At 70.9% G+C, this 50,215-nt stretch carries 52 protein-coding genes and 1 tRNA gene (1 of these 53 cut by a window edge); 20 read left to right on the top strand and 33 right to left on the bottom strand.

The window, feature by feature from the left end; all coding sequences use genetic code 11:
• Positions 1–46 precede the first annotated feature (46 nt).
• The 5 genes from fabF to ACFWZ2_RS06605 form a co-directional block, all read right to left on the bottom strand.
• On the bottom strand, positions 47–1,309 hold the full coding sequence (gene fabF, locus ACFWZ2_RS06625; protein WP_384542759.1) for a beta-ketoacyl-ACP synthase II: 1,263 nt from the start codon (positions 1,307–1,309) through the stop codon (positions 47–49).
• 69 nt (positions 1,310–1,378) lie between these two features.
• Positions 1,379–1,627 carry an acyl carrier protein gene (locus ACFWZ2_RS06620; RefSeq protein ID WP_030358543.1) on the bottom strand — a complete coding sequence of 83 codons (249 nt, stop codon included), beginning with the start codon at positions 1,625–1,627 and terminating at the stop codon, positions 1,379–1,381.
• A 73-nt stretch (positions 1,628–1,700) separates the two neighbouring features.
• A complete protein-coding gene (locus ACFWZ2_RS06615; RefSeq protein WP_384542756.1) occupies positions 1,701–2,702 on the bottom strand; it encodes a ketoacyl-ACP synthase III in 1,002 nt (333 codons plus the stop codon).
• Between the two features lie 22 nt (positions 2,703–2,724).
• On the bottom strand, positions 2,725–3,636 hold the full coding sequence (locus tag ACFWZ2_RS06610) for an ACP S-malonyltransferase (protein WP_384542753.1): 912 nt from the start codon (positions 3,634–3,636) through the stop codon (positions 2,725–2,727).
• Positions 3,637–3,725: 89 nt separating this feature from the next.
• The gene (locus ACFWZ2_RS06605) at positions 3,726–4,958 is read right to left on the bottom strand and encodes a PucR family transcriptional regulator (RefSeq protein ID WP_384542751.1); all 1,233 of its coding nucleotides are present in this window, start codon (positions 4,956–4,958) and stop codon (positions 3,726–3,728) included.
• A 59-nt stretch (positions 4,959–5,017) separates the two neighbouring features.
• Between ACFWZ2_RS06605 and ACFWZ2_RS06600 the strand changes: the two genes are divergently transcribed.
• Entirely contained in the window at positions 5,018–5,680 is a 663-nt protein-coding gene (locus ACFWZ2_RS06600; protein ID WP_384542748.1) for a pirin family protein, read from the top strand.
• A gap of 148 nt (positions 5,681–5,828) precedes the next feature.
• On the opposite strand, the gene ACFWZ2_RS06595 is transcribed toward ACFWZ2_RS06600, so the two are convergent.
• Entirely contained in the window at positions 5,829–6,650 is an 822-nt protein-coding gene (locus tag ACFWZ2_RS06595) for a serine hydrolase domain-containing protein (RefSeq protein ID WP_384542745.1), read from the bottom strand.
• A 182-nt stretch (positions 6,651–6,832) separates the two neighbouring features.
• A complete protein-coding gene (locus ACFWZ2_RS06590; protein WP_384542742.1) occupies positions 6,833–7,315 on the bottom strand; it encodes a GNAT family N-acetyltransferase in 483 nt (160 codons plus the stop codon).
• A 94-nt stretch (positions 7,316–7,409) separates the two neighbouring features.
• Between ACFWZ2_RS06590 and ACFWZ2_RS06585 the strand changes: the two genes are divergently transcribed.
• Together ACFWZ2_RS06585 and ACFWZ2_RS06580 are read left to right on the top strand one after the other, a co-directional pair.
• Positions 7,410–7,910 (top strand): MerR family transcriptional regulator, encoded by a 501-nt coding sequence (locus ACFWZ2_RS06585; RefSeq protein ID WP_384542739.1) that lies wholly within the window; start codon positions 7,410–7,412, stop codon positions 7,908–7,910.
• A gap of 222 nt (positions 7,911–8,132) precedes the next feature.
• A complete protein-coding gene (locus ACFWZ2_RS06580) occupies positions 8,133–9,074 on the top strand; it encodes an aldo/keto reductase (RefSeq protein ID WP_384542794.1) in 942 nt (313 codons plus the stop codon).
• Between the two features lie 22 nt (positions 9,075–9,096).
• Here the strand turns inward: ACFWZ2_RS06580 and ACFWZ2_RS06575 are convergent, their stop codons facing one another.
• The 7 genes from ACFWZ2_RS06575 to ACFWZ2_RS06545 all read right to left on the bottom strand — a co-directional run bounded on the left by ACFWZ2_RS06575 (position 9,097) and on the right by ACFWZ2_RS06545 (position 16,800).
• Positions 9,097–10,323, bottom strand: a complete 1,227-nt coding sequence (locus ACFWZ2_RS06575; protein ID WP_384542736.1) for an acyltransferase — start codon at positions 10,321–10,323, stop codon at positions 9,097–9,099.
• Complete coding sequence (locus ACFWZ2_RS06570) at positions 10,320–11,483, bottom strand: alpha/beta hydrolase (RefSeq protein WP_384542733.1); 1,164 nt, start codon at positions 11,481–11,483, stop codon at positions 10,320–10,322. Before ACFWZ2_RS06570 ends, ACFWZ2_RS06575 begins: the two co-directional genes overlap by 4 nt.
• Positions 11,484–11,629: 146 nt before the next feature.
• Positions 11,630–12,307: a response regulator gene (locus tag ACFWZ2_RS06565; RefSeq protein WP_384542730.1), complete on the bottom strand. Its 678-nt coding sequence runs from the start codon at positions 12,305–12,307 to the stop codon at positions 11,630–11,632.
• Entirely contained in the window at positions 12,304–13,659 is a 1,356-nt protein-coding gene (locus ACFWZ2_RS06560) for a sensor histidine kinase (protein ID WP_384542727.1), read from the bottom strand. Before ACFWZ2_RS06560 ends, ACFWZ2_RS06565 begins: the two co-directional genes overlap by 4 nt.
• Before the next feature lie 115 nt (positions 13,660–13,774).
• Entirely contained in the window at positions 13,775–14,650 is an 876-nt protein-coding gene (locus ACFWZ2_RS06555) for a DUF4429 domain-containing protein (protein WP_384542724.1), read from the bottom strand.
• Positions 14,651–14,725: 75 nt separating this feature from the next.
• Positions 14,726–15,937, bottom strand: coding sequence for an alpha/beta hydrolase (locus ACFWZ2_RS06550; RefSeq protein ID WP_384542722.1), 1,212 nt, complete (start codon positions 15,935–15,937; stop codon positions 14,726–14,728).
• A gap of 245 nt (positions 15,938–16,182) precedes the next feature.
• Positions 16,183–16,800, bottom strand: a complete 618-nt coding sequence (locus ACFWZ2_RS06545) for a TetR/AcrR family transcriptional regulator (protein ID WP_384542791.1) — start codon at positions 16,798–16,800, stop codon at positions 16,183–16,185.
• Between the two features lie 202 nt (positions 16,801–17,002).
• Here ACFWZ2_RS06545 and ACFWZ2_RS06540 point away from each other — a divergent pair, with 202 nt between their 5' ends.
• The 3 genes from ACFWZ2_RS06540 (at position 17,003) to ACFWZ2_RS06530 (ending at position 19,672) form a co-directional block, all read left to right on the top strand.
• On the top strand, positions 17,003–18,619 hold the full coding sequence (locus ACFWZ2_RS06540) for an MFS transporter (protein WP_384542719.1): 1,617 nt from the start codon (positions 17,003–17,005) through the stop codon (positions 18,617–18,619).
• Positions 18,620–18,878: 259 nt separating this feature from the next.
• Entirely contained in the window at positions 18,879–19,259 is a 381-nt protein-coding gene (locus ACFWZ2_RS06535) for a peptidase inhibitor family I36 protein (protein WP_384542717.1), read from the top strand.
• A 68-nt stretch (positions 19,260–19,327) separates the two neighbouring features.
• Complete coding sequence (locus ACFWZ2_RS06530; RefSeq protein ID WP_384542714.1) at positions 19,328–19,672, top strand: small hydrophobic protein; 345 nt, start codon at positions 19,328–19,330, stop codon at positions 19,670–19,672.
• Between the two features lie 79 nt (positions 19,673–19,751).
• Here ACFWZ2_RS06530 and ACFWZ2_RS06525 read toward each other — a convergent pair whose 3' ends face one another.
• Complete coding sequence (locus ACFWZ2_RS06525; RefSeq protein WP_384542712.1) at positions 19,752–20,561, bottom strand: potassium channel family protein; 810 nt, start codon at positions 20,559–20,561, stop codon at positions 19,752–19,754.
• A gap of 66 nt (positions 20,562–20,627) precedes the next feature.
• Positions 20,628–23,360 carry a pyruvate dehydrogenase (acetyl-transferring), homodimeric type gene (aceE, locus tag ACFWZ2_RS06520; protein ID WP_384542710.1) on the bottom strand — a complete coding sequence of 911 codons (2,733 nt, stop codon included), beginning with the start codon at positions 23,358–23,360 and terminating at the stop codon, positions 20,628–20,630.
• A 369-nt stretch (positions 23,361–23,729) separates the two neighbouring features.
• Here aceE and ACFWZ2_RS06515 point away from each other — a divergent pair, with 369 nt between their 5' ends.
• From ACFWZ2_RS06515 to ACFWZ2_RS06490, 6 genes are all read left to right on the top strand, one after another.
• A complete protein-coding gene (locus ACFWZ2_RS06515; RefSeq protein WP_384542708.1) occupies positions 23,730–24,161 on the top strand; it encodes a DUF3052 domain-containing protein in 432 nt (143 codons plus the stop codon).
• Positions 24,162–24,382: 221 nt separating this feature from the next.
• Complete coding sequence (locus ACFWZ2_RS06510; RefSeq protein WP_384542705.1) at positions 24,383–24,841, top strand: peroxiredoxin; 459 nt, start codon at positions 24,383–24,385, stop codon at positions 24,839–24,841.
• Positions 24,842–24,957: 116 nt separating this feature from the next.
• Positions 24,958–25,533: a TerD family protein gene (locus ACFWZ2_RS06505; protein ID WP_384259652.1), complete on the top strand. Its 576-nt coding sequence runs from the start codon at positions 24,958–24,960 to the stop codon at positions 25,531–25,533.
• 169 nt (positions 25,534–25,702) lie between these two features.
• Entirely contained in the window at positions 25,703–26,278 is a 576-nt protein-coding gene (locus ACFWZ2_RS06500) for a TerD family protein (protein ID WP_384542702.1), read from the top strand.
• Between the two features lie 64 nt (positions 26,279–26,342).
• A complete protein-coding gene (locus ACFWZ2_RS06495; protein WP_384542699.1) occupies positions 26,343–27,488 on the top strand; it encodes a DUF475 domain-containing protein in 1,146 nt (381 codons plus the stop codon).
• Between the two features lie 181 nt (positions 27,489–27,669).
• Positions 27,670–28,407, top strand: a complete 738-nt coding sequence (locus tag ACFWZ2_RS06490) for a Tellurium resistance (protein WP_384542696.1) — start codon at positions 27,670–27,672, stop codon at positions 28,405–28,407.
• A 6-nt stretch (positions 28,408–28,413) separates the two neighbouring features.
• Here the strand turns inward: ACFWZ2_RS06490 and ACFWZ2_RS06485 are convergent, their stop codons facing one another.
• On the bottom strand, positions 28,414–29,274 hold the full coding sequence (locus tag ACFWZ2_RS06485; RefSeq protein WP_384542693.1) for a TerD family protein: 861 nt from the start codon (positions 29,272–29,274) through the stop codon (positions 28,414–28,416).
• 247 nt (positions 29,275–29,521) lie between these two features.
• Between ACFWZ2_RS06485 and ACFWZ2_RS06480 the strand changes: the two genes are divergently transcribed.
• Genes ACFWZ2_RS06480 through ACFWZ2_RS06465 form a run of 4 tightly spaced genes read left to right on the top strand, consistent with a single transcriptional unit; the run spans position 29,522 to position 34,224 of the window.
• On the top strand, positions 29,522–30,691 hold the full coding sequence (locus ACFWZ2_RS06480; RefSeq protein ID WP_384542690.1) for an HpcH/HpaI aldolase/citrate lyase family protein: 1,170 nt from the start codon (positions 29,522–29,524) through the stop codon (positions 30,689–30,691).
• 57 nt (positions 30,692–30,748) lie between these two features.
• Positions 30,749–33,184, top strand: coding sequence for a phosphoribosyltransferase (locus tag ACFWZ2_RS06475; RefSeq protein ID WP_384542687.1), 2,436 nt, complete (start codon positions 30,749–30,751; stop codon positions 33,182–33,184).
• Positions 33,185–33,189: 5 nt separating this feature from the next.
• On the top strand, positions 33,190–33,993 hold the full coding sequence (locus ACFWZ2_RS06470; RefSeq protein ID WP_384542789.1) for an HAD family hydrolase: 804 nt from the start codon (positions 33,190–33,192) through the stop codon (positions 33,991–33,993).
• Between the two features lie 9 nt (positions 33,994–34,002).
• Positions 34,003–34,224: a zinc ribbon domain-containing protein gene (locus ACFWZ2_RS06465; RefSeq protein WP_384542685.1), complete on the top strand. Its 222-nt coding sequence runs from the start codon at positions 34,003–34,005 to the stop codon at positions 34,222–34,224.
• A gap of 83 nt (positions 34,225–34,307) precedes the next feature.
• On the opposite strand, the gene ACFWZ2_RS06460 is transcribed toward ACFWZ2_RS06465, so the two are convergent.
• The 5 genes from ACFWZ2_RS06460 to ACFWZ2_RS06440 all read right to left on the bottom strand — a co-directional run bounded on the left by ACFWZ2_RS06460 (position 34,308) and on the right by ACFWZ2_RS06440 (position 38,940).
• Positions 34,308–35,288, bottom strand: a complete 981-nt coding sequence (locus ACFWZ2_RS06460; RefSeq protein ID WP_384542682.1) for a sugar kinase — start codon at positions 35,286–35,288, stop codon at positions 34,308–34,310.
• Complete coding sequence (locus ACFWZ2_RS06455) at positions 35,285–35,920, bottom strand: bifunctional 4-hydroxy-2-oxoglutarate aldolase/2-dehydro-3-deoxy-phosphogluconate aldolase (RefSeq protein ID WP_384542679.1); 636 nt, start codon at positions 35,918–35,920, stop codon at positions 35,285–35,287. The genes ACFWZ2_RS06460 and ACFWZ2_RS06455 overlap by 4 nt, the downstream gene beginning before the upstream one ends.
• A gap of 23 nt (positions 35,921–35,943) precedes the next feature.
• A complete protein-coding gene (locus ACFWZ2_RS06450; protein ID WP_384542677.1) occupies positions 35,944–36,462 on the bottom strand; it encodes a DUF4383 domain-containing protein in 519 nt (172 codons plus the stop codon).
• A gap of 85 nt (positions 36,463–36,547) precedes the next feature.
• Entirely contained in the window at positions 36,548–38,008 is a 1,461-nt protein-coding gene (locus tag ACFWZ2_RS06445) for a hypothetical protein (protein WP_384542675.1), read from the bottom strand.
• Between the two features lie 77 nt (positions 38,009–38,085).
• A complete protein-coding gene (locus ACFWZ2_RS06440; RefSeq protein WP_384542672.1) occupies positions 38,086–38,940 on the bottom strand; it encodes a DUF4097 family beta strand repeat-containing protein in 855 nt (284 codons plus the stop codon).
• Between the two features lie 181 nt (positions 38,941–39,121).
• Between ACFWZ2_RS06440 and ACFWZ2_RS06435 the strand changes: the two genes are divergently transcribed.
• Positions 39,122–39,193: transfer RNA gene (locus tag ACFWZ2_RS06435), tRNA-Val, on the top strand.
• Between the two features lie 124 nt (positions 39,194–39,317).
• On the opposite strand, the gene ACFWZ2_RS06430 is transcribed toward ACFWZ2_RS06435, so the two are convergent.
• The 6 genes from ACFWZ2_RS06430 to ACFWZ2_RS06405 form a co-directional block, all read right to left on the bottom strand.
• Entirely contained in the window at positions 39,318–39,686 is a 369-nt protein-coding gene (locus ACFWZ2_RS06430) for a hypothetical protein (RefSeq protein ID WP_384542670.1), read from the bottom strand.
• A 227-nt stretch (positions 39,687–39,913) separates the two neighbouring features.
• The gene (locus ACFWZ2_RS06425) at positions 39,914–40,285 is read right to left on the bottom strand and encodes a peptidase inhibitor family I36 protein (protein WP_384542787.1); all 372 of its coding nucleotides are present in this window, start codon (positions 40,283–40,285) and stop codon (positions 39,914–39,916) included.
• A 14-nt stretch (positions 40,286–40,299) separates the two neighbouring features.
• On the bottom strand, positions 40,300–40,902 hold the full coding sequence (locus tag ACFWZ2_RS06420; protein WP_384542668.1) for a hypothetical protein: 603 nt from the start codon (positions 40,900–40,902) through the stop codon (positions 40,300–40,302).
• 8 nt (positions 40,903–40,910) lie between these two features.
• Entirely contained in the window at positions 40,911–41,291 is a 381-nt protein-coding gene (locus ACFWZ2_RS06415) for a hypothetical protein (RefSeq protein WP_384542665.1), read from the bottom strand.
• Positions 41,292–41,598: 307 nt separating this feature from the next.
• Positions 41,599–41,910 (bottom strand): hypothetical protein, encoded by a 312-nt coding sequence (locus tag ACFWZ2_RS06410; RefSeq protein WP_384542663.1) that lies wholly within the window; start codon positions 41,908–41,910, stop codon positions 41,599–41,601.
• A gap of 176 nt (positions 41,911–42,086) precedes the next feature.
• Positions 42,087–42,446: a hypothetical protein gene (locus ACFWZ2_RS06405; RefSeq protein ID WP_384542660.1), complete on the bottom strand. Its 360-nt coding sequence runs from the start codon at positions 42,444–42,446 to the stop codon at positions 42,087–42,089.
• Between the two features lie 75 nt (positions 42,447–42,521).
• On the opposite strand from ACFWZ2_RS06405, the gene ACFWZ2_RS06400 reads away from it, so the two are divergent.
• Together ACFWZ2_RS06400 and ACFWZ2_RS06395 are read left to right on the top strand one after the other, a co-directional pair.
• Positions 42,522–43,436, top strand: a complete 915-nt coding sequence (locus tag ACFWZ2_RS06400; RefSeq protein ID WP_384542657.1) for a hypothetical protein — start codon at positions 42,522–42,524, stop codon at positions 43,434–43,436.
• A gap of 16 nt (positions 43,437–43,452) precedes the next feature.
• Positions 43,453–43,674, top strand: a complete 222-nt coding sequence (locus tag ACFWZ2_RS06395; RefSeq protein ID WP_384542654.1) for a DUF2277 domain-containing protein — start codon at positions 43,453–43,455, stop codon at positions 43,672–43,674.
• Positions 43,675–43,687: 13 nt separating this feature from the next.
• Here ACFWZ2_RS06395 and ACFWZ2_RS06390 read toward each other — a convergent pair whose 3' ends face one another.
• Positions 43,688–44,293: a DedA family protein gene (locus ACFWZ2_RS06390; protein ID WP_384542651.1), complete on the bottom strand. Its 606-nt coding sequence runs from the start codon at positions 44,291–44,293 to the stop codon at positions 43,688–43,690.
• Positions 44,294–44,530: 237 nt separating this feature from the next.
• On the opposite strand from ACFWZ2_RS06390, the gene ACFWZ2_RS06385 reads away from it, so the two are divergent.
• Positions 44,531–45,115, top strand: coding sequence for a superoxide dismutase family protein (locus ACFWZ2_RS06385; protein WP_384542649.1), 585 nt, complete (start codon positions 44,531–44,533; stop codon positions 45,113–45,115).
• 74 nt (positions 45,116–45,189) lie between these two features.
• Here ACFWZ2_RS06385 and ACFWZ2_RS06380 read toward each other — a convergent pair whose 3' ends face one another.
• From ACFWZ2_RS06380 to ACFWZ2_RS06365, 4 genes are all read right to left on the bottom strand, one after another.
• Positions 45,190–45,642 (bottom strand): DoxX family protein, encoded by a 453-nt coding sequence (locus ACFWZ2_RS06380; protein WP_384542646.1) that lies wholly within the window; start codon positions 45,640–45,642, stop codon positions 45,190–45,192.
• Between the two features lie 49 nt (positions 45,643–45,691).
• Entirely contained in the window at positions 45,692–47,695 is a 2,004-nt protein-coding gene (locus ACFWZ2_RS06375; protein ID WP_384542644.1) for an FAD/NAD(P)-binding protein, read from the bottom strand.
• A gap of 339 nt (positions 47,696–48,034) precedes the next feature.
• Positions 48,035–49,681: an alkaline phosphatase D family protein gene (locus tag ACFWZ2_RS06370; RefSeq protein ID WP_384542785.1), complete on the bottom strand. Its 1,647-nt coding sequence runs from the start codon at positions 49,679–49,681 to the stop codon at positions 48,035–48,037.
• Between the two features lie 97 nt (positions 49,682–49,778).
• Positions 49,779–50,215 carry the 3' portion of an HNH endonuclease family protein gene (locus ACFWZ2_RS06365; protein WP_384542641.1) on the bottom strand. Its footprint extends 211 nt past the window's final position, so the window shows 437 of its 648 coding nt (coding positions 212–648); its start codon lies beyond the right edge, outside the window; its stop codon occupies positions 49,779–49,781.

The raw sequence follows: 50,215 nt of genomic DNA, 5'->3' as shown, positions 1-50,215 counted from the left end.
CCACCGAATCGGTGGGGCCCCTTCGCGTCACGTACGTACGGCCGGGTCAGACGCTCCGGAACGCCAGGACGACGTTGTGGCCGCCGAAGCCGAACGAGTCGTTCAGCGCCGCGATCCTGCCCTCGGGCAGCGGGCGGGCCTCGTCGCGGATCACATCGGCGTCGACCTCGGGGTCGAGGTTCTCGATGTTGATCGTCGGCGGGGCGATGCGGTTCTTGAGCGCGAGGACCGTGGCCACGGTCTCCACGCCGCCCGCGCCACCGAGCAGGTGACCCGTCATCGACTTGGTGCTGGCGATCGCCATGTGGTCGACGTCGTCGCCGAACGCCTTGCGCAGCGCCTTGATCTCGGCGACGTCGCCCTGCGGGGTCGAGGTCGCGTGCGCGTTCACGTGCACGATCTCGGCCGGCTTGAGGTCCGTCGTGTCGAGCAGGTTCTGCAGCGCGGCGGCGATGCCGTTGCCGGACGGCTCGGGCTGCGTGATGTGGTGCGCGTCGGCCGAGATGCCCTGGCCGACGGCCTCCGCGTAGATCTTCGCGCCGCGGGCCTTGGCGTGCTCCTCGGACTCGAGGACGATCACACCGGCGCCCTCGCCGAGCACGAAGCCGTTGCGGTCGGCGTCGTAGGGACGCGAGGCGCCCTGCGGGTCGTCGTTGTTCTTGGACATCGCCATCATGTTGCCGAACGCGACGATCGGCAGCGGGTGGATCGCCGCCTCCGTGCCGCCCGCGACGACGACGTCGGCGCGGCCGGTGCGGATCATCTCGATCGCGTAGCCGATGGCCTCGGCGCCCGAGGCGCAGGCCGACACCGGGGTGTGGACGCCCGCGTGGGCGCCCAGCTCGATGCCGACGTTGGCCGCCGGGGAGTTGGGCATCAGCATCGGCACGGTGTGCGGGGAGACGCGGCGTACGCCCTTCTCCTTGAGCACGTCGTACTGGTCGAGCAGCGTGGTCACGCCGCCGATGCCGGAGGCGATGACCGCGCCCAGGCGGTTCGGGTCCACCGAAGTGTCCTCGCCCGCCTTGGCGGTGTAACCCGCGTCGGCCCACGCCTCCTTCGCCGCGATCAGCGCGAACTGCGCCGAGCGGTCCAGCTTGCGGGCCTGCGGGCGCGGGATGATCTCGCCGGGTTCCACGGCGATCTGACCGGCGATGCGGACGGGCAGCTCGGCCGCCCAGTCCTGCTCCAGCAGGCTGACGCCGGAGCGGCCGGCGAGCAGCCCCTCCCACGTCGAGGCTGCGTCACCACCCAGCGGTGTGGTTGCGCCGATACCGGTGACGACCACGGTGCGATTGGTCGAGTTCACAGGAAATTTCTCCACGGTGTTGAGGGGATCAGCGGCGCCACCGCCGGGTGGCGACTGAGCACGGCTCGGTCAGGCCTGGTGCTCGAGGATGTACTTGGTCGCGTCGCCGACCGTCTTCAGGTTCTTGACGTCGTCGTCCGGGATCTTGACGTCGAAGCGCTCTTCGGCGGCGACGACGACCTCGACCATGGACAGCGAGTCGACGTCCAGGTCATCGGTGAAGGACTTGTCCAGCTGGACGTCCTCGACGGGGATGCCGGCGATCTCGTTGACGATCTCGGCGAGACCGTCGACGATCTCCTTCTCAGTGGCGGCCATGTTGGCGCTCCTTCTTATGTATCCAGAGGGTGTGGCGTGAGCCGTGCGGATCGGATGATTCCGAACGTGCTGCCTAGGGGAGGGTAACGACCGTGGCGGCGTACACGAGACCCGCCCCGAAGCCGATGACGAGCGCGGTGTCGCCGCTCTTCGCCTCGCCGGTCGCCAGGAGCCGCTCCATTGCGAGCGGAATCGAGGCGGCCGAGGTGTTGCCGGTGGTGCGCACATCACGGGCCACCGTGACGTGCTCCGGCAGTTTCAGAGTCTTCACCATCGAGTCGATGATCCGCTCGTTGGCCTGATGCGGGATGAAGACATCCAGGTCGTCCGCGGTGATTCCGGCCGCGTCCAGCGCCTGCTGGGCGACCTTCGCCATCTCGAACACGGCCCAGCGGAAGACCGCCTGGCCTTCCTGCGTAATGGCAGGGAACTTGTCGGGGGAGCCCTCGCGGTACTCCTCCCAGGAAATCGTCTGCTTGATCGTGTCGGACTTGTCGCCCTCCGAGCCCCAGACCGTCGGGCCGATCTTCGGCTCCTTGGACGGGCCCACGATCACGGCGCCCGCACCGTCACCGAACAGGAACGCCGTGGCACGGTCGTGCAGGTCGGTGAGGTCGCTCAGCCGCTCCACGCCGATGACCAGGACGTACTCGGCGGAGCCCTCGACGACCATGCCCTTGGCGAGGGTCAGCGCGTAGCCGAAGCCCGCACAGCCCGCGGAGATGTCGAACGCGGCGGGCTTGCCCGCGCCGACCTTGTCCGCGATCTCGGTGGCGATCGCCGGGGTCTGCTTGAAGTGCGAGACGGTCGAGACGATCACGGCGCCGATCTGCTCGGGCGTGATGCCCGCGTCCGCGATGGCCTTGCCGGACGCCTCGACGGACATCGCCGCGACGGTCTCCTCGTCGGAGGCCCAGTGGCGGGTCTCGATGCCCGAGCGGGACCGGATCCACTCGTCGGACGAGTCGATCGTCTCGAGGATGACCTCGTTCGGCACGACACGGGTGGGCCGGTAGCCGCCGACGCCCATGATCCGCGCGTACGGGGCGCCCTGGCTGGGCTTGATCTTCGACATGCGCTACGGCTCCTTGTCTCGCTCAGGAATGCTCGGCGACGAGCGTGCGGGCCGCGTCGAGGTCGTCGGGGGTCTTCACCGCGAGCGTCTTGACGCCCGGCAGCGCGCGCTTGGCGAGACCGGTCAGGGTGCCGCCGGGGCACACCTCGATCAGCGCGGTCACACCGAGCTCCTTGAAGGTCTCCATGCACAGGTCCCAGCGGACCGGGTTGGCGACCTGGCCGACCAGGCGGGAGATCACGTCGGCGGCGGTGTCGACCGTCCTGCCGTCGCGGTTCGAGACGTAGGTGAGCCGCGGGTCGGCGACGGTGAGGCCGGCTGCGGCCTCCTCCAGCTTCGCCACGGCGGGTGCCATGTGCTCCGTGTGGAACGCGCCCGCGACCTTCAGGGCGACCACCTTGCGCACGCCCTCGGGCTTGTCCTCCGCCAGGGCGGCGAGCTGCTCCAGGGTGCCCGCGGCCACGATCTGGCCCGCGCCGTTCACATTCGCCGGGGTCAGGCCCAGCTTCTCCAGGTGCGGGACGGTGACGGCGGGGTCGCCGCCGAGCAGCGCCGCCATGCCGGTCTCCGTGACGGCGGCGGCATCGGCCATGGCGAGGCCGCGCTTGCGCACGAAGCGGAGCGCGTCGTCCTCGGTGAGCACACCGGCGTACGCGGCGGCCGTGATCTCGCCGACGCTGTGTCCCGCGACGGCGCCGGGCGTGATGTCACCCAGTGCCGCGGCCGAGAGCAGACCGGCCGCAACGAGCAGCGGCTGGGCCACGGAGGTGTCGCGGATCGCGTCCGCGTCGGCCTGCGTGCCGTAGTGGGCAAGGTCGAGCCCGATGGCGTCCGACCAGGCGGCGAGCCGGTCGGCGGCACCGGGGAGGTCGAGCCAGGGGGTCAGGAAGCCGGGCGTCTGAGCGCCTTGGCCGGGAGCGACGAGTACGAGCACTCTCACACTCTCTCTTGTGGACGGCACGAGCCGCCCGTGGGGACAGGGACGAAGAACGGCTGGGGGAATTGTAGGGGGCCGACAAAATCCTACGATTGAGGATCGCCGTCGGCCAGCCGTCCCAGAATCAACGCGATGCGCAGCGTGAACGCGGAGCGCACATCGGAAGGTGACCAACCGGTGACGTCAGTCACACGTCGGAGCCGGTAGCGCACGGTATTGGGATGCACGAAGAGCATGCGGGCGGCGCCTTCGAGGCTGCTCGCCTGTTCCAGATAAACGCTGAGCGTTTCCAGGAGCGCGGAGCCCGCTTCCTCCAGTGGTCTGTAGATCTCCTCCACCAGTTGCTCGCGGGCCGCCGGATCCCCCGCCATGGCCCGCTCCGGCAGCAGATCGTCCGCGAGGACCGGCCGCGGGGCATCCTGCCAGGCGGCGCTCGCCTTGAGTCCGGCGGCCGCCGCCTGCGCGGAACGGGTGGCGGCCAGCAGGTCGGGCACGATCGGTCCGGCCACCACGGGCCCCGCGGCGTACGGCCCGATCAGCGCCTTGGCGACCGCCAGCGGATTGTCGTTGCCGCCCGCGATGACGACCAGGCGGTCACCGAGCACACCCGTCAGGACCTGCAGCTTCGCGTGCCGGGCGGCCCGGCGGATGGCCTCGACGGTGAGCTCGCTGTCGCCGTCGGGAGCGGTGCCGAGGACCACGCAGACATGCTCGGGGGAGTTCCAGCCGAGCGCGGCCGCACGGGAGACGGCGCCCTCGTCGGCCTCCCCGGACAGGACGGCGTTGACGACGAGGGATTCGAGCCGGGCGTCCCAGGCACCGCGTGCCTCGGCGGCCTGCGCGTACACCTGCGCGGTCGCGAAGGCGATCTCGCGGGCGTACACGAGCAGCGCCTCGCGGAGGATGGACTCGTCGCCGGGGGCCGCGACCTCGTCGATCGCGGACTCCATCACCTCGATCGTCGTACGCACCATCTCCACCGTCTGACGCAGGGTGATCGCCCTGGTCAGCTCGCGGGGCGCGGTGCCGAAGACGTCGGTCGAGATGGCCTGCGGGGCGTCCGGGTGCCGGAACCACTCGGTGAACGCGGCGATACCGGCCTGTGCGACCAGGCCGATCCAGGACCGGTTCTCCGGCGGCATCGCCCGGTACCAGGACAGCGTCTCGTCCATGCGCGCGATGGCCTGCGCCGCGAGGCTGCCGGACGACTTCTCCAGGCGCTTCAGGGTCGCGGCGTGCGCGTGGGGGGTACGGCGGGCGTCCTGGCGGGACCCCGGCTCGGGCTCCTGATGGGCTTCGTTCGCTGAGGGTTCGGGCACGGGGACAAGACTGCCTTATCGGGGCGGGCACATGCGGTGCCGGGGCTAACGTGGGGGGCGTGATTGATGTACGGCGCTCCGGCGACCGGTACCGCGGCGGGGAGGCGGCGGCCGGCATCGAGTCCTTCCACGCCTTCTCCTTCGGTCCCCATTACGACCCCGGCAACCTCCGCTTCGGCGCGATCCTGGCCTGCAACGAAGAACGACTCGAACCAGGCGCGGGCTTCGACGAACACCCGCACAGCCACACCGAGATCGTGACCTGGGTGGTGGCGGGCGAGCTCACCCACCGCGACTCGGCGGGCCATGAGTCGCGGGTCGGACCCGGCGACGTGCAGCGCCTCTCCGCGGGCGGCGGCGTCCGCCACGTGGAACGCAACGACGGCGCGGAGCCGCTGGTCTTCGTCCAGATGTGGCTCGCCCCGCTCTCACCGGGCGGCGAACCGTCCTACGAGGTGGTGCACGGAATCGCCGACTCCACCCCCTACGCGGTCCCGGCCGCGGGCGCGCTCCTGCACGTACGGCGCCTGGCGACGGGGGAGCGCTTCGCACTCCCGGACGCTCCGTTCATGTACGTCCATGTGGTGCACGGCGAACTGGCCCTGGCCCACGACCGATTGAGGCCGGGGGACTCGGCGCGGATCAGCGGGGAAGCGGGCCTGGAAGGCGTGGCTTCAGGCGCCACGGAGCTGCTGATCTGGGAGATGACAAGCGCCCCATAGGGGCGCGGGGCTCTGACATGTGCGGCTCCGCCGCGAGGGGGGTGCCCCCTGCTCGAATGGGGTTGAGAGCTTGGGGGAGCGATCAGCCCCCGAGGACGGTCAGTCGGCGGCGAATCATCGCCCGCCACGGCGAGTGGCCGCCAACCGCTCAGCCGCGCACCTCGGCGAGCACCGCGTCGGTGAACGCGGGCCACACCTCGACGGCCCACGGCCCGAAGGGCCGGTCGGTCAGCGCCACACACGCGACCCCCGCGTCGGGGTCGATCCACAGGAACGTACCGGCCTGCCCGAAGTGCCCGAACGTACGGGGCGAGGACGAACCACCCGTCCAGTGCGGCGACTTGGAGTCCCGGATCTCGAACCCGAGGCCCCAGTCGTTGGGATTCTGGTGCCCGTACCCCGGCAGCACGCCCTTCAGGCCCGGGTACGTCACCGTCATCGCGGCCGCCACCGTCCGCGCGTCCAGCAGCCGCGGCGCCTGCACCTCGGCGGCGAACCTGACCAGGTCGTCGACGGTGGACACACCGTCCTTGGCGGGCGAGGCCCCGCCCTCCAGCGCGGTCGCGGTCATGCCGAGCGGTTCGAGGACCGCCTGACGCAGATACTCCCCGAACGGGATCTCCGTCGCCTTGGCGATGTGATCCCCGAGCACCTCGAAGCCCGCGTTCGAGTACAGCCGCCGCGTCCCCGGCGCCGACGTCACCCGGTGCTCGTCGAAGGCGAGCCCGCTGGTGTGCGCGAGCAGATGCCGCACCGTCGACCCCTCGGGCCCGGCGGGCTCATCGAGCTCGATCGCCCCTTCCTCGTACGCGACCAGCGCCGCGTACGCCGCGAGCGGCTTGGTGACCGAGGCCAGGGCGAAACGCTGCCCCGTGGGTCCATGGGATCCGACGACCGTGCCGTCCGCACGGACCACGGCGGCCGCCGCGGTCGGGACCGGCCAGTTCTCGATCAACGCCAGGCTCTGCATGCCCCCGAGCCTAGGGCCTGGCCGGTGGGCCGGAGCGCATGGGGGTGGCGCAGGCCCACTGGCCCCGCTAAGCGCTCCGCGGGAAGTACGGTCCACATCTGCGGGTGCGTCGTGGCTGGTCGCGCAGTTCCCCGCGCCCCTTCGGGGCGCACCCGAACCGCACCGGACTTCCACAAGGCCGCTTAGAGGTTCAGCCGCATCGCGGGGTCGCGCTTGCGCACGAACCCGAGGGAGACGTACAGCGCCTCCGCCTCGACCGACGCGTTGAGATCCACGTTGCCCGCACCGCGTTCCCTGAACCAGTCCAGCAGCGCCTCCATGCACGCCCGCGCATACCCGCGACGCCGCTGCTCCGGATCGGTGGCGACGCTGAAGACATGACCGACCCTGCCGTGCGGATTGCCCGGGCGCCCGATGCGGTACTCCATCGTGCCCACCGCAAGCGCCGCGAGCCGCCCAGGCCGCTCGGGGTGATCGACGACGAACGCCACGAAATCCCCCTCAGGCTCCCCGAGCCGCCGCCGCACCGTGGCCTCCGACTCGGCCTGCCAACTGGTGTCCGACCCACCGGGCGGACCGCTGCCGAACACGGAGTCGATCATCACCTGCCGCAGTCTGAGCAGTTCCCCGGCATCCTCCGGCGTGGCACGACGCGCTTCACTCATGCCCCGCACGCTAGTGACCAAGGAGCGGGACGTCTTCCGGATTACCTCGAATCCGCTTGCTTGGAGCGCACTCCAAGGTTCTAGCGTGTGGATCATGACGGTGATGGACACCACGCTCGCACCAGCCCCCGTACCTGCCCCAGTCCCAGCCCCCTCCGCTGCCGACGCGACGGCCCTCTGCCACTCGGACCCGGCCGAGCCGCCGCGCCCCGACGGCCAGGACCACTACACGATCAGCGAAGTCGTCGCCTTCACCGGCCTGACGGCGTACACCCTGCGCTGGTACGAGCGGATCGGCCTGATGCCCCACATCGACCGCTCCCACACCGGCCAGCGCCGGTACCGCAACCGCGACCTGCGCTGGCTCGCCCTCGTCGGCAAACTGCGCCTGACCGGGATGCCCGTGGCGGACATGGTCCGCTACGCCGAACTGGTCCGCGAGGGCGAGCACACCTTCGCCGAGCGCCAGGAACTCCTGGAGCAGACCCGGCGCGACGTCCGCACACGGATAGCCGAGCTGCAGGACACCCTCGCCGTCCTCGACCACAAGATCGACACATACGCGGGCGCCCGACGGGCGTCGGAAAGGCCCTGACACCGCATGACGACCGATATATCGAAGGCGATCCCCAGCATGACGTTCGAGAGCACGACGACCGAGAGCACGACGGCCAGGAGCACGGAGACCGGCAGCAGGGAGGCAGGGAGCACGGCGGTGGCCGGGAGCGCGGTCGGCGGCGCCGTGGCTCAGCGCATCGCGACGAGGGTCCGGCTCGGTACCGAAGGGCCCGAGGTCGGCGTCCAGGGCCTGGGCTGCATGGGCATGAGCTTCGCCTACGGCCCCACCGACACCGGCGAGGCCAGGGCCACCCTGGAACGCGCCCTGGAACTGGGCGTCACCCTCTACGACACCGCCGACGTGTACGGCATGGGCGAGAACGAGAAGTTCCTGGCTCCCTTCATCAAGGCCCACCGCGACCAGATCGTCCTCGCGACCAAGTTCGCCCTGTCCATCGACCCCGCCCACCCGACCAAGCGGATCATCGACAACACCCCCTCCTACATCCGTTCCAGCGTCGACGCCAGCCTGCGCCGCCTGGGCACCGACGTCATCGACCTCTACTACATGCACCGCCGCAACCCCGACGTGCCCATCGAGGAGACGGTCGGCGTGCTGTCCGAACTCGTCGCCGCGGGCAAGGTCAAGCACCTCGGCCTGAGCGAGGTCACCGGCGCCGAACTGCGCGCCGCCCACGCCGTCCACCCCATCGCCGCCGTCCAGTCGGAGTGGTCGCTCTTCAGCCGCGACATCGAACGGAGCGTGGTCCCCGCCGCAGCCGACCTCGGCGTGGCCCTCGTCCCCTACTCGCCGCTCGGCCGTGGCTTCCTCACCGGCTCGTTCGTCAACGCCGACAAGGAACTCAGCGAGGACGACTTCCGCCGCCAGCTGCCCCGCTTCACCGGCACCAACGCCGCCGCCAACGCCGCGCTCCTCGACCCCGTCCGCACCGTCGCCGCCGCCCACGGAGCCACCCTCGGCCAGATCGCCCTGGCCTGGGTGCAGCAGCAGGCCACGGTCCACGGCCTCCCCGTCGTCCCGATCCCCGGCACCCGCAAGCGCACCCGCGTCGAGGAGAACACCGCGGCCACCCGCATCACCCTCACCGACAGCGAACTCGCCCTGCTCGCCCCGATCTCCGCATCCGTCGCGGGCGACCGCTACGCCGACATGACGTTCACCTCGGTGGGCCGGGAGTAGCGACGCCCGCCCGCCCCGGCGCTCACGCGAGCCCCAGGGCGAAGACCGCGAAGCTGGCCGCCAGGAGCCCGGCGAGGGCACGGCGCGCATGTGTCGCACGCTTCCACGGGGCCTCGAAGCCGCGGGCGTAGCGGCCTATCAGCACCAGCAGTGCCGCAAGGACCGGGAGCCAGGCGATCCGGGCGGCTATCCAGGCGAGCGTGTCGGGGCTCGAGGTCAGCCCCGGCACCGTGCCGAGGAACGAGCCGGGGACAGCCGCGGCGAGCAGTGCCGTCTGGTGCCAGCACAGGATCGTCATCGCCGACAGGTTGATCACGACGACCGGCGCCCACAGTGCGGGCCTGCGCAGCAGCCTGCCTATGCGGTCCCGCAGCAGGATCGCCGCGCCGCTCTGCGCGGCGGCGAGGGCCAGGACGAGCAGCGACGGCGGGTGCGAGTTCGTCCGGGCCTCGCCGGGGACACCGACCATCGACCCCGGGTAGTGGAAGGCGAGAAGCAGCGTGGCGAACAGCGCCGTACCCCCGAGGAGCAGCAGCCACACGCCGCGCCTGCCCAGCTTCTTCTCGCTCCAGCAGACGCCCAGTTGATAGGCGAACATCCAGCCCGGCAGCAGGTTCAGCAGACTCAGCCAGGAGGGCATGGCGTCCGCGAACGGCCCGTAGCGCAGGAAGTCCACGACGGCCACCGACCCGATCAGGGGCACCGCGGCCCAGCCCTTGAGCCGCTCCGCGGCGCGTATGCACCATGGGGTGAGTGCCGTGATCACGGTGTAGACGCCGACGAACCACAAGGGCTGGATGACCAGCGTCGAGCCGGTGCGCAGCGTCGTGCCCGGCACTCCCATCGCGTACAGCACCGGGATCATCGCCGCCCACACGGCCGTCACGCCGAGGACCGGCCGCCCGAGCCGCGCGACGCGTCCGCGCAGCCAGCCACCCGTGGACTCGCCGCGCGCCACCGCCCGTCGGTACGACAGCGCGGAGGCATAGCCGCCCACGAGGAAGAAGATGCCCAGCATCTGCAGCACCCAGCTGACGGGCGCGAAGAAGCCGAACGAGGCCAGCGGGCTCGCATTGTGCAGCGCGCCCCCGGAGTCGAGGGTGAAACCGCCCAGGAGCCAGTGCCCGGTCGGCACGGCGAGCAGCGCCAGGGCGCGCAGCCCGTCGATGGCCCGGTCGCGATGGGCCGGGGTCTTGGCGTCGATGGCGGACGCGGCCGTGCGCAGTCCGCTCAGAGTGGGAAGGCTCATGTCCGGTCTCCGATGGGTCGGGCGTCGACGGTGGACGGGTCTCCGTCGGCGATGCGGGCGAAGGCCCGCAGGGAGTCCGTGCCGGGGGCGAAGTAGCCGGTGTGGCCCGTGGCCTTGTTCGCCGGGACGCGCCGCGCGCCGAAGTCGGCGTCGGTCGGGTCCTCGCCGTGGCCGAGGCCGAACAGCTCGACGTTCGGGACCTTGCCTATCCAGTCGCTGTCGTTCTTGGCGGCCCACACCCGGGCGTCGGTGTGTAGATCGGTGACGCTGTCCGCGCGCATGCCGGGGGAGCCGAGCACCACCAGGTCGGCCGCGGGCAGGTCGGGGGCGGCGAGTCCGCACACCACCGAGCCGTAGCTGTGGCAGAACACGGCGGGCCGCGGGGTCCCGGACGCCGTCAGGCCCTGCACGAAGCGCGCCAGACGGGGCGCGCCCGCCTTCGCGAGCCGTCCCGATGCGGCATCGGGGCCGAGGCCGACCGGGGTGGTGTACCCCACCCAGGCCACCACGGCGGTGCGGTCGTCGGCCGCCGTGCGCAGGGCGTGGCCCATGCCTGCCGGTGTGCCGTACTTGTCGTGCGCGCGGTCGAAGGAGCTCAGGTCGATGTCGGATCCCGGCACGACGACCGAGACGTGCCGCGCGGCCGTCAGGTCCCCGTACACCTCGGCCACTTGGCCGCGCCCTCGCGGGTCGAACGCGAGTATTTGACGGCCGGGGGTGAGCAGTTCGTCATAGCGGGTGACCAGGGAGCGGGCCCGCTCGTGGTCCTGCAGGGTGAGGTCGGGGTCGGTCGACCGGGCCTGCTCGCGGGCGCGCTCGGCCTTCAGGGAGCGGGAGTTGGCCTCGTACCGAAGGGCCGTGGGCGCGCCGTCCAGGTTGCCGACCACCGAGGGGTGCCGGTCCACCAGCTTCTGTCGCTGCGTATCGCTCAACGAGTCGAAGAACGTGGCGACCTGGGCGGGGGACGCGGTCGCCGGGTCCGGCAGGCTCAGTCCCAGCGTGTGGTCGGCGCGCCAGGAAGCGGTGCCGGGCGGCGGTCCCGTGAGCGGCTGCTGTTCATTGCCGAGGGCCCAGCCCGCGGTGCCGCTCACGACCGTCGTGGTGAGGGCGGCGGCGACCAGTGCCCTCTTGCTCCGTGCTTTCCAGGACCGAAGCCGCATGGCTCGTCTCCCTCCCCGCTTCGTGGTGCGCTGTGGCTTGACGAAGCGAAAAGTAGGAAGACGGTGTCCGGCGGCACGTCACACCGAGGAGCCAACTCTCAGGTGATACCGGGGTATGCGGTGGTGATACCGAGGTAGGGGGTGGGCTACTGCTCGCCGGGCGTGACCAGGCCCGACTCATAGGCGAAGATCACGGCCTGGGCGCGGTCGCGCAGGTCGAGCTTGTTCAGCACACGGCCGATGTGGGTCTTCACCGTCTGCTCGGCGAGGACAAGCCGCTCGGCGATCTCCTGGTTGGACAGGCCGCGCGCGATCAGGACCAATACCTCGGTCTCACGCGGCGTCAGGCCGTTCAGCCGGAGCGACTGGTCGGAGCGGGGCGCCTGCCGCTGCTTGGCGAAGTCCGCGATCAGACGGCGGGTCACCGAAGGGGCGAGCAGCGCCTCGCCGGAAGCCACCACGCGTACGGCGGAGATCAGATCGGCGGGCGGCGCGTCCTTGAGCAGGAAGCCGGACGCTCCGGCGCGCAGCGCGTCGTACACATAGTCGTCCACGTCGAACGTGGTGAGCATGAGGACCTTCGGCAGGTGCACCACTCCCGGCGGCGGGTCCAACAGGGCGCGGGCCGCGGAGAGTCCGTCCATCTCCGGCATGCGGACGTCCATCAGGACGACATCGGGATGGGTGTTCCTGCTGACCTCGACACCCAGTCTGCCGTTCGGCGCCTCGCCCACGACGTCGATGTCGCTCTGCGCCGCCAACAGGGCGGCGAATCCCGCCCGCACCATGGCCTGGTCGTCGACGATGATCACGCGGATGGTCATGCGCTGCCGGAATCCTTTGGGAGAAGCGGGAGTCGGGCGGCCACGCGGAAGCCGCCGCCGGGCAGCGGTCCGACGTCGACCGTGCCGCCGACCAACCGTACGCGTTCGCGCATGCCGACGAGTCCGTGCCCCGTGCCGCTGCTCTCCAGGGGGGAGGGCGGCGCCTTGGACGGGCCGTTGACCACGAGGATCAGCAGGTACTCGTCATCGAGGTCGAGCATGATCTCGGTGCGTGCGCCCGGCGCGTGCCGCATCACATTCGACAGGGCTTCCTGCACGATGCGGTACGCGGACAGGTCGACGGCCGGTGTCACCTTGGCCAGGTGGGTGAGCAGCGCCAGTTCGGGCCGGGACAGCTCGATCGGTATCCCCGCCCGCACCGTGGCGTCCACCAGGTGTGGCAGGCGGTCGAGTCCGGGCTGGGGCGCACGCTCGCCGTCCGCGCCCTCGCTGCGCAGCACCGCGAGCAGGCGGCGCATCTCCGTGAGGGACTCCCGGGCGCTCGCCGCTATGCTGCCGAACTCCTCGCGCGCCGCGTCCGGAAGGTCGTTGAGCCGGTAGGGCGCGGAGTCCGCCTGGATCGTGATCACCGACATGTGGTGGGCGACGACGTCGTGCAACTCCCGGGCGATACGGGCCCGTTCCTCAAGGAGTGTGCGCTGGGCGCGCTCGGCCTCGCTGATGGTCTCCTGCTCGACGAGCCTGCGCCGGGCATCGCCGCGCTCGCGCATCAGTGCGCCGAGCAGCAGCGTGGCACCGCTGAGCACGATCAGCAGCACACTGGTGTCCTGGCTGCCTTCCCCGCTGAACGAGCCGAGCACGAGCCCGGCGACCACGGTGACCAGCCAGATGCCGAGGAGGGTGCGGCGGCTCTCCCGCAGGGACAGCGCACAGCACAGGACCATGTACCCCACGATGATCATGGGGGTCCAGGGCTGGGGGCGGCTGGAGTCCGTGGCGAGCGTCGTGATCGCCCCGCAGATGTCCGCGACGATCACGATCCACCACGCGGGGAGCGGCCGGGTGACCGCGAGGAGCAGGGGTGCGGTCTGGGCGACCGCCAGGCCGCCGGCCAGGCCGCCGTTCACGCCGTAGTCGTGGGTGAGGACCTGGACGGTGACCGGTATGAGGACGACGATGAAACACAGCGCGATCACATAGGGCAGCATCCGCACCCAGCGTTTGGGCGCGCGGCCGAGCAGCGGCTCGGTCGAACCGGTGGGCGTCGCGAGTGAGGCTCCGGACGCCCGCAGGCCGTCGATGATCGCCGCGGTCGTACGCCGCAGGGCGGCCCCGCGTCCCCCCGGATCGGGGGCGGGGCCTTTGTCAGGTGGTGTCGTTGTGCTGCTCATGGCCTGATCAGCGTAGGCGTGAAGCCTCCCTCGTGCCGTCATACCGGGGAGCTGGACCGCACCTCATACCCAGGTATCACCCAGGGCCCCGCGGGTACCTGCCGTGACGGTGAACTCACAGCTCCGCGAGCAGCTCGGCCTTCTTCGCCGTGAATTCCTCGTCCGTGATCAGGCCCGACTGGTGCAGCTCGCCCAGGTGTCTGATGCGCTCGGCGATGTCCGCCGGATCGCGCCGGACGGCCGGTGCCGCGGCGCCCGCGCCCTCGGGCGTCAGGGCCGCGGGGCCCGAGGCCCGCACCGCCGCGAGCACCGAGGCGGCGAACGGCAGCGACTCGTGGACCGGGCCGTAACCGAGCCCGAAGACCACGGCCGCCGGATCCTGGTCGGCCTGCCCGGGCTGTGCCACGGGGCTCTCGCGGCGCAGCAGGCGCAGATGGCCCTCGAAGACCTCCGGGGAGCGCCACTCGACGCCGCACAGGTCCGTGATCGGGAAGCTCTGGTCGCCGGCCTTCCACTTCGCCGACGATGCACCCGTCCAGAACCACCGGAAGGACACCAGCTTGCCGTCGAAGGACGCCTTCCCGTCGTACGCCTTGAACTGCAGGGGAGCCTCGGGCGCTGCCACCAGATAGCGGTCGGCCGGCCTGCTGTCGTCCGTCGTGATCTGCGCCCGCAGCTCGTCCGCGTAGTACTCGGCGAGCGTCTCCCGCTCGGCGGGCAGCACCAGGCGGTACGGGTCGCAGCCGTCCTTGAGCTGGCCCGCCGCGGCCTCCATCAGAGGATCGGCGCCCGGTCTCGGCACGGCATGCAGAACGACGGTCCCGCGCTTCCCCGGGGACAGTGTCACCGCCGCGATCGCTTCATGCGGGATACGCCGTTCACCGAGTGTCTGGAAGAGCCTCGGTGTGCGGATTCCCCGTTCGAAGCGGATGAGCACGGAGTCGGACTCGAACTCCCAGGCGGCATGAAATCCGGCCAGTACGTCACCCATGCGGCTCATCGTAGGCGGCACGCGCGCCTCCGTCCCTCCTGCGGCGGGCCGCTGTTTCATCGATTTCTACGCGCGTCAGGCCGCCACCGTGCCGGAAATACCCTTCCGGCAGGCAGCGTCCCCGCTCGCGCACCGCACTCCGTGGTACGCGCCGGTGCCGATCTCGGCGAAGTTGCGCAGGCTCTCCGTGCCCGGCTCGAAGTAGCCCGTGTGGCCTGCCGCGCCCGTCGCGGACAGCACCCTCGCGCCGAACCCGCCGGACACCGGGTCGGCACCGTGGCCGATCCCGCCGACCTCCATGTACGGCACATCCTGAATCCAGTCGTCGCTGTCCCGGGTGGCCCAGATCCGGGCCCCCGTACCCAACTGCCCCGCCTTGTCGGCGCGCATGCCGGGGCTGCCCGCGACCGTGATGTCGGTGACCCGGGAGGGCAGCCGGCGCGCCGCCACACCGCACACCACGGAGCCGTAGCTGTGGCAGTACAGCGCTACGGGCGTGCGCCCCGGGAGGCCCCGCACCATGGAGTCGAGGCGCACGGCCCCGTCCTCGGCGCGCATGGCCGTGGCCGCGTCCACGCCGATGCCGATGGGCGCGGTGTAGTCGGCCCAGGCGATCACGGCGGTACGCGCGCGTGGACTGGCCTTGCGCTCCGCCTGGTAGAGGGCCTTCGCCATGCCCACCGGAGCCGAGTACTTGCGGAACGTCCGCTCGAAGGTCAGCACGTTCGTGTCGACACCGGGCACCACGACGGAGACCCGCTGGGCCTTGTCGAGGTCTCCGAAGACCTCGGCCATGCGTCCCGAGCCCATGGGGTCGAAGGCGATGACCTGCCGTCCGGGGCGCATCATGACCCCGAACCGCTTCATCCTGCGCTCCGCCTCCTGCTGCCCCAGGGGCGAGAGGCGTTTGTCGTGCATGCGCTTGTGCTCGATCTTGCGGGCCTGCCCCAGAGCGATGCGGTTCGCGCGGTAGCGCAGCGTGGCGGGCGCACCGTTCATGTTGCCGACCGCAAGGGGATAGCGAGCGGCGAGCCGGTTGCGCTGCTGGGTGTCGAGCGACGCGTAGAACGTCGCGAGGCGGCCTGCGGGGGCGTCCGGATCGGGCAGCGCGTGCCCGTCTATGCTCCCTCGCTCCCATGCGGAGAGCGCGGCTTCAAGAGGAGACGCGCCACCTCTGTTGTGGCGCACGGCAGTCCAGCCGGTGGTCGCCAGCATGACGAACACGACGGCGAGCGCGAGCAGAGCGCGCCATGCGCTGAGTTGGGGGGATGAGTCGAAGGAAGTCACTGCGGAACACCCTAGGAGAACCGTGCTGCCTACCGTGCATCGCGTGAGGCAGATCACGTTTCTGGAGGGGTAATTGAGGCAAAGCGGGCGCATCCTGTGTGGCGCCATCACGCTCCGTGGGCGGCGCGTGCGCGCGGCGCGACAGGGGTGGGAGTGACTGTCAGTGTGCGTGATGCTGCTCAACGTACGCGTGAATTCCGGGGGTTGGACCTTCTCCGGCGACCTGGAGTCTGTGCCGCGTGCGGCTACTGCGTACGCCAGTTCTCCGCCAACGCGGGACCCAGGCGGTCGAGATACTGCTCCGTGAGTACGCGGATCGACTCCACGCTGAAGTCCTCGCCCGCGCCCCACAGCCGCCCCGTGACCCGCATGACGCCGCCGAACGCGGCCACTGCCACGCGCGGACGCGGATCGGCGTCGATGTCGAGTCCCTCGCGTTCGGCGATCAGGTGCGCGATCTCCTCCTCCGTCTCGATCGAGCGACGCAGATGGATCGCGAGCAAGGAGGGGGTCGACTCGATCATCTGATAGGTGCGCATGTGGAGTTCGACCGGAACGACCTCCTCGATGGACCGGCTCATCGCCTCCCAGGTGCCGAGCACGGCACCCCGCATCGCCACGAACGGCGCCTCGTCGGCGGGGCGTTCGCGCAGTGCCTGGACGAATCGCGCCTCCACCATGTGCTGCACGGCGAAGGCGGCATCCTCCTTGTTGGCGAAGTGCCTGAAGAACGTGCGCTGGGAGACGTCGACGGCCTCGGCGATCTCGTCGACGGTCGTCTCCTCGTACCCCTTGGTGGTGAAGAGTTCGAGAGCCGCGCGCAGCAGCGCGTCCCGGGTGCGCTGCTTCTTGCGCTCGCGCAGTCCCGGCCTGGGGGGCTCGCCCGATGTGTCCTCGGAGGCCTCCGGCCGCGGTTCCGCGGGGTCCGCTGCTCGCTGCTCGGTCTTCACGCCATGGCCCTCTTTCCGCCTGTTTAGCCAGCTCACCATACCTGTGAGCTACGTGACAGCTACCGACTTGTGAAATGGTTTGTCAACTGTCAGTCGCTGTCATTAGCCTCGCGTCATGACTAGTCAGACCACCGTCGACAAGGCGGACAAGGCGCCGGAGCCCGCGTCCGCTCCGGCCCCGGCCAAGGGGCTGCGCGGCCACCCCTGGCTGACGCTCTTCTCCGTCGCGATCGGCGTGATGATGGTCGCCCTGGACGGCACCATCGTGGCGATCGCCAACCCGGCCATTCAGAAGGATCTCGGCGCCTCGCTCGCGGACGTCCAGTGGATCACCAACGGCTACCTCCTCGCGCTGGCCGTCGCGCTCATCACGGCGGGCAAGCTCGGTGACCGCTTCGGCCACCGTCAGACGTTCCTCATAGGCGTCATCGGCTTCGCCGTCGCCTCCGGCGCCATCGGTGTCTCCGGCAGCGTGTCCCTGGTCATCGCCTTCCGCGTGCTCCAGGGCCTGTTCGGCGCGCTGCTGATGCCGGCCGCGCTCGGTCTGCTGCGGGCCACCTTCCCCGCCGAGAAGCTGAACATGGCCATCGGTATCTGGGGCATGGTCATCGGTGCCTCCACCGCGGGCGGCCCGATCCTCGGTGGTGTGCTGGTCGAGCACGTCAGCTGGCAGTCGGTGTTCTTCATCAACGTGCCGGTCGGCGTCATCGCCCTGGTCTTCGGCCTTGTGATCCTCAAGGATCACCGCGCGGAGAACGCCCCGCGGTCCTTCGACATCCCGGGCATCCTGCTGCTCTCCGGCGCGATGTTCTCCCTCATCTGGGCGCTCATCAAGGCCGGTGACTCCTGGGGCTGGGGCAGCGGCAAGACCTGGGCGTTCCTGGGCGCCGCCGTCGTACTCTTCGTGCTCTTCGCCGTCTGGGAGACCAAGGTCAAGGAGCCGCTCATTCCGCTGGGCCTCTTCCGCTCCGTGCCGCTCTCCGCGGGCACGGTGCTGATGGTCCTGATGGCCTTCGCCTTCATGGGCGGGCTGTTCTTCGTCACCTTCTACCTGCAGAACGTGCACAACATGAGCCCGGTCGACAGCGGGCTCCATCTGCTGCCGCTGACGGCCATGATGATCGTCTCGTCGCCGATCGCGGGCGCGCTGATCACGAAGTTCGGCCCGCGGGTGCCGCTGGTGGGCGGCATGGTGCTCACGGCCGTCGCGATGTTCGGCATGACCACCATGACGACCGGGACCGGCACGCTGGAGATGTCGATCTGGTTCGCCCTCCTCGGTCTCGGCCTCGCCCCGGTCATGGTCGGCGCCACCGAGGTCATCGTGGGCAACGCGCCGCTTGAGCTGTCCGGCGTCGCGGGCGGCCTGCAGCAGGCGGGCATGCAGGTCGGAGGCAGTCTCGGCACCGCGGTCCTCGGCGCCGTCATGTCCAACAAGGTCAATGCCGACCTGGCGGGCAACTGGAAGGACTCCGGGCTGCCGGACGCACCGCCGCCCGGTCTGGAGAAGGCCGCCGCGATCGGCGCGGTGCCCGAGCAGGTCGCCAAGGCCCCGAACATGAACCAGGGCATCCTCGCCAAGATCACGGACACGGTCCACGACACGTTCATGTCGGGCATGGGCCTCGCCTTCACCGTCGCCGGTGTCGTCGCCGTCGTCGCGGCCTTCGTCGCCGTGCTGACGAAGAAGGGCGCCAACGCCGACGCGGGCGCGGGCGTCGGGCACATCTAGGCCCTGTCCGCCCGGATAGATCCCGTCTGCCCCGGTAGGTTCTGTTCGCCCCGAATTCGCCGGACAGTCGCATGCGGACGGCCGCAAGTCAGGGAAGACCCCTCAGGGGCAACCTGGGGGGTTTTCGCCTATCCGGGTGACGCACATTCGTACCCCTTCCGATGGCACGGTCGGCAGGTCCAGAGTGCAGACATGGCGATCCGCACGACGCGGACAACTGAGCCATACGACACGGGGGTTGAACCAGATGCGTACGACCATGCCCACATCCGTCACGTCCCTCACGACCGTCACGGCCATCGCACTGGCCGCGCTGATCCTGACACCCGCGCACGCCGGGGCCACCGCCCCGCCGACACTCGCCGGATGCGGGCCGGGCGAGCTCTGCCTCTGGGAGAAGGCGGGGTTCCACGGCTCCCGGCACGTCTATGAGCTCGCGGGCATCGACATCGAGAGCTGCGTCGCGCTGCCGGAGGGGGGCAGCGCGGAGGCTCTCGCGAACCGCACGGGCCGACCCGTCACCACGTACCAGTCCGCGGAGTGTGCCGAGACCGGCGAGTTCAACACCTACCCGGGCAGCGGCACCTGGGCGCCCGAATCCCCTTACCGCGTAAGGGCCTTCAAGGTCTGGGAGAGCTGAATGGGTCTGGGAAAGCCGATCGGGGGTACTCGCGGAGCCGAGCCCGAACGGGCCGACTCGAAGGAGTGATGATGGCGGGCTTCGGACACACCACGCGCAAGCACCCCCGCTCACGTGGCCGTACGTGGTCACGAATGGGGTCTCCCCTGCTCGAGCGGAGTCGAGAGCTTGGGGATGGGCCGGACCGCGCGACGCTCGGAATCGTCGGAGTCATCTGCGCGATCGCCGGATTCTTCGTGCTGGGGATCATCCTCGGCCCCCTGGCGATCGTCTGCGGCTGGCTCGGCATGGGCCGCAGCTGGACCGGCGCCCGCCCGGTGCCGGCCCTCGTCGCCCTCGTCCTGGGCACGATCGACACGGCCCTCGCGCTCATATGGATAGCCGGCGCGACCTCGACGAGCGGCATGCTCTGACCCCGGGCCGGAACCGCCCCGGCCAGGGGCAGGACTGCGGACGCCGGGACATCGCGAACAACCGGGGCAGGACGCCGGATCAGGGCGCCCCCGTCCCGCCGAGGGCCTCTGTCCCCGTGACAGCGCCCTCGGCGGCCACGGGCCGGGGCACCGCACCCGGCTCCATCGCACCCGAAAGGGCCGTCACCTGGGCGCGCAGCGCCTGCACCTCGGCCGTCAGCGCCTCGATCGCGGCCGTCTGACGCCGCTCCTCGACGTCGTCCTTCTCGAAGCGGGAGATGAACCAGGCCGCGATGTTCGCGGTGACGACACCGAGGAGCGCGATGCCCGACAGCATCAGGCCGACCGCGAGCACCCGGCCGAGCCCGGTCGTGGGCGCGTGATCGCCGTAGCCGACGGTCGTCATCGTGGTGAAGGACCACCACACCGCGTCGCCAAGTGTCTTGATGTTCCCGTTCGGTGACTCCCGCTCCACCGAGAGCACCGCAAGGGAACCGAACATCAACAGGCCCACCACCGAGCCCGCGACATACGTCGTCAGCTTTATCTGTGACGCCATCCGGGCCCGTCGGCCGACGAGCAACAGCGTGGAGACCAGCCGCAGCAACCGCAGCGGCTGCAGCATCGGAAGGATCACGGCGAACAGGTCGAGCCAGTGGGTACGGACGAACTGTCTGCGGTGATCGGTCAGGAGGAGGCGTACGAGGTAGTCGAGGGCGAACGAACCCCAGACGAACCACTCCACCACCGTGCAGGTCCTCGTCACGGCCCTGCTTGCCCCGGGCATCACGATCGGCACGGCGTAGGCGACGGCGAATGCCACCGCGAGCGCGAGGAGCGGGCGTTGGGTGCGGCGCTCCCAGCGAATCTGTGCCGGTTGTTCCTTCATGGGCGCATCGTAGAAAACGCCTGAGGGCGACGGGACCGTGGTCCGCCGCCCTCAGGGGGAGATGTGCTACGCGTCGCCTCCGGCCGCGCCGGGGTCGGCGGCGGTGACGTCGAGGAGCTGGTAGCGGTCGATCGCCTGCTTCAGGACGGAGCGGTCGACCTTGCCCTCGCGGGCCAGTTCGGTCAGCACGCCGACCACGATCGACTGTGCGTCGATGTGGAAGAAGCGGCGGGCCGCACCGCGGGTGTCGGCGAAGCCGAAGCCGTCGGCGCCGAGCGACTGGTACGTGCCGGGCACCCAGCGGGAGATCTGGTCGGGGACGCTCCGCATCCAGTCGGAGACGGCCACGAACGGACCCTCGGCGCCGGAGAGCTTCTGGGTGACGTACGGGACGCGCTGCTCCTCCTCGGGGTGCAGGAGGTTGTGGCGCTCCACGTCGACGGCCTCGCGGCGCAGCTCGTTCCAGGAGGTCGCCGACCAGACGTCCGCCTTGACGTTCCACTCCGTGGCGAGGATCTGCTGGGCCTCGACCGCCCACGGCACCGCCACACCGGACGCGAGGATCTGGGCAGGAATGGCGCCCTGCTCACCGGACTTGAAGCGGTAGATGCCCTTGAGGATGCCGTCGACGTCCACGTCGGCGGGCTCGGCCGGGTGCTGGATCGGCTCGTTGTAGACGGTGAGGTAGTAGAAGACGTCCTCGCTGTCGGGGCCGTACATCCGGCGCAGGCCGTCCTTGACGATGTGCGCGATCTCGTAGCCGAAGGCGGGGTCGTAGGCGACACAGCCGGGGTTGGTCGAGGCGAGCAGCTGGGAGTGGCCGTCGGCGTGCTGCAGGCCCTCGCCGGTCAGCGTCGTGCGTCCGGCGGTCGCGCCCAGGACGAAACCGCGCGCGAGCTGGTCGGCCATCTGCCAGAACTGGTCGCCGGTGCGCTGGAAACCGAACATCGAGTAGAAGACGTACACCGGGATCAGGGGCTCGCCGTGCGTGGCGTAGGCCGACCCCGCGGCGATGAGGGACGCCGTGCAGCCTGCCTCCGAGATGCCGTCGTGCAGCATCTGGCCCGTCGGCGACTCCTTGTAGGCGAGGAGCAGATCGCGGTCCACGGCCTCGTACTGCTGGCCGAGCGGGTTGTAGATCTTCGCGCTCGGGAAGAACGCGTCCATGCCGAAGGTGCGGTACTCGTCGGGGGCGATCAGCACGAAGCGCTTGCCGATCTCCTTGTCCCGCATGAGGTCCTTCAGGATGCGGACGAACGCCATGGTGGTGGCGATCGACTGCTGGCCCGAACCCTTCTTCGCGGTCGCGTACGTCTTGTCCTCGGGGAGCTGCAGCGGCTTCGAGCGCACCACGCGGGTCGGGACGTAACCGCCCAGGCCCTTGCGGCGGTCGTGCATGTACTGGATCTCTTCGGAGTTCCGGCCCGGGTGGTAGTAGGGCGGGGCGCCGTCCTCCAGCTGCTTGTCCGTGATCGGGATGTGCAGCCGGTCGCGGAAGCCCTTGAGATCGTCGACCGTCAGCTTCTTCATCTGGTGCGTGGCGTTGCGGCCCTCGAAGTTCGGGCCGAGGGTCCAGCCCTTGACCGTCTGGGCGAGGATCACGGTCGGCTGGCCCTTGTGGGCCTTGGCCGCCGAGAACGCCGCGAAGATCTTCTTGTGGTCGTGACCGCCGCGGCCCAGGTGCAGGATCTGGTCGTCGGTCATGCCCTCGACCATGGCGCGCAGCCGGTGGTCGTCGCCGAAGAAGTGGTCGCGGATGTACGAGCCGGTCTCGGTGGCGTACGTCTGGAACTGGCCGTCGGGCGTGGTGTTGAGCTTGTTGACCAGGATGCCGTCGCGGTCCTGCGCGAGCAGCGGGTCCCAACTCCGGTCCCAGACCAGCTTGATGACGTTCCATCCGGCGCCGCGGAACTGCGACTCCAGCTCCTGGATGATCTTGCCGTTGCCGCGCACCGGGCCGTCCAGGCGCTGCAGGTTGCAGTTGACGACGAAGGTGAGGTTGTCCAGGCCCTCGCGGGCGGCGATGGAGAGCTGGCCGAGGGACTCGGGCTCGTCCATCTCGCCGTCGCCGAGGAACGCCCAGACGTGCGACTTGGAGGTGTCCGCGATGTCGCGCGCCTCCATGTAGCGGTTCATCCGGGCCTGGAAGATCGCGCCGAGCGGGCCGAGGCCCATGGAGACGGTCGGGAACTCCCAGAAGTCCGGCATGAGGCGCGGGTGGGGGTACGACGAGAGGCCGTTGGGCGCCTTGGACTTCTCCTGGCGGAACGCGTCGAGCTGCTGCTCGGAGAGCCGGTCGAGGAGGAAGGCGCGGGCGTAGATGCCGGGGGACGCGTGTCCCTGGAAGAAGATCTGGTCGCCGCCGTCGCCCTCGTCCTTGCCCCGGAAGAAGTGGTTGAAGCCCACGTCGTAGAGCGAGGCGGAGGAGGCGAAGGTGGCGATGTGACCGCCGACCCCGATACCGGGGCGCTGGGCGCGGGAGACCATCACCGCGGCGTTCCAGCGGGTCGCGTTCAGGACCTTGCGCTCGATCTCCTCGTTTCCGGGGAAGAACGGCTCGTCCTTGGTGGCGATCGTGTTGACGTAGTCCGTACTGCGCATCTCGGGCACGGCGACGCGCTTCTCACGTGCGCGTTCGATCAGCCGGAGCATCAGGTAGCGGGCCCGCTCGCGACCGCGTTCGTCGACCGCGGCGTCGAGGGAGTCAAGCCACTCCTGGGTCTCTTCGGGATCGAAGTCCGGGACCTGACTCGGCAGGCCGCCAATGATGATCGGGTTGCGATCGGATCCGGAAGCCACGCTGTTCCTTCGCTGTTGAGGGCCTTCGCCTGGGTTCTGCCTGGCCGTGCACCGTTCCCCCATCGTGGACCGCGGGGGCGGAAACGTCATCTCTACCGATAGGTAACCGAGACGGTGATCCGGTGACCCTGGGGTAGGCTCGGCCAAATCGCAACGATACGCCCATCCTGCCTAGCCGCTTCGCAGAGCCGTTCGGTCTCGTACGGATGAGGCGACAGTTGCGGCGACACGGTCGGGAACGTCACCGTTTCGGCGGTCTCGGCGGCCGGGTACTTGCGCGATCCGCCCCGCCCGTGTGGACTACGGCCAACGCCCCGCGCACGCGCGTGGCTGACAGGCATTCCCAAAAACATGATCAGGAGGCAATCCGTGAGCGCGACCGCGGACCACGCGGAGACGAACCTGGCCGTAAGGCTTGGTTTCCAGCCCGACCAGGTGGTCCAGGAGATCGGCTACGACGACGACGTCGATCAGGAGCTCCGCGAGGTCATCGAAGAGACCATCGGCTCCGAGCTCGTCGACGAGGACTACGACGACGTGGCTGACGCCGTGGTGCTCTGGTTCCGTGAGGACGACGGGGACCTGACTGATGCGCTGGTGGATGCCATCGCGTACATGGAGGAGGGCGGCTCGATCCTGCTGCTGACTCCGAAGACCGGTCGGGAGGGTTACGTCGAGCCGAGCGACATCGGTGAGGCGGCCACCACCGCGGGTCTGTCCCAGACCAAGAGCATCAACGCCGGCAAGGACTGGAGCGGCAGCCGCCTGCTCACGCCCAAGGCGGCGGCGAAGAAGCGATAGCGCTCCGCTGGGTGGGGCGGGGATGTGATCTGCGGGTCGGCTGTGGCTGGTCGCGCAGTTCCCCGCGCCCCTTCGGGCGCTCCTGAGGCCTCCGTGACGGATTCCCGTCACGGAGGCCTCAGGCATACGTGTGCCTTGATCGGCGGGTCCAGGGGCGGACGTAGGGTGGGTATCACCCGAACAGCCCCATCCGAGGGGCTCCGTCGAAGGGATGCGTACTCATGGCGATCGAGGTCGGCACCAAGGCGCCGGAATTCGAGCTGAAGGACAACCACGGCCGTTCCGTGAAGCTCTCCGACTTCCGCGGCGAGAAGAACGTGGTGCTGCTCTTCTACCCGTTCGCGTTCACCGGCGTGTGCACCGGCGAGCTCTGCGCGCTCCGCGACGAACTGCCGAAGTTCGTCAACGACGACACCCAGCTGCTCGCCGTCTCCAACGACTCCATCCACACCCTGCGCGTCTTCGCCGAGCAGGAGGGCCTGGAGTACCCGCTGGTCTCCGACTTCTGGCCGCACGGCGAGGTCTCGCGCGCGTACGGCGTCTTCGACGAGGAGAAGGGCTGCGCGGTGCGCGGCACCTTCATCATCGACAAGGAGGGCGTCGTGCGCTGGAGCGTCGTCAACGGCCTGCCCGACGCCCGTGACCTGAACGAGTACGTCAAGGCGCTCGACACCCTGTGATTCTTCGGGTGCAGAGCCTGTGGCTGCCGGGAACCGGTCACTAGGATCCAGTCGTTGATCCGATGGCAACGCAACGCTTGGGGCTCCCCGCCCCTGGACACCAATTGGGAGGACTCGTGGGAGTCAGCCTCAGCAAGGGCGGCAACGTATCTCTGAGCAAGGAGGCGCCGGGCCTGACCGCAGTCCTGGTCGGCCTCGGCTGGGATGTGCGCACCACCACCGGCACGGACTTCGACCTGGATGCCAGCGCGATCCTGACGAACGCGGAGGGCAAGGTCAGCAATGACAGCAACTTCGTGTTCTTCAACAACCTGAAGAGCCCCGACGGCTCCGTCGAGCACACCGGTGACAACACCACCGGTGAGGGCGAGGGCGACGACGAGGCGATCAAGGTCGACCTGGCCGCGGTGCCGGCCGATGTCGAGAAGATCGTGTTCCCGGTCTCGATCTACGACGCCGAGAACCGCCAGCAGTCGTTCGGCCAGGTGCGCAACGCGTTCATCCGCGTCGTGAACCAGGCGGGCGGCGCGGAGATCGCCCGTTACGACCTCTCCGAGGACGCCTCGACGGAAACCGCCATGGTCTTCGGCGAGCTGTACCGCCACGGCGCGGAGTGGAAGTTCCGCGCGGTCGGCCAGGGCTACGCCTCGGGCCTGCGCGGCATCGCGCAGGACTTCGGCGTCAACGTCTGAGCCGAGTACACCCCTTTGCCCGTCGTCCGGCGCCGCACCCACACGAGTGCGGCGCCGGACGCGCTCACCCGCCAGTTCCCGTCACCCTCGGGCCCCGGCCCGCCGTGCGGGCCTCGGCACCCTGCACCATGGGAACTCTGCTCTCGTCACCTCGGGGAGGACCATCAACATGGGCGTCACGCTCGCCAAGGGAGGCAATGTCTCCCTCTCCAAGGCCGCACCGAATCTCACCCAGGTCCTTGTCGGGCTCGGCTGGGACGCGCGCTCCACCACCGGCGCCCCCTTCGACCTCGATGCCAGCGCGCTGCTGTGCAACGCGGGCAGGGTGCTCGGCGACGAGTGGTTCGTCTTCTACAACAACCTGAAGAGCCCGGACGGCTCCGTCGAACACACCGGGGACAACCTCACCGGTGAGGGCGACGGCGACGACGAGTCGCTCCTGATCGACCTCTCCAAGGTGCCGGCCAACTGCGACAAGATCATCTTCCCCGTCTCGATCCATGAGGCGGACAACCGCGGCCAGACATTCGGCCAGGTCAGCAACGCGTTCATCCGCGTGGTGAACCAGGCGGACGGCCAGGAGCTCGCGCGCTACGACCTGAGTGAGGACGCCTCCACGGAGACCGCCATGATCTTCGGCGAGGTGTACCGCTACGGGGGAGAGTGGAAGTTCCGTGCGGTCGGGCAGGGGTACGCGTCGGGACTGCGCGGCATCGCTCTAGACTTCGGGGTCAACGTTTCGTAAAGCAGGGGACCGCCGCGGGGGAGACCGCTAAACGGGAGCCCGTACACACAGGATTGGGTAGCCAGTGCTTCTGAAAACCTTCGGCTGGTCGTTCGCGGTCACCGCGCTCGGCTTGGTCGCCGCGGTGCTCTACGGGGGGTGGACAGGCTTCGGCATCGTGGCGATCCTGTCCATCCTCGAGATCTCGGTGTCGTTCGACAACGCGGTGGTCAACGCCGGAATCCTGAAGAAGATGAATGCCTTCTGGCAGAAGATCTTCCTCACCATCGGTGTGCTCATCGCGGTCTTCGGCATGCGTCTTGTCTTCCCCGTCGTGATCGTGGCCATCAGTGCCAAGATCGGCCCGATCGAGGCCGTCAAGCTCGCGTTCGACGACAAGGACCAGTACCAGCAGCTGGTCACCGACGCCCACCCGTCGATCGCTGCCTTCGGCGGCATGTTCCTGCTGATGATCTTCCTCGACTTCATCTTCGAGGACCGGGACATCAAGTGGCTGGGCTGGATCGAGCGCCCGCTCGCCAAGCTCGGCAAGGTCGACATGCTGTCGGTCTGCATCGCGCTCATCGTCCTGCTCGTCACCGCGATGACCTTCGCGACCAACGCCCACCAGCACGGCGGCGTCCACGTCGACAAGGCGCAGACGGTCCTCATCTCCGGCATCGCGGGCCTGATCACCTATCTCGTGGTGGGCGGACTCTCCGGCTACTTCGAGAACAAGCTGGAGGAAGAGGAGGAGCGCGAGCACGAGGAGGAGGAAGCGGCCAAGAAGAGCGGCAAGAAGGTTCCTGCTGTCGCGATGGCGGGCAAGGCCGCGTTCTTCATGTTCCTCTACCTCGAGGTCCTCGACGCGTCGTTCTCCTTCGACGGCGTCATCGGTGCCTTCGCGATCACCAACGACATCGTCCTGATGGCGCTCGGCCTCGGCATCGGCGCCATGTACGTCCGGTCGCTCACCGTCTACCTGGTCCGCCAGGGCACCCTCGACGACTACGTCTACCTGGAGCACGGCGCGCACTACGCGATCGGCGCCCTCGCCGTGATCCTCCTCGTCACCATCCAGTACGAGATCCACGAGGTCATCACGGGCTCGGTCGGCGTCCTGCTGATCGCCTGGTCCTTCTTCTCGTCCGTGCGCCGCAACCGTGCGCTGGCGGCGGCCGAGGGAAAAGCGAGCTCGGGCGAGAAGGCTGAGGTCTCGTCCGGGGTCTGACACTGTCTGATTCCCGCACCGAGCTGTCCGGTTCCGGCTTCCGGAGTGTGACAGCGGCCGGGGTGAGGAACGCTCTGTTCGGGGCGGCCGTCGAGGAGAGGTCCTCATGGCCGCCCCGTCGGTATTCGTACGGGGCACAGGGCCCGTATCCGTACGTGGCACAAGGGCACTTGGGGGCGGCATGTCCTTCTGGGACGGTCTGTGGCGTGGACGTTCGATGGACTACGAATCGGGCAGCGCCGCGACCAACTCCATCGAACTGACCAAACGACACCCGACGGTCTCGCTCAACAAACAGGGCGCGGCCAGCGGCAACCTGCGCGTCAACCTCTCCTGGCAGATGCGCACCTCCGACCTCATCGGCAAGCAGCGCGGCGGCGGTCTGCTGCGGCACCCTTTCCAGATGTTCCGGCCCGAGCCGGTCCAGGCGCACACCCAGAGCATGGTCAACGTCGACCTCGACCTCGGCTGTCTGTACGAACTGACCGACGGCGACAAGGGCGTGGTGCAGCCGCTGGGCCACTTCTTCGGGAGCCTCAACTCCCCGCCGTACGTGAAGGGCAGCGGCGACGACCGGTTCGGTTCGGGGTCGGGCGAGACGCTCTACGTCAACCTCGACCACCGCGAGGCGATCAAGCGGCTGCTGATCTTCGTCTACATCTACGACCAGACGCCCGCCTTCGACCGCACGCACGCCAAGGTCACGCTGTACCCCAGCAACGGCCCGCGGATCGAGATCGACCTGGACGAGCGCCAGCCGCAGGCCCGCTCCTGCGCCGTGGTCTCCATCGAGAACGTCAAGGGCGAGCTGATGGTGCGCCGCGAGGTGAAGTTCGTCTACGGCTTCCAGGCCGAGCTGGACCGGCTGTACGGCTGGGGCCTGCAGTGGGGCAGGGGCTACAAGTCGAAGGTGGGCTGAGCCGCCTCAGCGGGACAGGAACTGCGGCCCCTGCGGCGGCAGCCGGAAGTTCGGGTCCGGCATCGGGGCCACCGGCTGCGGATAGCCGTACGACGGCTGGGCGACCGGCGGCGCCGACGCGACCGGCGTGGGCTGCGTGGGTGCCGCCGGAGGGTAGCCGTAGGCGGGCTGGGGCGCCGGATGCCGGGGTGGCGCCGGCGGATAGCCGTACGCGGGCTGAGGGGCCGTCTGCGGGGCGGGCTGGGCCATCGACGGCTGGTGCGTGGGCTGCTGCGGCGGCAGCGGGAACGACGCGACGGGCGGCGGCTCGGACCCGGCGGAATCCGTGTCGTCCACGGAGATCCCGAAGTCCGACGCCAGACCCTCCAGGCCGTTGGAGTACCCCTCGCCGAGGGCCCGGAACTTCCAGCCGTCGCCGCGGCGGTAGAGCTCCCCGCAGATCAGCGCGGTCTCCTCGCCGGTCTGCGGCGAGATGTCGAAGTACGCGAGCGGCTCGCCGTCGGCGACCGACGCGTCGTACAGCAGGATCCGCAGCGCGGGGACGCGGTCGAAGGAGACGCCCTCCGCCGACGCGGCCAGGAGCACCCGGCTCACGGCCGGGTCCATGCCGGCCAGATCCGTCTGGATCGTGTCGGTCAGGCCCTCGGCCACGCGCTTCTTGCCGAGCCGCCAGACCTTGCCCGCGGGGTGACGCGGCTGGTTGTAGAAGACGAAGTCCTCGTCGGACCGCACCCGGCCGTCGCCGCCGAGGAGCAGCGCGGACGCGTCGACGTCGGGGACGCCCTGGCCGGGGGCCCAGCGCAGCACGGCGCGGACCGCCGTGGCTTCGAGCGGGACGTTCGACCCCTTCAGCATCGCGTGCGTCATGCGATCATCCTGCCTTCCCCCGCCCCGACGGGACAACGCGGGGCCCCCAAGGCCCCGGTCGCGTCGGCAGGCGCCTGACCTGCGGGTGGTGTGGGCGTGCGACGGTTGTGTGCTCTGCGTGTGTGACATGGCCGGGTTACCTGAAATTCATGCCCGGAGGGAACCCCGGACAGGCGTCTCTACGTACTATTACCGGCCACATCACGTCGGGCCGAGTCGACGAAACAGGCGATAGCAAGGGAATCTCATGCGCCATTTCGGGCACATCGCCCCAGAGGTGCGACAGCGCCTCTTCCACCGGGAGCCGTGTGCCTTCACCGCGGACTCCCCGCCCCACCTGCTCGCGCCCGCCCTCGGCGGCACGCTCTACAGCCCCGCGACCCGTCCCAAGCTCGCCGACGACATCCTGAAGCAGGCCGGGCGCGGAGTGACCTCCATGGTGCTCTGCCTGGAGGACTCCATCGACGACGCGGACGTCGCCGACGCCGAGGAGAATCTGGTCCGGCAATTCGCCGACCTGGCGGAACGCGGTGTGGAGCCGCCCTTGCTCTTCATCCGGGTGCGGGCCGCCGAGCAGATCGCCGACCTGGCCGGCAGGCTCGGCCCCGACATCCGGTTGTTGTCCGGATTCGTACTGCCCAAATTCACCGAGGAGCGGGGCGTGCCCTTCCTCGAGGCGCTCGCCGAGGCGGAGAGTGCCGCGCCGCAGGAGCGCGGGCTCTTCGCGATGCCCGTCCTGGAATCGCCCGAGCTGCTGCATCTGGAGAGCCGCGCCGAGACCCTCGCCGGGATCGCCCGCACCGTCGACAAGTACCGCGACCGGGTCCTCGCCCTGCGCCTGGGCGTCACCGACTTCTGCTCGGCGTACGGCCTGCGCAGGCCGCCGGACATGACCGCGTACGACGTGCAGATCGTCGCGTCCGTCATCGCCGACGTGGTGAACGTCCTCGGCAGGGCCGACGGCACGGGCTACACGGTGACGGGGCCCGTGTGGGAGTACTTCCGGGTGCAGGAGCGGATGTTCAAGCCGCAGCTGCGCCGCAGCCCCTTCCTGGAGGGCCGGGCCGACGAGCTGCGGCAGGCGCTCATCGAGCACGACATGGACGGGCTGCTCCGCGAGATCGAGCTCGACCGGGCCAACGGCCTGCTCGGCAAGACCTGCATCCACCCCTCCCACGTCCTGCCCGTGCACGCGCTCTCCGTGGTCAGCCACGAGGAGTTCAGCGACGCCGAGGACATCCTGCGCCCGGAGCGGTGCGGGGGCGGCGTCCTGCGCTCCTCGTACACGAACAAGATGAACGAGGTGAAGCCGCACCGCGCCTGGGCCGAGCGGACCCTGCGGCGCGCCGAGGTCTTCGGCGTCGCCAAGGAGGACGTCGGCTTCGTGGAGCTGCTCGCGGCCGGGATCCCCGGTTGAACCGCCGGTCCGCCCGGCAGAACCGCCGGGATCCCCGGCTGATCGAACATGAGGAACATGACGTACGTGACTGAAGACGCGGTGTGGTCGGGGACCTGGGTGGCCGAGCGGCTCGGGGTCGGGCTCGACGGTGACGAGGGGCTGCGCGGCCTCCTCGGGCTCGCGCTGCGCCGCAACCCCAAGCGGGCGCACCTCCTGGTGTCGAACGTCCTGGGCAAGCACGTCCCGCAGCGGCCCTCCGTCGTGTACGCGGCCGGGCACGACCTCGGCGTCCGGGTGCGGGAGCTGCTCGGCGACGACGAGGCCCGGCGCGCCGTCGTCCTCGGCTACGCGGAGACCGCCACGGGCCTCGGCCACTGCGTCGCGGACGGCGTCGATCTCGCGCCGTACCTGCACTCCACCCGGCGCCCCGTCGCAGGCGTCGAGCGCGCGGGCGGCTTCGAGGAGTCCCACTCGCACGCCACCTCGCACCTGCTGCTGCCCGAGGACCCCGGACTCCTCGCGGGGGACGGCCCGCTGGTCCTCGTCGACGACGAGTTCTCCACCGGCAACACCGTCCTCAACACCATCCGCGCGCTGCACGAGCGCTTCCCGCGCGGGCGGTACGTCATCGTGGCGCTCGTCGACATGCGCGCGCCCGACGACCGGGACCGCCTCGCCGCCTTCGCCGACGAGATCGGCGCGCGCGTCGACCTGATCGCGTCGGCCTCGGGCACGGTCCGGCTGCCCGACGGCGTCCTCGCCAAGGGGCAGGCGCTGGTCGCCGAGCACGAGAGCGCCGCCGTCCCGCAGCCCCGCGAGGAGCACGGCCGGGTCACCCGCGTCGAGCTCGACTGGCCCGCGGCGATACCCGACGGCGGGCGGCACGGCTTCACCTCCGCGCACCGCACGGCCCTGGACGCGGCGCTGCCCGGCATGGCGGCCGGGATCGCCGGGGCCCTGGACGGCGGCGCGCGCCGCGTGCTCGTCCTCGGCTTCGAGGAGCTCATGTACGCGCCGCTCGCGCTCGGCGTGGAGTTGGAGCGGTGCACCGGCGCCGATGTGCGGTTCTCCACCACGACCCGGTCGCCCGTGCTCGCGGTGGACGACCCCGGCTACGCGATCCGCACCCGCATCGCCTTCCCCGCGCACGACGACCCGGCCGACGGGCCCGGCACCCGGTACGCCTACAACGTCGCGGGCGGCGGCTTCGACGCGGTCGTGGTGGTCGTGGACTCGGTCGCGGACACCGCCCATCTGCACGCGCCGGACGGCCTGTTGGCGCAGCTCTCCGCACACACGGGGCAGGTCCTGCTGGCCGTCGTCCCCTCGTACGTCCCCGAAAGGCCCGCCATGCTTCCCGAGCCCCTCCGCGGCCCCGCCTTCTCCTCGTACGCGCCCGAGGACGTCGGCTGGCTGCTCCAGGACCTCTCCGACGTGACGCTCGAAGCGCCCACGGAGGAGCGCGAGGAGGCGATACAGAGCGGTGGCGCGCACTACGCCGAGTCGCTGCCCGTCGAGTACCAGCCCAGCGCCCAGTACCAGGAGCTGTTCCGCGCGGCGCTCGACACCTCCGCCGCCCGTATCGCCCAGGCCGTCGGCACCGTCACCGAGACCGTGCTCGCCGAGCGGTCGCCGCGTCCCGTCCTGGTGTCGCTCGCCCGCGCGGGCACCCCCGTCGGCGTCCTGATGCGCCGCTGGGCCGCGCACCGGTACGGCCTCGACCTGCCGCACTACGCCGTCTCCATCGTGCGCGGCCGCGGCATCGACGCCAACGCGCTGCGCTGGCTCGCCGCCCACCACGACCCGGCCGACGTCGTCTTCGTCGACGGCTGGACGGGCAAGGGCGCCATCACGCGTGAACTGGCCGACGCGGTACGGGAGTTCGAGGAGGCCGGTGGCCCCGCCGGGTTCAGCCCGGAGATCGCCGTGCTCGCCGACCCCGGCTCGTGCGTGCGCACCTACGGCACCCGCGAGGACTTCCTCATCCCCTCCGCCTGCCTCAACTCCACGGTCTCCGGGCTGATTTCCCGCACCGTGCTCCGCGCCGACCTGGTCGGGCCCGATGACTTCCACGGCGCGAAGTTCTACCGCGAACTCGCGGGCACCGATGTGTCGGGCGAGTTCGTCGACGCGGTCGTGAGCCGCTTCGACGAGGTCGCAGACGCGGTGGACGCGCAGGTCAAGGAGGTGCTCGCCGCCGACAGGGCGCCCACCTGGGAGGGTTGGGCCGCCGTCGAGCGGATCAGTGAGGAGCAGGGCATCCACGACGTGAACCTCGTCAAGCCGGGCGTCGGCGAGACGACGCGCGTGCTCCTGCGCCGCGTCCCCTGGAAGATCCTGGCCCGCGAGGGCGCGGGCGCCGACCTCGACCACGTGCGCCTGCTCGCCGAACAGCGCGGCGTGCCCGTCGAGGAAGTGGCCGAACTCCCGTACACCTGCGTCGGGTTGATCCACCCCAAGTACACGCGCGGCGCGACGGGCGCGGACGGCAAGGCGGTGGCCGCCAAGTGAGTGCCATGCTCGTCGCCAGCGACCTCGACCGCACCCTCATCTACTCCGCCGCCGCGCTCGGCCTGACCATGCCCGACGCCGAGGCGCCGCGGCTGCTCTGCGTCGAGGTGTACGAGGGCAAGCCCCTGTCGTACGTCACCGAGACCGCCGCCGGGCTCCTCGACGAGCTGGGGCGCACGGCCGTCTTCGTGCCGACCACGACCCGCACCCGTGAGCAGTACGGGCGCATCCATCTCCCGGGCCCCGCACCGAAGTTCGCGATCTGCGCCAACGGCGGGCACATCCTCGTCGACGGCGTCTCCGATCCCGACTGGCAGGCCCAGGTGGCGCGCCGCCTCGCCGCCGAGTGCGCCTCGCTCGACGAGGTCCGCGCGCATCTCGTCCGCACCGCCGACCCGGCCTGGCTGCTCAAGGAACGCGTCGCCGAGGACCTCTTCGCCTACCTCGTCGTCGAGCGCTCGCTGCTGCCCGACGAGTGGGTCAAGGAGCTCGCCGCCTGGGCGGAGGGGCGTGGCTGGACCGTCTCGCTGCAGGGCCGCAAGATCTACGCGGTGCCGAAGCCGCTCACCAAGAGCGCGGCGGTACGGGAGGTCGCCCGGCGGACCGGCGCCGAGGAGATCCTCGCCGCGGGGGACTCGCTGCTCGACGCGGATCTGCTGCTCGCGGCGGACCGGTCCTGGCGGCCCGGGCACGGGGAGCTGGCCGAAACGGGGTTCGTCGCGGCGGGGCTCACGGTTCTTCCCGAGCGGGGGGTTGCCGCGGGGGAGGAGATTCTCCGTGCGTTCCTCGGGGCGGGGGCGCGGGGCTAGCCTTTGCCTATGCCTCGTTACGAATTTCGGTGCCGGTCCTGTGGGGACACGTTCGAGTTGAGTCGGCCGATGGCTGAGTCTTCCGCGCCTGCGGTGTGCCCTGTGGGGCATGAGGACACGGTGAAGCTTTTGTCTGCTGTGGCCGTTGGGGGGTCTTCGTCTGCGTCTGCGCCTGCGCCGTCCGGCGGGGGTGGCGGGGGCGGCTGTTGTGGGGGAGGCTGCTGCGGCTGAGGGTGTTGTTGGGGGTGCGGGTCGGTTGTGGCCGGGCGCGCAGTTCCCCGCGCCCCTTATAGGGTCGCCCTCCTGTCCGTTCCCTAGCGGACCACCGTGCCCGGGGTCGACCCCAGCAAGTCCAGTTCCGACCGCGTCGGCGCGCCCTCCCAGTCGCCATGGGTCGCCACCGCGAACGCGCCTGTGGTGATGGCGCGGTCCAGGCGGTGCGGGACGTCCGAGCCGTCCAGGAGTGCTGACAGGTATCCAGCCACGAAGGCGTCGCCCGCGCCCACCGGGTCCACTGCTCGTACCTCGCGTGCGGGGGAGTGGAGTTGGTGCTTCGCGGTGTGGGCCGTGGCGCCTGCCGCGCCGTGTTTGAGTACGACCTCGCGGATGCCGCCGTCGATGAGGGACCGCTCCGGGGTGTCGGTGGGGGCGGACTCCGGGAGGCACAGGGGGAGTTCGTCGTCGGAGGCGATGAGGACGTCGACGTAGGGGAGCCACGTGCGCAGTTCGGCGGCGGCCGCCTCCCGGCTCCACAGGCGGGAGCGGAAGTTGACGTCGAGGCACACCTCGGTGCCGTGTTCGCGTGCGAGGCGCAGGGCGTGGCGGCAGGCGTCGAGGGGCGCGGGGCCGAGCGCCGGGGTGATGCCGGTCAGGTGCAGGACGCGGGGCGGCGGGGCCGAGGCGAACGCGGCCGTCACGGCGTCCGCCGTCAGGCGTGAACCGGCGCTGCCCGCACGGTAGTAGTGCACCCGGGTCACCTCGGGCAGCCGCGGCTCGAAGAGGATCAGGCCGGTCGGCGCGGCCGGGTCGCGCGTGGCGGCGCTGACGTCGACGCCCTCCGCGCGCAGCGTGCGCAGGACCAGCTCGCCGGCCTCGTCGGCGCCGACCGCGCCCGCCCAGCGGACGGTGTGGCCGAGGCGGGCCAGGCCGATGGCGACGTTGCTCTCGGCGCCCGCGACGGACACGTCCATGGAGCCGCCCAGCTTGAGCGGGCCGCTGCCGCGCAGGGCGACCATGGTCTCGCCGAGGGTGAGTACGTCGATGGCGCGGCCCGCGTCGACCGGGACCGCGCTCATCGGCGTACCGCCGCTGTCACCGTCACGAACTCCGCGGCCCGTGCGCGCAGCGCGCCCAGGTCGCCGCCGTCCGCCGCGTCGCCGATCAGCGGGGAGCCGACGCCCACCGCGACCGCGCCGAGTGCCAGATACGCCTTCGCGGCCGTCGCGTCGACGCCGCCGACCGGCACGAAGGGCGTGTCGGGGAAGGGGGCGCGCAGGGCCTTCAGGTAGGCGGGGCCGCCCATCGCGGATGCGGGGAAGACCTTCAGGGCCGTCACGCCCGCCGCCTCGGCCGCGATGACGTCGGTGGGCGTCAGGACGCCGCCGAGGACCGGGAGCCCCAGGCGTACGGCCTCGTCGACGCCCGCGCCGAGTCCGGGCGTGACGATCAGGTTGGCGCCCGCGTCGGCGGCCCGGCGCGCGTCGCCCGCGGTGCGGACCGTGCCCGCGCCGAGCCAGGCGTCCGCGCCCAGTGCGGCCCGCGCCCTGCGCAGTACGCCGAGCGCGTCGGCGCCGCTGAGGGAGACCTCGACCAGCGGGATGCCGGACTCGACGAGCGTCATGACCGTACGGAAGGAGGCGTCCGGGTCGGTGCCGCGCACGATGGCGACGAGACGCCGGGCCCGGAGAGCCGCGGGGAAGTCGAGCATCCGCCCAGATTCGCACAGCCCGTTCAGCGGGCCCGATCCGGGTGGCGGGCCTTCCAGTACGGGTTGTCGTGCGGCAGCCCGCCGCTGACCCGGCCGTACATCCCGAAGGTCATGAGGAGGACGCCCACCACGAAGCTGAACAGGACGTTCTGGATCCGGAACGCCAGGAAGTTGAAGCGGCTGTCGAGCAGGGCGAGATTGACGAAGCCGCTGAGCAGGAACGCGACGCCGAGCACCATGTTGAGCGTCGACGCGGCATTGCCGCCGATCACCATGCCGACGAAGAGCAGCAGGCCGACGCCGATCGACAGGACGCTGAGCGCGCCGTTGGTGTTGAGCCCGGCGACGGTGTCACCGCGGGTGTCGAAGAAGCCGACCTTGTCGATGAGGCCGAGGATGCCGAAGGCGAGCAGCACGAGCCCCATCAGGCCCGCGCCGACGCGGTAGACCTTGCTCAGCCGGTGGTCGACGGGCAGATCCTCGTCGAGGGTGATGTGACGCCTGCGGCCCTTGGGGCCGGGGTGCAGTACATGCGTGGCCATGTCCGCCTCCTTGGTGCGTGCGGAGGCCGTGCGTAATTCCAGGATCCGCCTTCGGGGCGGCGAGCGCCAAACGCAGGGGACGTCCTCAGGCCCCCTGGCCCCGCTCCTCCCGGATCTGCGCGACCACCCGCGCCACCGTCGAGCGCACCGCCTCGGTCTCGGTCAGGAAGTGCCAGTAGTCGGGGTGGCGGCCCTCCAGGGAGGCCACCGCGCGGTCCAGGCGCCCCACGGAGTCGTCCAGCGGGCGGGCGTGCCGCGGCTCGGGCGTGTGGCGGCCCGCCATCGCCAGGCGCTGTGCGTCCCGGATCGCGAAGCGGGTGCGCTCGATCTCCTGCTGCGGGTCCTTCGCCACCGCGTTCAGCCGCTGGAGCCGGTCGCCCGCCGCGGAGACCGCCTCGTCCGTGGAATTGAGCAGCGCCCGCACGGTGGAGAGCAGCGAGGTGGCGTCCGGCCAGCGCTGTTCGTCACGGGCCTGCCGGGCCTCCGTGAGCTTGGCCTCCGCCTGCCGCACATTCTCCGCGGCCTGGCCGGGCACATGCTGGAGGTCCTGCCAGCAGGCGGCGGTGAAGCGGCGCCTGAGCTCGCTGAGGACCGGCTCGACCTGGCCGCTGCGGGTGGTCAGGGCCTGCGCGCGCGTCCGCAGCGACACAAGGCGCCGGTCGATCTCGGCGGCCCGCTCCGGCAGCCGCTCGGCCTCGGCCCGCACGGCCTCGGCGTCGCGCAGCACCCGGTCGGCGCGCTGCAGCGTCTCCGCCACGCCGTGCTGTCCCGCCCCTTGGTTGAGCTTGGTCAGCTCGGGGCCGAGGGCGGCGAGGCGGGCGGCGAGGTCGTCGGCCTTGAGTCCCGCGCCCCGCACGGCATCCAGTGCGTTGCTGGCGGCGAGCAGGGTCTGGCGGGCCCGCTCTATCGCGGGGGCGAGCCGGGCGAGCTGCGTCTCCGCCTTGTCGAGCAGTGGACCGAGGCCCTGCTGGAAGCGTTCGAGATCCTGCTTGGCCCTGCCCAGCTCGTCCTTGGCCCGGGTCAGCTCGGTCCTCGCGCGGGCCGCGACCGAGGACTCGAGGTCGTCCCTGTCGAGGTCGTGGGCGTCCACGGCGCTGATGTACTGGTGGCTGACCTCGTCGATGCGCCGCCCGATGGCGTCGAAGTCGGAGACGGCGCGCTGCGCGGCGGGCGAGGAGTCCACGGCGACGATCGTCTCGATGGAGATCCGCAGGTCGCGCTGGGCGGTGTCCAGTTCGTAGAAGGCGGCGGCAGCGGCGTCCTTCGCCGCCTGCGCCTCCGCGCGCACGCTCTCGCCGCGCCCGCCGAACCAGCGGCGCGTGCCGCCGCCCGCGAAGGCGGCGGGGACGGTGGCGGCGAGGAGCGGCAGGGGCAGCAGGACGAGGGCGATGACGTCACGCAGGGGGCCGCCGGGGCGCGTGCGGCGCGCGCTCCCGCGGGGCCGACGAGCGGGGGTGCGCGACGGGCGCGCCGCGCCTGCCGTCGTCCTCGTGCCCCGAGATCCTGCTCTGTCCGGTGTGTACGGCTGCGAAGGTGTCGCCGTCACTATCCCTCTCCCGTGCTGTCATCCGCCCTGCCCGGTGTCACATTCTCCCACCGGTTAAAGACGAACACACGGGCCGGTTAGTTCGCGCTGCGCACCGTGACTTTGCCGTCGGCGCTGTGGACGGACACGCGGTGCGGGCTGTTGTCGTCGCGCGGCACGGATACGTCGACCGAACCGTCGGAGGTCTCGGTCCGCACGTCGTACGCCACCTTGCGCCCGTCCTTCCGGCCCGGCACCGCGATGTCGACGGAGCCGTCCTTGCTGCGGGCCTCGACCCGGTCGGGCACACGGGCGAGCTCCAGCGAGACGGAGCCGTCCTTGGAGTCGACGGCCACCTGCCGCGAGGTGATGCCGCGCGCGGTGATCGAGCCGTCGGAGCTGTACAGGTCGAGGGGCCCGACGGAGTTCTCGACGGTGATGGCGCCGTCGGAGCTGCGCAGACTGAGCGGCCCGCGGGAGTCCTTGACCCTGACGGCGCCGTCCTTCGTGCTCAGCTTCAGGGCCTCCCGGAATCCGTCCGCGGTGACCTCGCCGTCCTTGCTCTCGACGGTCACGGCCACCCCGCGGGGCACCTCGACGCGGTGCTTGGCCGCGCAGTTGGCGATGACGCCGGAGCACTTCATGCCCAGCTTGAGCCGGTCCCCTTCCATCTCCCACGTCACCTTGACGTCGCCGCCGAGCACGGTCCGCCCGTCGAACCACCGGGTCACCTTCAGGTCCTTGCCGCCGCTCCTGGCCGGGACCAGTTCGAGCGTGGAGTCGCTGGATTCGACGGTCAGCGTCCTGCCCGGCAGCGCGAACGTCCGGTGCTCCGGATCGCTGTCGTCCGCCGCGTCGGCCCCGCAGGCCCCGACGAGCGCGACGACGGCGACGGTCCCGGTGGCGGCGGCGAGGGCGCGTACGGCGCGCGGACGACGGGTGTGGACGGGCATGGATCCCCCTGGAGATGATCTTGACTTCTCCAAGACTCTACGGAAGGTCCCGCATCGGGAGGATCCGGGCCTCCACCGGATCCGGGGTGGGGTTAACCCCCGCAAGGGCCGCGCCCGTCGCGCCGCGGGGCGACGGTTTGCGGGGCACTGCCCGAGGCAAGGTAGGCTGTCCACTCGTCCCGGGCGCGTAGCTCAGGGGTAGAGCGCCTCCCTTACAAGGAGGATGTCGGCGGTTCGAAACCGTCCGCGCCCACCGGGTAGAAAAAGCGGGTGACCATCCGCTTCGGACCCCCCAGCCATGATCGGCTGGGGGGTCTTCTTCTTCATCGGGAGGCCGGGTCAGGGCCTCTCGTCACGAAGCCGGGGCGAGGCCTCGGTCAGGGCGAGATCTCGCACGCCGTGGGGATCCAGCCCTTCATGCCCCGGTAGTCGATGGGCGACCACCGGCTGTCCTCGTCCCAGGTGCACAGGTTGTGGTAGGTCTGGCCGTACGAGACGAAGCAGCCGTTGAACTTGGCCTTCGCGCCCTTCGGGAACAGGCCGATCGCTGTGCCGTTGAGCTTCTTGGTCTTGCGGATCTTCACGCTCTCGCGCGCCTTGACGTACGTTCCCTTGCCCGGGCACGTCCCGCTGGACGCCGCCGTCGGTGCCGCCTCGGGCGTCGCGGCACCGGCCGCGGCGGTCCCCGCGGCGAATGTCGCACCCGTCATCGCCACCACACTCAGCAGCGAAGCGAACTTCTTCACGAACTAACCCCGTTCGGTCGTGGGTGGGCGCCCGTGAGCGCCCATGATCACTAAGAGCGTAGGCATCCGGAAAGCGCGCGACCGACGGGGGACGGGCTCGGGCACACAATCACCTCATGATCCACGCGACATGATCAAGTTCGCCTGGGGCGCGGTGCGTTGGTGTGCCGGAGCGGGGCGTCGACGGGGCGTCAGGGGGACGTCAACGGGGCGTCAGCAGGGAGGCGTCAGCACTCCATCGTCCACGTGTGGGAGTCACCGCTGTCGTTGCCCCAGCCGTTGGAGTTGATCTCCTGGCCGGGGCCCAGGCAGACCGTGCCGAAGCCGATGAGGCCCGGGTTCTCGTAGACCTGGACGTGGTCCTTGATGCCGGGGCCCGAGATGCCGTGGTTGGCCCAGGAGGAGTCCTGGTCCTGGATCGGGTCCTCCCAATCGTGGTCGTCGCCCGACCAGTTGGTGCGCTGGCCGCCGAAGTCCGCGTCCGTCCAGGCGCAGAACTGGCCGCTCGGACACGAGGCCGCCTGGGAGGTGCCCGATGTGGTGAGCGCGGTGCCGAGGGCGAGCAGCGTGGCGGCGAGTACGGCCATGGGCTTGGTCATCATGGAGGGGTCTCCTACTTGTTGGGCTTGCTGAGCATGTCGAGCTTGTCGAGTGCTTGCCGGTCGTGCGGTCGGGAGGCGCTTTCGTCGTGCAGGAGCGACGTCGCGCGGGACAGGGCGTGGGCGCGCAGGCGCCGCCAGTCGGCCAGTTCGGTGCGGTGCATCGCCCGTACCGAGGCGAGGCTGCGGTCGCGGTGGGCGGCCTCCGGTTTGAGGTTGTTGACGACGGTCGAGACCTGGAACCAGCGCCGTTGGTCGCCGTAGAGCGTCTGTTGGGCGGTGGCCAGGCAGCCGTCGGTGTGGGCGCGCACGGAGTAGCCGGTGGGCAGCGTGAGGGAGAGCTCCGTACGGCCCGCGCCGAAGAGGGCGTCGGAGACGCGCCGGTCCTGCCGCCGTGCGGCGCGGGTGGCCCCGGGCCGCTGTCCGGCGCGGGGCGGGGTGAGGCCCTGGTGCGTCAAGCAGCGGTCCGTGAGCCGTTGTTGGGCGGCCTTGATGAGGTCGTCGGGCCGCATCGGGGGACGGGTGGGTGCGGGGGCCGGTGCGCAGCCGCCGGTGAGGAGCAGGGCGCAGAGGCCGAGGACGAGGGCGGCGGCGCGGGGCCTGTCGGTGGTGTGCACGGCGCGGATCAGCCCGGTTCGCAGCCCATCTTGTCGTGGCTCACGCCGTCCAGTTTGGTGGCCCAGGCGGTCCAGTTCTCGTCGTAGTCGTCCGCGCGGATCTCGCGGTAGACGCAACTGCTGCCCGATCCGTAACTGATGGCGTACACAGTGCCGTTGTAGCGGGACTCGAAGGAGTAGGCGTGGCGCTGCGTGCCGTTCTCGGCCTCGGCGTAGCCGGGCGGGCCGTAGCACCAGGACTGGCCCATCATGCCGGGCTCGGTCCAGAAACAGATCCTGCCCGGGGGCGTGGCGACGTGCGGAGCGGTCGGCTCCGCGACGGCGGACGGGGCGACGGCGGTCAGCAGGGCGGCGAAGAAGGCGGTGGTCGCGGCGGCTCTCAGGCGCATGCGGGTGGCTCCCCGGGTGAGGTCATGCCCAGGCGGGCATCGCGCTGGGCATGACCTCAATCCCCGCCGAATTCGCGGGTAAGCCTGGTGTCACCCAGATCAGTGAGTAGTCGTATCGGGTGCCGGTGCCGTGACAGAAAGCCGTGACAGAAAGGTGTGACAGGGGGGTGCCGCCCGGCACGGGACGGGCGGCACGCGGTGGGTGGCTTCTGGTGACTACGTGTTGGTACGTGCTGGTACGCGCTGAACGCGTACCGAGTACGGGGTGGGTGCGCGGCGGGACCGGCGCCGCGCACCGTGGCCTTCGTCAGCGCCCGGAACCCGGATGGGTCCTGCGGTACCTGCGGTCCCAGCGCTCCTGGCGTTCTTTGCGGATGCGGTAGTCGCGGTACGTCTTGGGGTAGCCTCCGCCACCCCCGCCTCCGCCACTACCGCCCCCGCCTCCCATGCCACCGGCACTGCTTCCGCCGCCGGCGCCGGAGCTGCTCTTGCTGCTCCCGCCGCCCTCGTAGAAGCGCACCAGGTAGAAGACGAGCGCCGCTGCGGCCAGCCACAGCAGCGGTTGGTTGAACCCCAGGCCGATGAGGGCCAGGATCGCGATGACAATGAGTACGTTCATGGCTGCACCTCCGCGGCTCGCAGGAGCGGCCCCTGATGTACGGGGCTGGATGCGTCGGGCCGACGGCATGGCGGATGGGCGACCCAGTGGGCGGGTCCCGACAAACACTCCCCGTAAACACTTGGGCAAGGACCCGCTTTGTAGGAGAAGGAGTCAACGCCCGCCGTCTCCTGCTGTCAATGGCTTGCGGGCTGTGAGCCGTCCGGGCTCTCGTGGGCGTGCTTGAGGCGTGCCCTCGCCTGCACCACGTCGGGCCCGGAGACCTGTTCCCAGAAGCGGTGGCAGCTCACGAAGACCGCCAACTCCCGCTCCCGCGCGCGCAGTTTCTCGACCTCGGCCTGTTCGTCCGGGGTCCAGCCGGGGGAGGCGGGGCGCTCCACCTTGCGCCAGCCGCCGGTGTCGCTGAAGCCGTCGAGTGGCTCGACGGACCAGGGGAGCCGTTTGAGCAGGGCCAGGAGTTCGGAGCGGACCTGGTGCAGTTCCTCCTGGCCGGCGAGGAGGTCGCTCGGGAAGTCATGGGAAGGGGTTGGAGGCACGCGGTAATGCTACTCCTGTTCGAATTTCATGTGCGAGTGATGCGGACGGTGAGTCCCGCGGATTCCGGTTCAGGGGTGCTTCACTGGGCCACCGGGCGGGTCGGCGGGGCGGAGGGACAGGACGTGGCGGACGAGGGCGAGCCGGTGACGGCGCCCGTGCTGTGGATCGGCGGGCCGCCGGGAGCGGGCAAGACGACGGTCGCCCGGGTGCTCGCCCGGCGGCACGGGCTGCGCCTGTACCAGGCCGACGTCCACACCTGGGAGCACCGCGACCGGGCGCTCGCCGCGGGCCATGCGGCGGCCGCGCGCTGGGAGCGGCTGCCGCCCGGGCGGCGCTGGTCGCTGCCGCCGCACGAGATGCTCGCGATGTCCCTGCACCACGAGCGCGGCGCCATGATCGCCGACGATCTGCGCGCCCTGCCCGCGGCACCGCTGACCGTCGCCGAGGGCACCCCGGTCACGCCCGCGGTCGCGGGGGCGGGCGACCGCGCGGTCTGGCTGCTGCCGACGCCGGACGTGCAGCGGGCCCGCCTCGCGGAACGCGGGATCGCCCCGGGCGTGACGGCGCTCTACACCCTGCTGCTCGAGGAGATCGGGGCCCAGGTGGCGGAGTCCGGCGCCCGCGTCCTGCCGGTCGACGGGACGCGGAGCGTGCCGGACACCGTCGCGGAACTGGAGAAACTCTTCGCCGACGCGCTGGCCGCGGGGCCCGTGGCCCGGAGCGCGGCCGAGCGGGCCCGGCTGCTGCGGCACGCCAACCGCGCGGTCGTCCGTCAGTACGCGGCGTACTTCGCCCGCCCCTGGACGAGCGGCGATCCCGCCACCACGGTCCGCCCCTTCGCGTGCGAGTGCGGGCGCGCGGACTGCGCGTCGCAAGTGCCGCTCGCGCTCGCGGACTTCCCGGATCCGCCCGGGTCCCGTACCCCCGGATCCGACGAACCCGCGTCCCCGCCCGTCCTCGCCCCGGGACACCCGTCACCCGCCGGGTGAGTGGCAAGCTGGAGGCATGTGCCGAAGCATCAAGACGCTGCGTCCGCCCGCCATCCCCGAAGACGCCACCGAGGAGGAGATCCGGGCCGCCGCGCTGCAGTACGTGCGGAAGGTGTCCGGGTTCCGGGCGCCCGCCGCGCACAACCGCGAGGTGTTCGAGCGGGCGGTCGACGCCGTCGCCGAGGCGACCGCCGAGCTGCTCGGCGGGCTCGAAGTGCGCGGGGCGCGGGCCTCGTAGCGGCAGCCGCGCGTCAGTGCGCGGCCGGGCGGCGGACCAGGAAGGCCGCGCCCGCGCCCGCAGCGAAGAGCGCGAGCAGCGAGACGCCGGTGGCCAGCCAGGTCGCGCCGAGCCACTGGCCGCCGAAGTAGCCGAGGGCGACGCTGTAGCCGGCCCAGGCGAGGCCGGCCAGGGCGGACCAGGGCAGGAATTCGCGCACCTTGCGGTGGGCCGCGCCCGCGCCGAGGGAGACGATCGAGCGGCCCGCGGGCGCGAAGCGCGCGATGACGACGAGCACGCCGCCGCCCCGCGCGAGCGCCGTGCCGAGCCTCTCCTGCGCGGTGGTCAGCCGGCGGGAGCGGGCGATGGCGCGGTCGAGCCGTTCGCCGCCGCGCCAGGCGAGGCGGAAGGCGACCATGTCGCCGAGGACCGAGGCGGTGGCGGCGCAGAGCGTCAGGAGCAGGATGTCGGGGACGCCGTGCGGGACGCCCGCGGTGCCCGCTGCGGCGGCCGCGGTGGCCGACATGATGACGAGCACGCCGCTCGGCAGGACCGGCACGAAGACGTCGAACAGGACGGACACCGCCACGACCGCGTAGATCCATGGGCTACCGGTCAACGCCCCCACACTCTCCAGCACCACAACTCCCCGTGACTCCCCGATCGGCAGCGCGTTGCCGCTGTGTCGCGGGGAGCGGCGTGGGCGGCCTGATGACAGCTGTACAGCGTACGCCGCGCACCCGGTCGTAGATCCGCTGGGGGCTCGGATGTTCGTCACGTCACGTTCACCCGGCTGCCGCTTCCGACGCGGCGTACGTTCCCCGATTCCCGTACGAACGAGGCAGGACCCAAGGGACCCAAGGGACAGGAGCGGGCGATGGTGGCAGGGATGGTGGCCGGTGCCGTGGCGGCGGCGGTGCTCGCCGCGGGCGGCGGCGTGAGCGGTGGCACGGCTTCCGGGGGCGTGGCCTCCGGTGGTGCCGCGGACCACTACTGGGTGCGGGCGGAGGCACGCTTCGCGCCGCCCACGGCGCTCATCCCCTCGCCCGCGGTGACGTACGAGCAGGGGCTCGTCCCCGCGGCGTCCTGGATCCGGGTCGAGCAGCACAGCGACGAGCGCGGCACGACCGTCACCGCCCGGGTGAAGGGCCTCAAGCCCGGCCACGCGTACGGCGTGCACGTCCACCAGAAGCCGTGCGGCGCGAACCCGGAGGCGGCGGGCGGCCACTACCAGCACCGCGAGGACCCGGTGCAGCCGTCGAAGGACCCGGCCTACCTCAACCCCGGGAACGAGGTGTGGCTGGACTTCACGGCGGGGCCGGACGGCGCGGGCTCGGCGAGCGCGCACCACCGCTGGGGATTCAGGCCCGGCGGTGCGGGATCCGTCGTCCTGCACCGCGAGCAGGGCGGCGCGGGCGACCGGGTGGCGTGCTTCACGGTGCCGTTCGGGTCGCTGCCCTAGGCAGCGCGTCCCGTGCGTACGACGGCGCCCCCTTCCTCGTCCGTACGAGGAAGGGGGCGCCGTCATGCGTGGGGTCAGGCCGCGACCGGTGTGCGCTCCGAGGCCTTGTCCGCGTCGCGCTCGCCGCGGGCGGCGATGAGCCGGTCGATGCCGAACGCGCCGGACCCGGTGAAGACGAGCAGGAGCATCGCCCAGCAGAAGATCGCCGAGGCCTCGCCGCCGTTCTGCAGGGGCCACAGGGCCTCTGGCTGGTGGACCTTGAAGTAGGCGTAGGCCATCGAGCCCGACGAGATGAACGCCGCCGCGCGGGTGCCGAGGCCGAGGGCGACCAGGGTGCCGCCGACGAGCTGGATGACGGCCGCGTACCAGCCGGGCCAGGTGCCCGCGTCCAGCGTGCCGCCGTTGCCGTCGGCGCCGCCGAGGACGCCGAAGAGCGACGAGGCGCCGTGGCAGGCGAAGAGCAGGCCGATGACTATGCGGAACAGCCCGAGGGCGTAGGGCTGGGCGTTGTCGAGACGTCCAGTCATGGTGGGGGACTCCTTCGGTTTGGGGACGGAACCGAGCGGAGGGCCTAGATTAGGCGAACCTAATTAGTGCTTGCAAGTTCAACATTTGGTCAGTCGGGGGTTCCGCTTCCGTCGCCCCGCGGGTGTCCGGCGGCGGCGCGGCGTGCCCCGTCGCGGTGCGCAGCGCGGCCCGCGCCACCGCGTCGGCGTCCGACAGCGTCACCGAATCCACGCCGGGTCTGGCGCCCGCCGCGGTCACCCAGTGCACGCCTTCCGTGGGCACGCCGAACGCGAACCGGCGTGCGTGCGCGCGGCCCTGACGGTCGATCAGGTGGTACGGGCGCGGCGTGACGTCGAGCCCTCCGGTTTCGTGTCCGCCCACCACGTGGGGGCGGCACCGGCCGTCGGCGAGCAGCCGTCCCAGCAGCTCGTCGGCGGTCCTGCGCAGGTCAGGCTCGGGCAGCCGGGCCTCGATCAGTGTGGTGACCCGCACATCGGAACCCGGTACGTCGGGGGAGTGCGCGCGGAACGCGCCGCCCTCGGGGCGTACGTCGAGGCGCGGGCCGAGCACGTCGAGGACGCCCGCCTCGATCAGTGCCGTCATCTCCTCGATGCGGCGGCGCGGCGGGCCGATGGAGAGGAAGGCGTTCAGCGGCGTGTACCAGCGGTCGAGGTGGTCGCGGCGCGACGCGCCGGACAGGCCGCCGTGGTCGACGACCAGCCGGAGCTCGTTGCGCAGATCGCGCAGGACGTCGAGCGCGGCCTTCAGCGGGCCCGCGACATTGCCGAGCGCGGCCTGCGCGGCGTCCTCGCGCAGCAGGGCGAGCAGCCAGGTGCGGTGTGCGTCGGGGGAGGTGAAGCCCTGGTCGGGGTGCGGGCGGGAGAGCCGGTCCCAGGACCAGCGCTCGGCTTCCGTGATCCCGAACTCCCCCAGAATCGACGCCTCTTGAGTGCTCTGGTGGCCCGTGGCGAGAAACCGCTCCCGGAAGTCCTCGACGATCTCGTGCGGCGTCTCCCGTCCCGCGAGCAGCGTCGCGTAATGGACCGTCTCCACCTCCTTGGCGACCAGCGGCCATATCTCGTCGAGGAAGTCGGGGGCGTCGCCGCTGTCCGCGCGCTTGCGGAAGCGGGCTATCGCCTCGGGGGTGAGGACGGCGGGCCTGTGCCGTCCGTAGGGGCCCTTCGCGTTGTCGCCGCGCGCCTGATAGGGGACGCCGCGTCGCGATCCCGCGTACAGGCGCGGTTCGCGGCCCGACGGCTCGTAGCGCAGGGTCCCTTCGGGCGTACGGAGGTGGCGTCCGCCTCGGCCCACGGTCAACAAGGCCATGTGGTCGAAGAAGTTGAGGCCCAGGCCGCGCAGGAGGGTGGGCTCGCCGGGGGCGATGGTGGACAGGTCCAGGTCGGCGGGGTTGGCGGGCGGGAAGTGTCTTAGGGCGTGTTTTGCTGCGTGGGCTGCGAGTTGGGGGTGGGGCTGGTTCTGGTTTGGGTTCTGGGGCTGGGTGGTGCGGGTTGGTAGGTGTCCCTGTGCCAGGACTACCGCCGAAAGGCCCTGTAGTTCGCGGCCGTTGTCCAGTACGAGGGTCTGCAGGCCGTCGGGCGTCTCGTCGAGTCGGACGGCGCGTGCCGCGTGCACCTGGACGTGCACCGTGTCCGGTGCGTGGCGCACCGTCTCGGCGAAGACCCACTCCAGGTAGCGGCCGTAGCAGGCGCGGGTCGGGTAGTCGTCGGGGCCTGGCCCGGGGGCCCCTTCTTCTTCGGCGGCCCACTCGTACAGGCTCGGGCCCGGGCGTATCGGGCCCGAGCAGTCGACGCTCTCGTCCGTGAAGAGGGTCACCTGTGAGGCGACCGTGTTCATCAGGAGCTCGTCCGGCTGCGTCGTGCGCCAGACGCGTCCTGGGCCCGGGGGTGCGGGGTCGATGACGTGGACGGTCAGTCGTGTTCCGGGGGGCAGGAGTTCGGGGGTCGACGCGCAGATGCGTTCCAGCACGCTGGTGCCGCGGGGGCCTGCGCCTACCAGGGCGAGGGTGGGGGTGGGGGCGGGCGCGGGTGCGGGCGCAGGCGCGGGTGCGGACAAAAGCGGGACTCCCGGGGCATAAGGGGTGCTGGAAGCGGATGGTCCGCATCATCATGCCGTTGGGGGGCCTGATGCCGAAGTGTTGGTGGAGGATCCATATCTGGGTGTGGGGTGTGTCACGGTGCGGGTGGTGTGGGGTTCGCCCCGTATGTCGTGGGGCGGGGCCGCGGCGGTATGTCCGTCCTCGCTATCCCGGTGCACCGCCTCGGTCATCTCCCTCGGCACGTGGCCTCACGTGCTCCGGGCGGACATACCGCCGCGTCCCCTCCGGTCTCGATCGCGGCTGCGGGCCGGTGGGCCGTGCCGGTTCCGCTGCGGGCCGGTGGGTGCACTGCCGCGCTAGGAAAGTTTTGTTTCCTCTGTTCTCTTCAGGTGTACGTCGCCTCCGCGTGACGTCTGCGCCTGGTCCAGGTGGAGGTGGGAGGAGCGGCCTTGCAGGGTCAGTGTCATGAGTTGGTTGCCGAACCAAGGGCCGCCGGTTCTGCGCCAGTCGATGCCTGCCTGGGCGACACCGCCGTGTCGTGCGAAGCGGCGGCCGAGGGCGCGGCCCACGCGGCTCCAGCCGAAGCGGAAGCCGAGTTTTATCGAGGTGGGAATGGAGTTGTGGACGGGGGAGCAGGTCAGTTGGAGGACGCGGGCGTCAGGGGCGGCGTCGGCGGGCCAGGTCGGTTCGGCGATGTAGGCGTGGTGGACGTCGCCGGAGAGTACGCAGACCGTCGCGGGGGCGTCCTCGCCCGAACCCGCCTCCGCGATCAGGGCGGTGAGTGCTTCGAAGGAGGTGGGGAAGGCCGCCCAGTGCTCCAGGTCCGAGCGTCTGCGCAGGTTTTCGCCGAAGCGGGCCCAGCGGGCGCCGCGTTCGCCGCGGCACAGCGCGGCGTTCCAGCCCTCGGCGTCGTGGATGAGGTGGGGGAGCAGCCAGGGCAGGGACGTGCCGATGAGGAGGTGGTCGCAGTCGCCCGCGAGGGCCTGTTCGCGCAGCCAGCGGGCCTCGTCGGCGTCGAGCATGGCGCGTTTGCCCTCGTCGAGCACGCGGGCGGCGCGGGTGTCGACCATCAGCAGGCGCACCCGGCCGAAGTCGCGGCGGTAGCTCCAGCGGGCCGTGGTGGCGTCCGCGTCGGCCGCGGCGGCGAAGGCGCGCAGTGCGTCCGTGCCGTCGGGTGTCGTGCGCACGGCCGCGTAGACGTCGTCGCTCTCCAGTTCCTCTGGCCGTAGATTGCCGAGGTGCTGGTGCACCCAGTACGACATGAGGCCGCTCAGGACGCGCTCGCGCCACCAGGGGGTGGCGCGCATCTCGGCGAGCCAGGCCGCGCTGGTGTTCCAGTCGTCGATGACGTCGTGGTCGTCGAAGATCATGCAGCTGGGTACGGTGGAGAGCAGCCAGCGGACCTCGGGGTCGAGCCAGGACTCGTAGTAGAGGTGGGTGTACTCCTCGTAGTCCGCGACCTGCACGCCCGGGGGGTCGGAGAGGTCGCGGCGGGCGGCGAGCCAGCGCTGGGTGGCCTTGGAGGTCTGGTCCGCGTAGACCTGGTCGCCGAGCAGGAGCAGGACGTCCGGGCGCTCGGCGGTCGGGTCCGCCGCGATGCGGGCGGCGAGGGTGTCCAGGGCGTCGGGGCCGACGGGGTCGTGTTCTTCCGGTGGGGGAGCGGCCCACCGGCAGGATCCGAACGTGACGCGCAGTTCGTCGGCGCCGCTGTCGGCGGGCGTACGGATGGTGCTCGCCGGATAAGGCGATTCGGGCAGCGGCCAGACGGCGGCGCCCGCGCTCTCGCCGAGCCACACCTCGTACGCCGTCTCCGTGCCCGGGGTCAGTCCTGTCACGGGGACGAGCGCGTAGTGGTGGCCGGCGACCTGGAAGGTGCGCGCCGAGCCGCCCGCGCCGTCCGCGCACCGCACCTCGGCGGTGCAGGGCCGGTCGGCCTCGACCCAGACGGTCGCCGTGGAACCGTCGACGTACCTCAGCAGTGGACCAAGGCGCAGCCGTGCCACAGTGATCACCCTCCTCCGTCGCCCCGTACGGTACGAAACGACGGGAGAGGGCGGGCCGGTTCCGCGATTTGTCTCTGTTTGCCTTCGTCGGTGGAGGTCAGCAGCCGTTGAGGATCGAGGACAGGGCGCTCTTCTCCTCGGAGTTCACCGTCAGGTTGTAGTGGTGCTTCACGTCCACCCACATGCGGGCGTAGTAGCAGTGGTACGACGCGGTGGGCGGCAGCCACTCGGCCGGGTCCTGGTCGCCCTTGGCCTGGTTGACGTTGTCGGTGACGGCGATCAGCTGGGGCCGGGTCAGGTCGTTGGCGAAGCCCTGGCGCTGCGCGGTGGTCCAGTTGTTCGCGCCGGACTTCCAGGCCTCGGAGAGCGGTACGACGTGGTCGATGTCGAGGTCGGACGCCGCGGTCCAGGTGGCGCCGTCGTACGCGGACTTCCACGTTCCGGAGACGGCGGCACAGCTGGAGTCCTGCTCGACGTTCGTGCCGTCGCGCTTGAGGACGACCTCGCGGGTGTTGCAGGCGCCGGACTGGGTGA

This window comes from Streptomyces sp. NPDC059002 (assembly GCF_042740435.1).
GTDB lineage: Bacteria > Actinomycetota > Actinomycetes > Streptomycetales > Streptomycetaceae > Streptomyces.
The sequence above is the reverse complement of the archived record's forward strand: the minus strand, read 5'-3'. Positions and strand labels throughout refer to the sequence as shown.

Excerpts from the sequence above, each read along its gene's own strand:
- ACFWZ2_RS06575 (WP_384542736.1), bottom strand. The coding sequence starts at position 10,323 with ATGAGCCTTCCCACTCTGAGCGGACTGCGCACGGCCGCGTCCGCCATC.
- ACFWZ2_RS06410 (WP_384542663.1), bottom strand. The coding sequence starts at position 41,910 with ATGAACGTACTCATTGTCATCGCGATCCTGGCCCTCATCGGCCTGGGG.
- ACFWZ2_RS06595 (WP_384542745.1), bottom strand. The coding sequence starts at position 6,650 with ATGCAGAGCCTGGCGTTGATCGAGAACTGGCCGGTCCCGACCGCGGCG.
- ACFWZ2_RS06525 (WP_384542712.1), bottom strand. The coding sequence starts at position 20,561 with ATGAAGGAACAACCGGCACAGATTCGCTGGGAGCGCCGCACCCAACGC.
- ACFWZ2_RS06380 (WP_384542646.1), bottom strand. The coding sequence starts at position 45,642 with ATGACTGGACGTCTCGACAACGCCCAGCCCTACGCCCTCGGGCTGTTC.
- ACFWZ2_RS06585 (WP_384542739.1), top strand. The coding sequence starts at position 7,410 with ATGACGGTGATGGACACCACGCTCGCACCAGCCCCCGTACCTGCCCCA.
- ACFWZ2_RS06395 (WP_384542654.1), top strand. The coding sequence starts at position 43,453 with ATGTGCCGAAGCATCAAGACGCTGCGTCCGCCCGCCATCCCCGAAGAC.
- ACFWZ2_RS06535 (WP_384542717.1), top strand. The coding sequence starts at position 18,879 with ATGCCCACATCCGTCACGTCCCTCACGACCGTCACGGCCATCGCACTG.
- ACFWZ2_RS06480 (WP_384542690.1), top strand. The coding sequence starts at position 29,522 with ATGCGCCATTTCGGGCACATCGCCCCAGAGGTGCGACAGCGCCTCTTC.
- ACFWZ2_RS06615 (WP_384542756.1), bottom strand. The coding sequence starts at position 2,702 with ATGTCGAAGATCAAGCCCAGCCAGGGCGCCCCGTACGCGCGGATCATG.
- ACFWZ2_RS06385 (WP_384542649.1), top strand. The coding sequence starts at position 44,531 with ATGGTGGCAGGGATGGTGGCCGGTGCCGTGGCGGCGGCGGTGCTCGCC.
- ACFWZ2_RS06530 (WP_384542714.1), top strand. The coding sequence starts at position 19,328 with ATGATGGCGGGCTTCGGACACACCACGCGCAAGCACCCCCGCTCACGT.
- ACFWZ2_RS06475 (WP_384542687.1), top strand. The coding sequence starts at position 30,749 with ATGACGTACGTGACTGAAGACGCGGTGTGGTCGGGGACCTGGGTGGCC.
- ACFWZ2_RS06510 (WP_384542705.1), top strand. The coding sequence starts at position 24,383 with ATGGCGATCGAGGTCGGCACCAAGGCGCCGGAATTCGAGCTGAAGGAC.
- ACFWZ2_RS06485 (WP_384542693.1), bottom strand. The coding sequence starts at position 29,274 with ATGACGCACGCGATGCTGAAGGGGTCGAACGTCCCGCTCGAAGCCACG.
- ACFWZ2_RS06465 (WP_384542685.1), top strand. The coding sequence starts at position 34,003 with ATGCCTCGTTACGAATTTCGGTGCCGGTCCTGTGGGGACACGTTCGAG.
- ACFWZ2_RS06455 (WP_384542679.1), bottom strand. The coding sequence starts at position 35,920 with ATGCTCGACTTCCCCGCGGCTCTCCGGGCCCGGCGTCTCGTCGCCATC.
- ACFWZ2_RS06620 (WP_030358543.1), bottom strand. The coding sequence starts at position 1,627 with ATGGCCGCCACTGAGAAGGAGATCGTCGACGGTCTCGCCGAGATCGTC.
- ACFWZ2_RS06460 (WP_384542682.1), bottom strand. The coding sequence starts at position 35,288 with ATGAGCGCGGTCCCGGTCGACGCGGGCCGCGCCATCGACGTACTCACC.
- ACFWZ2_RS06415 (WP_384542665.1), bottom strand. The coding sequence starts at position 41,291 with ATGCGCCTGAGAGCCGCCGCGACCACCGCCTTCTTCGCCGCCCTGCTG.
- ACFWZ2_RS06580 (WP_384542794.1), top strand. The coding sequence starts at position 8,133 with ATGGGCATGAGCTTCGCCTACGGCCCCACCGACACCGGCGAGGCCAGG.
- ACFWZ2_RS06590 (WP_384542742.1), bottom strand. The coding sequence starts at position 7,315 with ATGAGTGAAGCGCGTCGTGCCACGCCGGAGGATGCCGGGGAACTGCTC.
- ACFWZ2_RS06425 (WP_384542787.1), bottom strand. The coding sequence starts at position 40,285 with ATGACCAAGCCCATGGCCGTACTCGCCGCCACGCTGCTCGCCCTCGGC.
- ACFWZ2_RS06555 (WP_384542724.1), bottom strand. The coding sequence starts at position 14,650 with ATGGGTGACGTACTGGCCGGATTTCATGCCGCCTGGGAGTTCGAGTCC.
- ACFWZ2_RS06540 (WP_384542719.1), top strand. The coding sequence starts at position 17,003 with ATGACTAGTCAGACCACCGTCGACAAGGCGGACAAGGCGCCGGAGCCC.
- ACFWZ2_RS06500 (WP_384542702.1), top strand. The coding sequence starts at position 25,703 with ATGGGCGTCACGCTCGCCAAGGGAGGCAATGTCTCCCTCTCCAAGGCC.
- ACFWZ2_RS06565 (WP_384542730.1), bottom strand. The coding sequence starts at position 12,307 with ATGACCATCCGCGTGATCATCGTCGACGACCAGGCCATGGTGCGGGCG.
- ACFWZ2_RS06490 (WP_384542696.1), top strand. The coding sequence starts at position 27,670 with ATGTCCTTCTGGGACGGTCTGTGGCGTGGACGTTCGATGGACTACGAA.
- ACFWZ2_RS06450 (WP_384542677.1), bottom strand. The coding sequence starts at position 36,462 with ATGGCCACGCATGTACTGCACCCCGGCCCCAAGGGCCGCAGGCGTCAC.
- ACFWZ2_RS06440 (WP_384542672.1), bottom strand. The coding sequence starts at position 38,940 with ATGCCCGTCCACACCCGTCGTCCGCGCGCCGTACGCGCCCTCGCCGCC.
- ACFWZ2_RS06560 (WP_384542727.1), bottom strand. The coding sequence starts at position 13,659 with ATGAGCAGCACAACGACACCACCTGACAAAGGCCCCGCCCCCGATCCG.
- ACFWZ2_RS06470 (WP_384542789.1), top strand. The coding sequence starts at position 33,190 with ATGCTCGTCGCCAGCGACCTCGACCGCACCCTCATCTACTCCGCCGCC.
- ACFWZ2_RS06570 (WP_384542733.1), bottom strand. The coding sequence starts at position 11,483 with ATGCGGCTTCGGTCCTGGAAAGCACGGAGCAAGAGGGCACTGGTCGCC.